The sequence below is a fragment of the Bacillus sp. UNC322MFChir4.1 genome (genome assembly GCF_000746135.1).
Classification (GTDB): domain Bacteria; phylum Bacillota; class Bacilli; order Bacillales; family Bacillaceae_G; genus Bacillus_A.
In genome coordinates this window covers 1-57671 of sequence record NZ_JQKQ01000024.1, presented here as the reverse complement: position 1 = coordinate 57671, position 57671 = coordinate 1, and the positions used below count along the sequence as shown (strand labels likewise).

The following is a 57671-nucleotide window of genomic DNA, read 5'->3' as shown; positions in this document are numbered from 1 at the left end:
AGCGTACGATCTATTTGTACCTGCTGTTATGAGAGGGGAGGGAGTATAGGTGATTAAACATCTTGTACGGGAAAAACAATTTCTGTTCAGTTTCTTGTTTTTAGTCATACTGATACTTGCTAGTGTTGCGAATACGATTTTCAATGATGGTCAAATTAGACAAGTGACAGCCCTTTATGAGAATGGGAACTTGATTGGGGCGCCGCCATTCTCACCGTCTACTCATTTTTTGCTAGGTAGTGATATACATGGATATGATTTACTTCATGTCATTATACAAGGTGCAAAGTTTACCATTGGCTTATCGGCGTGTATTGCCATGCTGCAGGTCGGATTTGCAATTGTGTTTGGCGTCGGAATTGGTACGTTTTTGAAAAGCTGGAGCAGTAAGATTGAATCGTTTTTTGATAGCTTTACGATTATGCCGCTGACGATTATAGCGTACTTTTTGCTAGTAAATGTGATGTCGATGCCGATCGATGGATTTCAGCAGCCGTTTTATCAACGTGCTCTTTTTGAAATGTTTATTCTGACCATTCTTGCGCTTCCGACAACGTCTTTTTATGTCGCGAACGAAGTAAAAAAACTATTCAAGACAGAGTTTGTGGAAGCTGCCTCTGTATTAGGCGGATCCAAATTTCACATTTTACGTAAACATATACTCCCGCAGCTTCGTTCTACGTTAGTCATTTTATTGGTTCAGCAATTCAATAAAGTTCTTCTCGTTTTAGCGCATTTAGGAGTACTAAAGATGTTCTTCGGCGGAACAGTGATTGACCATAGTCCTGCAAAAGAACCGCCACGGACGTTATCATTTGAATGGTCTGGGTTAATTGGAGATAAATTTCACATGCTTTCTATTCACCCTTGGATTGCGCTCGTTCCCATCGTCTTTTTCTCTTTAACAGTCGTTGCTGCTAATTTGATGTTAGTAGGATTACAAAATGCATTTGAAAAATCAAATACTTCAAAAGTGCAGAAAGTAGCATATGATCTAGTAGAAGAAAAACAGACTTCTAATTTTTGAAACGGATATAAGTTGTTGCTGTTAACATAGCCCGTGGCAGAAAAAGGCCTTGCCCGCTCCTATACATGGCCAGACGCTCTTGCCCACCTAAAAGAAGAAAGGTTTTCAATAAAAAAAGCCCGATACAATATCGGACTTTTTTTTATCATTAAACACTCTTGCTTACAAAGTTCATTTCCTTTTGTAATCTCATAAACGAACGGTACATGCCAATTCTCCAAGAGACGATCATTGCAAAAGCAAGTAAGAAGAACATACCGCTTAATTGTCCTAAATCAATTGATTGACTTAAATATTCTTTCATACCGAGGCGGACAACAAGTAAACCGACTAAAATAAAGATAAATGCTTTAGAAGGTATTAAATAGATGTCTGTTCCACGTATTTCAAATTTTGATGTTTTAATAAGAAAAATAGAGAAAAATAAACCAACGATCACTGCTTCGAGAATTTCAGATGATGTTAAGCGAAATTCTGGTAAGATGTACATGCATGCTCCCGTACTCATGAAAAAGGGCGGGAGGATAATTTTTTTAAGTGTTACAGGTTTCTTTGCTGATTTTAAGCGAAGAAACATCATTCCAACAGCCATACAAAGAGCAACAATACTTGATAAAACAGGTAAGCTCATGTTTGACCTCCTTTTATCCTTTGAACGATTTTTTTAATAGAATCATAAACCAAACGAGAGCGATACCAGTGATTGTATGAGACGTTCCAGCAATATGACTTAATCCTTTAAAATCAGCTCCATTGAGTTGAAGAAGTCCGCGCGCTGCCATTGAACCAATTGTTAAAACTAGTCCTAAATTATAGACGATGAACCACATGTTAAAGCTTTTTGCCTCATGGAACGCAAATGATTTTGATAGAGCAAAGGCAAGCAAGAAGAATATAAATCCAAGAACTAGCACATGTGTGTGCAACTTGAATAGTGAAGTCGTACCTTCAATTCCTTGTGCTTTTGAGTATTCTCTCGCGAATACACCTGATAGTAAACCGATAATTAAATAAGTGAATGCTGCATTATATAACTTTTTCATCATATACCTCCTAGATAGCATTAGCAATAGTTATTTTTGGATAGTAGACTGCGATTATTAGTGGTTTGTCATTCCGTATATAAGGCCAGAAATATATGGGATTAGCCAAATGAACCAGACGATAACACTTAGCTTGTGGAATGTTGTCATCATTTTTGTATCTTTTTTGATTAACACAATTGTTGCCCAAACAGCGTGGAATAACATCAGTAAAATGGCTGCTAAGCCTGTGATTCCGTGGAAACTAAACAGGGATCCTGCCTCGGCCATTTTTTCCATTAATGTCGTTCCAAGTGTATCACAGACGAGTCCGAGCCAAAAAATGACGACATGCCAAGGTTTTAATGTCTTTTGGAATTTTTCACTCCATACGCCAACTGTATAAAAAATGAGTGCAGCTGTAATACATATAATAGCAGACGCTAACACGTTCATCATTCCTTTCTAACTGTCATGTTCCTTATATAAAATATGTTACATGAGAATTATGAATAGAATATGAACGCAATATTACATGTGAAATTGGCTTGATTATTATATTTAAATTGTATTATGTCGTAAACAAAAAATGAAGAGGTACTTGTGAATAAAGAAAAAACTTTCTTATTCCCTATGGAAATAGGGCTAAGAAAGTTTTTTAGATTATTGCGATTTACACTTCGTTTTCTCGTAATAATTTTCCGTCGCGAAGCGTTAAAATTCGATCACATACATCAAGCATTTTTTCATCATGTGTAATCATAATCGCTGCTTTTTTATTTTTCTTCACTTCTTGTTTCATTAATTCAACGACTTCTCTTGCACGTTTTGAATCAAGACTTGCAGTCGGTTCGTCAGCTAAAATTAAATCGGGATCATTCATGAATGCACGAGCAATTGCTACACGTTGTTTTTCACCGCCTGAAAGCTGATTTGGATAATGATTCATGCGATGTCCTAATCCAAATGTTTTCAGTAATTGTTCTGCAAGCTTACCAGCTGCTTTTTTATCTTCTCCTTTTAACTTAGCGATATAAAGAAGTTGTTCTTTTACCGTTAAGAAAGGTACGAGGTTTGCGAATTGGAAGATAAACCCGATTTTTCGTAAGCGAATATCGGTCATTTCCTTTTCTGATAAGCTCGTTATATTTTGACCAGAAACATAAATGTTTCCTTTTGAAGGGGAGAGAAGTGCACCTGCAATGGAAAGCAATGTACTTTTTCCGGAACCAGATGGACCGACAATACCGATAAATTCGCCTTCTTTTACATCTAACGTAATTGGATGCAAGGCAGTTACTTCTGTATCTCCTTCGCCGTATACTTTGCTTACTTGATCAAGCGTTAATAATGACGATGGGTTATCCCATTTTACTTCCGTTACCATTACATGCCACCTCCGATTGCTTCTAATGCATCTACTTTTAATACTTGATATAGAGAAATTAATGTACCTAGTATACTAATTACGATAAAGGCACCTGTATATTGTAAGATTGTTGTTGTTGTTAATAAGAACGGCATACTAGCTGGTAAAATAGCCTCTACCGCAAAGATTAAACCAATGCCGATAATAAGAGCAACGCCAGTTAAGACGATAGATTGTACAACTAATGTATTTGCTAAATATGAGTTTTTCGTTCCAATTGCTTTTAATACACCTAATTGATGTGTTTTTTGTAATGTAATGACATAGAAGAATACGCCAATTAACAATGCTGAAATAACAAGTAAGAACGTGATAATCATTGTTAATGTTCCTTGTTCTTCTTTATAACCTGGAATACTTTGTAGTACTTCTTTTTTATCAACAACTTTTGCGTTATCGATTTTTTTATCAGTATTTAGAGCGATTACACTGTAATCTTTTTGATTTGGCAGTGCAATAGCGTCCCATACATTTTCATTCATGTGAACAACAGGTGAATGACTAAACATTTGATTTTGCGAGAATCCGACAACTTTGAAAGCTTTTTTAGAAATAGGATCTACTAGTTCATCTCCAAGTTTGATTCCTTTTTCTTTAATTGATTCATCAGCGACAACTTCATTGTCTGCTAACGTCCCATTTTTTCCTTCAATCACTTTTGGAGCAATGAATGAATCTTGTTTACTTGAGAAAATAGCCACATCAACTTTATTTGAAGTTCCTTCTTTTTCAAATGTTGATACTTTAATATGCATTGGAACTGCATCTTTTTCATCAACTTGTGCCAATGCTTTATCGACATCTTCTTTCTTAATTTGCGAGCGTAACAATTTACCATCTGCATCATCTGATAGAATAAACTTGTTTGCCTTCATTTCGATAATAGAAGAGGCATTATCATGCGATAATCCATTTGCTAGACCTGATATGATAAGTACAAGAAATGATAATAACATCATGATTGTACCAATTAACCCGTAACGTAATTTCGATTGTTTTAATTCTTTAAGTGCTAAAAACATAAGGTTTGTTCCTCCTTGTTTCGTTCTATGCTCTTATCATAAAGAGGAAATATGAACGGAATATGAACAGAAAGTTACAAAAGACGAGTTTGTAGGTTATGTATAGATGAAAAACCGACATAAAGATCAACATAAAAACCATTTTTTTAGATGGGCGAGAGCGTCTGGCCGTGTTTGAAGCGGTCAGGGCCTTTTTTTGCCACGGGCCATGTTAAAACAAATGGAGCAAGCAAGTAGCGTTCATGTTTTATTCTGGATAGCAGCGGCTTATATGTCGGAAAATTAAAATGGATATATAGTAATCCTTCCTCCTATAAAGAAGAGAAGTGGGGAGGAAGAAAAAACTGATGGAGTTTTACTTTTATCGAATAAGAAATGTTTATGAACGGAAGATGAACACGTTATTACAATTGCGAAGAAAACAAAAAGTGTGCTGAGTGCACACTTTTCATTTTTACGGCTATTTTATATCTGTTGGAAGGGAAGAAATATGTTTGGAACGTCTTGGTTTGAAAAAAATCAAAATCGACGGGAGCAGCATACCGCGAACAAGAAACGTATCAATTAAAATTCCCATTGTCATTGTCAAACCGAACAGAAAGAGTTCTTGAAGGGGCTGAGTAATGAGCACAGCGAATGTAGCTGCGAGTATAATACCAGCTGATGAAATGACGCCTCCTGTTAACGCAACTCCGCGTGCCACAGCTTCTTTCCATTCATATTTTTGCGCTTCTTCTTTGATACGGGATACGAGCATAATATTGTAGTCGACCCCTAATGCAATGAGAAATACAAAGGTGTAGACAGGGAGGCGATAGCTAATTGAGTCGTAGCCTAAAATGTAATGAAAGATTATCCAACCTAGTCCTAGCGTTGCGGAATACGAAAGTAACATAGTTATCATCATTGTGAATGCGATAATGATTGACCGTGATTGGTATGTCAGCATAATGAGAATGAAAAGGGAAATGAGCGAGAACGTTACAATTGTATCTCTTTCATTTAAAGATCGTACATCTAATTGCTGTGCGGTTTGCCCGCTATAATGTAAGGAATATTGTTTGGAATCAAAGCCACTATTCGTTAACAAACTTTTGCTGTTTTCTCGTAGTAGACGGATTGTATTTAAAGCAGCTTGGTCGTAAGGATTGTCTTGTAAAGTTAATTGCAGTTTGATGGCATGTTTTTCTTCCGATAAGAAGTTTTTTGGTAAGTTTGCATTTGGTGCTGCGGAAGTGATTTCCGGCGTGACGGTGTTTACACCATCTAATTTTTTCATTGCGCTTGATAATGAAGCTAATTTATCAAGAAAGGATTGGTCTAAGACAATTTCTTTATCTGATTTTAAAATGACAGTGACAGGTGCTAATTGTCCTGGTGGAAAGTTTTCCTCTAATATTTCAAATCCTTGCCGCGATGAAGTATCATTCGGAAATGACTTCAATAAATTAAATGAATATTTCATAGATCCGACGTTTAGTGAAGCAAGAATGAGCATGATTAACAGTATACTTGCTGTGATGGAAGGCTTTTTCTTTACAAAAGTGCCTATATTTGTCCAGAAGCCGCCTAGCTTTTCTTCTTTTACGGCTACTTTTGGAATGAACGGCCAAAATGCTTTTCGGCCTACGAGTGCAAATAGAGCGGGAATGAGTGTAATGCCTCCAAGAAGAATGAACACCATAGCAACTGAAAAGACTGGGGCGAAGTTATGATATGCATTAAAGACAGCAAAGAACAATGTAAGCATCGCAACTAGCACTGTTCCGCCGCTAAAGAGAATCGGTTCCATTACTTGCGTTAAAGCAGCTTGCATCGCATCGTACTTTGAACTCGTCTTTTTTAACTCTTCTTTATAACGAGCTAAGATGAATAAACAATAATCCGTCAAAACAGCAAAGAGTAGAATCATCATAATGGAAAGAGCTTGTTTTTCAACAACGAACCATCCGTTTTGGCCTGCCAATCCTAAAATGCGATCGACTACTGCATATACGATACCGGCAATGATTAATGGAATGATAGCAAGCAATGGAGAGCGGTAAATAATGATTAATATAATAAGAATTAATCCGATTGTTGCAAACATTAATACGAAGTCAGCATTTTTGAACAGCGTGATCGTATTCGCTGCGATTCCAGCTGGACCTGTAATCTCAAGCTTTAAGTCACCGATATCCATTTGTTTTATATGGTTTCGAATTTGCTGCAATGTCTCATAAATTTGATCTGATTCTAAACCTTTCGTTAAGGCAATATTTAAAAGAATGGTTGTGTTATCTTTGGAGAACATTTTATCTTGTGTGGCTTTTGGAAGCTTATGAAATGGTAAGGCACTTGCTACATGTTTTGGTTTATCATCTGAGGAAAGCCATTTGCTAATTTCTGAGATTTTTGCACGATCGGCTTCAGTAATGGCGTTTTTTCCATGAAAAACAAGGAGGGCGACGGCCCCATCTTTAGATGGAAATTGTTCGTCTACTATCTTTTGCGCTACAGCAGACGGCGTATCTTCATGGATGCTTCCTTCACCACTGCTTGTTGCGTACTTTTTGGCTGATGGTGCGATGAAACTTAAAACGCCAATAACAAGAATCCAAGCGATTAACACGATTTTGGCACCCTTTGGACTACTTATGAAGCGAGCAAGTTTATGGATCACATATATAACCTCCTTATTCTATTTTTAGGAAGATTTTAAAATAAGAATATGAACGGAATATGAACGGAATGTTACAAAAATTAAGATTATTTAGTTGTTTCGAATTTGTGAACAAATAGAAAGTAGGAGTTTGAAGTGTTGCACAATTATTTTTTTATGTTTATTATATACCTATACGGGTATAAGTAAGGAGGAGAAAAGAATGAGTAGAAAAATTGTTGTAGTGGGCGGAGTTGCTGGCGGAGCATCAGTTGCAGCGCGTCTGCGTCGTTTAAGTGAAGATGATGAGATTGTTATGTTTGAGCGCGGAGAGTATATTTCGTTTGCAAACTGCGGACTGCCATATTATATTGGCGGAGTGATTCAAGAAAGACAAAAGTTGTTAGTGCAAACAGTAGAAAAAATGTCCAAGCGCTTTAACTTAGATATTCGCATTTTAAGCGAAGTAATCAAAATTAATAAAGAAGAAAAAACAGTTGTGGTGAAAGATGTAGTTACCAATAAAACGTACGAAGAGTCTTATGATGTTTTAATTCTTTCACCAGGTTCTAAGCCGATGGTTCCACCAATTCCAGGAATTGACGAAGCGAAAGCATTATTTACATTACGAAATGTACCGGATACAGATCGTATAAAAGGATATATTGATGAACATAAACCGCGCCGTGCGACTGTCATTGGCGGAGGCTTTATCGGCGTTGAAATGGCTGAGAACTTGAGAGAAAGAGGCCTTGATGTAACGCTTGTGGAAATGAACAATCAAGTCATGCCGCCGATTGATTATGAAATGGCAGCATACGTACATGAGCATATGACAAAACATGGCGTTCAGCTCATTTTAGAAGATGGGGTAGAGGCTTTTGAAGAAGACGGAGCAGTTATTCGTCTGAAAAGCGGTACGAAAATTCATACAGATATGATCATTCTTTCTATCGGTGTAGAGCCTGAAAGCAGCTTGGCAAAAGAGGCAGGATTGGAACTAGGCGTTCGAAATACGATTAAAGTAAATGAAACGCTGCAAACTTTTGACCCATCTATTTATGCGATTGGAGATGCGATTGAAGTAAAAGATTTTGTCACGGAAACAGAAACAATGATTCCACTTGCAGCGCCGGCAAATCGTCAAGGTCGTCTATTAGCGGATATTATTCATGGCCATGCCGATTCTATATATAAAGGAACGATGGGGACATCCATTGCAAAAGTATTTGAATTAACAGTAGCTTCAACAGGGGTGAATGAAAAAGTATTACAACGTTTAGATTTGCCCTATGAGGTAGTTCACGTACAAGCGAATTCTCATGCTGGCTATTATCCAAATGCGTATCCGGTTTTACTAAAGCTTATCTTTAACAAGGAATCAGGAGAAATTTACGGAGCGCAAGCTGTAGGCCGTACTGGTGTAGACAAACGAATCGATGTCATTGCAACTGCAATGAAAGGAAAATTGAAGGTAATGGACTTACCTGATTTAGAATTATCATACGCTCCGCCGTATTCTTCTGCTAAAGACCCTGTAAATATGGTGGGGTATGCAGCAAGCAATATTATTGAGGGACTTGTTGATATCGTGCAATGGCATGAAATTGATGACATCGTAGAAAAAGGCGGATATTTAATTGATGTTCGTGAACCGAACGAATTAAAACAAGGCATTATTAAAGGATCTGTAAATATTCCATTAGATGAATTGCGTGATCGATTACACGAGATTCCAACAGATCAGGAAATTTATATTACGTGTCAACTCGGCATGAGAGGGTATGTAGCGGCACGTATTTTAATGGAAAACGGGTATGAAGTAAAGAATGTTGATGGTGGTTTTAAGTTGTATGGGACAGCTTTACCAAACCGCGTTGCGCATTAATATGAATAACGTCCTGTCAATTTTGATAGGACGTTATTACAAAAAATAAAAAAAGGGTTTACAACATACCCTGTAGGGTATAATATGCATGTATAGGGTTTTTGCTTTAACATAAAACAAGTGAAAGTATGGAGGTGTTCATACATTGGAATACGGTCAAGATATGAAAAATCGTTTGAAGCGAATTGAAGGACAAATTCGCGGTGTCCTTCGCATGATGGAAGAGGGAAAAGATTGTAAAGAAGTGATTACACAATTGACTGCATCACGCTCTGCAATGGATCGTACGATTGGATTAATTGTCGGAACGAATTTAGAGAAATGCCTTCGCGAGCAATTTGAAAAAGGCGATACATCTAATGAAGATGTCATTAAAGAGGCTGTACAACTACTTGTAAAAAGCAGATAATCTGTCAATTTTTTTGGCAGATTTTAAAAACGATTTCATTATACCCGTACAGGTATATGTATAGAGAGATAACCGCTATCAAATACACGAATAAAGTGAAACTTCCGTCAGTGGGGGTCTTACTGCCCGTTAATGCGGGATAAAATTATGAAACATACTACTGGAGGTATATAAAATGGATATCAAACAAGTATTAGATGTAAAAGGATTAGCATGTCCAATGCCAATCGTAAGAATAAAAAAAGCGATGGATGCTTTGCAAACTGGAGAAGTGCTAGAAGTTCATGTAACAGATAAAGGTGCGATTAAAGATATTCCAGCATGGTCACAAAAAGGTGGACATGAAGTATTACAACATGTTGAAGAAGATGAAGTTTTGAAGTTTTGGATTCAAAAAGCGTAACAACAAGGAGGGTATGGATATGAATGTAGTATTGAATAGTGTGTTGATTGCATTGATTTCCTTGTTTATTATTTCTCGTTTGTTACCTGTTAAGGGAGTAAAAAATATAAGCGGAAAAGAACTAAAAGATGAGCTTAAGAAAAAGAATAAGCAATTGATTGATGTGCGTACACCAGGGGAATTTAGAGGCAATCACATTCAAGGTTTTCGAAATATGCCATTAAATGAACTTGTACAAAAAGCAACTAGCTTAGATAAAAACAAAGAAGTAATCGTCATTTGTCAAAGTGGAATGAGAAGTAAACAAGCAGCAAAAATTTTAAAGAAAATGGGATTTAAACAAATTATAAATGTTTCAGGAGGTATGAACGCTTGGAGTTAAGGAGGATGTAGGAAAATGAAAGAAATGACTGCGAAAGAATTAGAACATAAATTAATGAATCATGAAGTGGTAAACATTATTGACGTACGTGAGGTAGAAGAAGTTGCGGAAGGGAAAATTCCAGAAGCACTTCATATCCCGCTTGGCTTATTAGAATTTCGTATGCATGAGTTAGATAAACAGAAAGAATACGTAATTGTATGTCTTTCTGGCGGAAGAAGCTCGCGAGCAGCTCAATTTTTAGAAAGCTATGGTTTCCAAGTAATTAATATGAACGGCGGTATGTTAGCTTGGGAAGGGAAAACAGAGTAACTGTTAAATAGATGAACAAAAGATACAAAGTCCTTTCATTTGCGAAAGGACTTTGTACGGATTTTTAGGTTACCTATACGGGTATGTGTAGTGAAATATGTCGAGAATCGCCGATATATTGGTGGACACATAGCTTCTTTGTGTAAAAATTTCCGGAAGTAGGAGGAGGCAGCATGGAACAAAAGAAAACAACAACAATTGTATTATTTAGCGGAGATTATGATAAAGCGATGGCAGCGTATATTATCGCAAATGGTGCAGCAGCGTACGATCAAGAAGTAACGATTTTCCATACATTTTGGGGGTTGAATGCGCTTCGTAAAGATGAGCCGATAAAAGCAAAGAAAAATTTCTTAGAGAAAATGTTTGGAAAGATGATGCCTCGCGGTGCAGATAAGATGGGGTTATCGAAAATGAATTTTGCAGGTATGGGACCGAAAATGATTAAGAGTGTGATGAAAAAACATAATGTAATGCCATTGCCAGATTTAATCGATATGGCGAAAGAACAAGGTGTAAAACTTGTCGCGTGCCAAATGACAGTGGACTTATTAGGACTAAAAGAAGAAGAAATTATGGGAAATGCCGAATTTGCAGGAGTTGCAGCGTATTTAGCAGATGCGTCTGAAGGAAACGTGAACTTGTTTATTTAAATTCAATTCCTTTTAAACTTTTAATAAGTATTGGTGTGGCATAGGGGGAAGAATGAACATAAGCCTGCCTTTATTGCTGTTGCAAGTTTACTTGTTTTGTCAATTGGAGCGAATGTCGGGAAAAAATGTGGATGAATATGATGTTGTCTTATACCCATTTTACTTTTGGAGAAGAATTTTCGTTCGCGGAATTTCTTCTCCAAAAGCTTTTTTTGTGAAGAGGAAATTTCAATAATTACAGATTGCTCTTGAATAGTAAAATATTTACTTTAATTTCACACATGATTAAAAATCCCTTAATAATTAAAGGTTATAGTAAAAATATAAAAAGGAAACAAACCTCGATTAAAAAGTAATATTTGTGAGAATGTATGGATAGAGATAATTTACGAACACCTGCTTGCATAGAATAGTGCCATTCACAATCAATAAGAGATCATAAAAGTTGTCTATGTATTGTGTGTGAATGACGGTCTATATATGCAAGTAGGTGTTATTTGTTTTTGTAAAAATAGACTGATTTTTCATTCTTTTATATTTGGAAATAAGAGGGGATTATATCATGATTACTTTGCGAAACGTATGTAAAACATATGAAAACTCAACTCAAAAAGCAGTACAAGATGTTTCTGTTCAGATTCAAAAAGGAGAGTTTTTCGTTTTAGTAGGACCTTCAGGATGTGGGAAGAGTACATTACTTCGAATGATTGCTGGGTTAGAGAATATTTCATCAGGACATCTTTTAATTGATGAAGTTGTTTCAAATGATTTGCAACCGAAAGATCGTCACTTATCAATGGTATTTCAAAACTATGCGTTATATCCGCATCTTACGGTAGAAGAAAATATTTTATTTGGCTTAAAGGTACGAAAAATAGAGAAAATGGAACAGAAAAAACGTTTAATGGAAGCTACTGAATTAGTTGGATTAACTCCATATATAAAGGCGAAGCCGAGAGAACTTTCAGGAGGACAGCGTCAGCGTGTAGCACTTGCACGGGCAATTGTCAGTCAAGCACCGATCTGTCTTATGGATGAACCGTTATCTAACCTTGACGCAAAACTGAGGGCGCAAATGCGCATGGAAATTCGAGATATTCAACAGCGTCTTGGCATTACAATGATTTATGTAACACATGATCAAATTGAAGCGATGACAATGGGAGATCGTATGATGGTATTAGATAAGGGAGAAATCCAACAAGTAGGGACACCGCTTGATATATATAACAAGCCAGAAAATGAATTTGTTGCTACTTTTATTGGTTCTCCGTCTATGAATGTTGCTAATTGTCAAATTGATACGACGCAAAATTCTGCTCATGTAGGATCTTTACGTATTCCGCTTACAGATTCGTTAGTTAGTCAATTGCAACATACAGATGTACGTATCGGTATAAGGCCAGAATATATTCGTATTGGCGAGCAGGGACAGCCTGTTATTGTACAATCTGTTGAAGTATTAGGTAATGAATCAATTGTTAATTTTCTAGTAGACAATAACATGTGGAGTGCTAAGGTGACTGGACAATTGAAGTGTAAACGAGATGAAATTGTACATGTACAGTTTCAAGTAGATAAGCTACACTTCTTTGAACAATCTACATTAGAATTCTTATTATTACATAGTGAGCAAGGGGTGGCTATAACATGATCGATGTGCCGAAACCTTTAACAAAGCAGCAAAGTGTAAGAAAACGGAATGTATGGAACCGGGCATCGGATTTACGTATAGCTTGTATATTTTTGGCTCCATCACTTATTTTATTTTCGGTATTTTTGTTTTATCCGTTGATTAAAACGTTATTTTATAGCTTTCATTTAACGAACGCCCAAGGTGAAGCAAGTGTCTTTGTAGGTCTAGAAAACTATCAATATTTATTAACAGATCCTTCTTTTTATCAAAGTATAAAATCGACGTGTTTATTTACTTTATATACTGTTCCTGCTAGCATATGTATTTCTTTATTTCTAGCATTGCTAGCGAATGAAAAGTTACGAGGGATTGGGATTTTTCGTGTGCTTTTTTCTTCCACAATGGGAATTTCCGTGGCTGCGAGTGCGGTGATTTGGTTGTTTTTATTTCATCCAAGTGTTGGTGTGTTTAATAATATACTAGGCATTCTTCATCTACCTACAATTGAATGGCTAACCAGTCAAAAGTGGGCATTAATCTCGGTATCTATTCCAACGATTTGGATGAATATTGGTTTTTCATTTTTAGTAATTCTAGGAGGGTTGCAAAATATTGATACGACACTTTATGAAAGTGCATCAATTGACGGTGCATCTTATTTTTATAGACTTCGTAAAGTGACATTGCCGATGTTATCGCCAACTTTATTTTTTATAGCAACTGTTACGCTAATCAATGCAGTTCAAAGCTTTGGGCAAATCGATATTTTAACAAAGGGTGGCCCAAACAATGCAACGAATTTAATTGTTTATTCAATTTATAAGGAAGCCTTTGTGAATTACCAGTTTGGTACAGCAAGCGCTCAAGCTATCGTGTTGTTTATTTTTATCTTTATTGCAACAATACTTCAGTTTAAATTTGCGGAAAGAAAGGTGCATTACCAATGAGTTATACATGGAGACGGAAAGTATTGTTATACATATTACTTTTACTTAGTGCAATACTTGTATTCTTTCCGGTGTTATATGCAGCTTCAATCGGATTTATGACACCTGATGATATCCAAATGCGTCATCTTTTTCCGACGAATTTCACTTTTAATAATTTTGTTCATATTTTTGATAAAGTACCATTGCTTTTATATTTGAGAAATAGTTTTATCGTTTCAACAACTGTTATGATTGGACAACTTATTGTATCTAGTTTAGCAGCATATGCGTTTGTGTTTTTACGATTTAAAGGAAGAAATGCAATCTTTTTCTTATTCATCTCAACGATGCTTATTCCATGGGAAGCAACAATGATTCCGAATTTCTTATTGGTTCAGCAATTTGGATGGACAAATACTTTGATGGGATTAACAGTACCATTTTTTGCAATGGCTTTTGGGATTTTCTTGTTAAGACAACATTTCCTCACAATTCCGCATGAACTTCGAGAAGCTTCATTAATTGAAGGTATTGGTCATTTTGGATTCCTTTTTAAAGTAGTAGTTCCGTATTGTAAAACGAGCTTTATTACGTTAGGGGTATACGGATTTTTAACAACTTGGAATATGTATTTGTGGCCACTTCTCGTAACGAATGATGCAACATCTCGTACAGTACAAATTGGGATTAAACAATTGCAAACACAAGAAGTAGCAAATGATTGGGGAGGTGTTATGGCTGGCATTACAATTGTGATTCTTCCAACATTGATATTGTTATTTTTAGGTCAAAAACAATTACAACAAGGATTGACAAAAGGTGCGATTAAATAATGTGTCATCTCCAATAAAAAATGAGAAAAGGTGGATAAAAACATGAAGTTAGTAAAAAAAGGTTCTTTATTACTTACAGCAGTGGCAATGGCAATGTCAGTAGCAGCATGTTCAAGTTCGCAAACTTCAGTTAAGGATTCTTCACAAGCAAAAGCTGAAACAGCACCTGTTGAAAAAAATGGAAATAAAGTTGTTGTACGTTTTTGGCATGCAATGAGCGGAGATTTGCAAAAGAAATTAGATGCACTCGCAGCAGAATATAATCAATCTCAAGATAAGTATGAAATTAAACCTGAATTTGAAGGCACATACGAGGAGTTATTAACAAAGTTTCGTAGTACGGCTACATCTAAGGACGTACCAGCAGTAGTACAATCTAGTGAAATTACAACGAAATATATGATTGATAGTAAAAAAATTACGCCTGTACACGAGTGGATAGACAAAGATAAGTATGATACATCGAAATTAGAAAAAGCCATTACAAACTACTATTCAGTAAATGGTAAAATGTATTCCATGCCATTTAACTCATCTACACCTGTATTAATCTATAATAAGGATGCGTTTAAGAAAGCAGGTTTAGATCCTGAAAAAGCACCTAGCACGTATTCGGAACTAGAAGAAGATGCCAAGAAATTGACAATAAAAGAGGGGAATACAACGAAGCAATACGGTTTCTCTATGTTAAACTATGGCTGGTTCTTTGAAGAATTATTGGCAACGCAAGGCGGCTTGTATGTAGATAATGAGAATGGCCGTAAAGGTTCTGCTAAAAAAGCAGTATTTAATAGTAAAGAAGGACAAAAAGTTTTCACAATGCTTAATAACTTAAATAAAAATGGGGAACTTGGAAAATACGGTAACGATTGGGATGGTATGCGTGCAGCATTTCAATCTGGACAAGTAGCAATGTATTTAGACTCTTCTGCTGGTGTTCGTAATATCATTGATACATCTAAATTTGATGTAGGTGTTGCATATATTCCTCATCCAGATGGCGTAGATTCAAAAGGTGTTGTAATTGGCGGGGCATCATTATGGATGACAAATATGGTTGGAAAGGAGACACAACAAGGCGCATGGGATTTCATGAAGTACTTAACTAAGCCAGATGTGCAAGCGAAATGGCATACACAAACAGGATATTTCGCTATTACACCATCGGCGTATAATGAACCATTAGTAAAAGAACAATATGAGAAATATCCACAGTTGAAAATAACAGTTAATCAACTTCAGTCTACAAAAGCATCACCAGCGACACAAGGAGCATTAATCAGTGTGTTTCCTGAATCACGTGATGCGGTTGTAAAATCACTAGAAGCAATGTATGGCGGGGCAGACGGTAAACAGGCGTTAGATGATGCAGCGAAAGCAACAGATCGTGCTATTGAAATTGCAAACAGAACAAACGGTAAAAAATAACACATATCGTAACGGGGGAAATTTATAAAATACGCAGAGACTATCTTGAAAGCTGAGATAGTCTTTTTATTTTTAAACGATTAAATGCTTGACTAGAGGCACCGGAAGGATGTATAAAATAGCGACATTTTATGTGATTATAAAAAATAAGCCCTATTTTCATAGGACTTATCCTTTACATTAATTTTCACTTGTTTCACTAGTTGCTGTATTCTTTTGTGCGGGTTGTTGTTTATCTTCTTGATTTTGTTTTTTATCTGGATCTTTATTTTTATCCGTATTCATATCTTTATCTTGTGAAACAGAATTTGCATCAGCAGGAAGCCCAAGATGTTCACGGAGTTGTTTTGTTATGTCAGCTATATTTTTTTGATCAGGCATGTAGTAATACGTATGTTTTGGAGCAGGGTTGGGTTTACAAATTTTATCTTCCGCCGACATATAGCAGTCTTCTCCAGCTAGTTGGAGTTTTCCAATTGAAGAATCTATACCATATTTGTAGAATGATAACATATCGTCAAATGAGAAGTTTGTTTTAAATTCTCCATTAATATCATCAATAATTTTTCCTACTTTTGTGATGGATCCAGCACTTGCTAGTTTTTTAACGATCGCTTCAATAACAATTTGTTGACGTTGACCGCGCATTGCATCGCTATCAATTTTACGCGTTCTTGCTAGTGCAAGAGATTGTTCTCCGTTTAGATGTTGAAACCCTTTTTCAAGATGAATTGCACCAGCTGTATCGTTACTATCTTGTTCTGTAAATGTAACAGGTACATCTAAGTCAATTCCTCCTAAATCGTCGACAATTTTTATGAAAGATTTAAAATTAAACCGCACAAAATAATCGACTGGAACGTTGAAGAGTTTTTCTACTGCGTCAATAGTAGATTGAGGCCCACTGTCTTTTCCGTTTTTTGCAACCCCGAGTGAATATGAGTTTGTAATTTTATCTTTTTTCTTCTCTACTGGAATGTATGTGTATGTATCACGCGGAATACTTACTAGTTTTACTGTTTTATTATCTTTATTAAACGTTGCAAGTAACAGTGCGTCTGGATGAAATGCACCAGAATACTCCTTTTCACGCCCTTGATTTTCATCAATTCCCATAATTAACACAGATACGTTATTGGAAACGGGTTTAACCGCTTGTTCGCGTAATTCAGACTTTTCACCACGTTCTAAATTCTGAGAGGCATTTTGAACAGCGGAAGAGGCCTTATTTACTAAAAACCAAGTGTAACCTCCACCGCAAATTAAAAACAAGACAATAATGAACATTGTAATTTTTAGCTTTTTATACCTTTTTTTATGCTTATTTTCACGTAAATCCGTTTTTTGATCCATTTTCTATGCTCCTTCATCAATAATGAGAGCGCATCCACTCCCTGCATCAATTAATTATAATTCTTTGTTGTAAAAAAGAATATTACAAGTTATTTACATTTTTAAAATTTTCTTTCTTTTCTAACGGTAAGTTAGTTTCCTTCTTTCATATTCTGTAGAAAAAAAGGTTGCCATATCTAGCAACCTTTTTACTATTCATATCGCAAGCACTCAATTGGGTCTAGTTTCGCTGCTTTGTTTGCAGGAAGTAAACCGAATGCAATACCGATTAACATGGACAGTCCAACTGAAATTAATCCTAATTTTATTGAGACAACGAGTGGCCATGCTGCAAATATTGATACGATCCAGGCAAAGAAGATACCGAGTACAAATCCGATCAAGCCACCTAGTGCTGTTAAAATACAAGATTCAATAAGAAATTGTGTTAATACTTTCCCACGCGTTGCACCAAGTGCCTTACGGACGCCGATTTCACGTGTACGCTCTGTAACGGATACAAGCATGATATTCATAACGCCGATACCACCAACTAATAGTGAAATAGCTGCAATACCACCGAATACACTTTTTAAAATACCTGTGAATTTATCAATTTCTTTTAGTACTTCTCGTGGATCTGGTACTTCGAATTTTCCAGTAGTTCCTTGTTTTTTTGCATTATTTAATGATTTTACAACTGCATCTTGTACAGTTTGCTTATCTTGATTAGGAGCAATTTTTACTGTGATACCATCATAGTTGTTTTTGCCAAATAAAACAGGCCAGTTTTCTGCGGAGATGATTCCTTCTTTAAATTCCGCACCACCTATCATTGATTTGATGGAATATACACCTACTACTTTATAAGGTGTACCTTTCACATCTACATATAAGTTTGGCTCCCATGACGAGAACAATTTATTGAATGCATCTTTATTTAATACAATTGTATGTTCTGGTTTATCCAAATTGGCAGCTGTTAAAAAGCGGCCATGTTCCAGTTGAAATTTAGAGGTATCATCAAAGTAATCTCCTTTAGCACCAATTACATCGATATCTAATTCTTTTTTTCCTGCATATATTTTCGCGTTGCTTCTAACATCAGGATAAACATCTTGAACACCAGGGATTTTTAAGACATTGTCATACATGCTTGCAGACACTTTACCGTCCATATCTGCAACTTCTTCTGTTTTATAGTTTACTTGAAACTGATCTTTCTTTTCTTTCCCGATTTGTTCACGGAATTTCGCATTGGTTCCATCACCAATAGAGATAATGGTAATAATCGCACTAACCCCAATAATAATTCCAAGCATTGTTAAAATCGAACGCATTTTATGAGCGAAGATGGAGGAAAGGGCCATACGTATATTTTCATTTAAGTTCAAACTCAACCTCTCCAATCTTGGACGATCTTTCCGTCACGAATTACAATTTGGCGCGCTGCCGCTTCCCCAATTTCTCGGTCATGGGTGATTATAATAATGGTAGAGCCTTGTTTATTTAATTCGTAAAAGAGATCCATAATTTGTGTACTTGTTTTCGTATCAAGGGCACCAGTCGGTTCATCGGCTAAAATGAATTTTGGGTTATTCACAATCGCACGGGCGACAGCGACACGTTGTTTTTGTCCACCTGATAATTCATTCGGTAAGTGAGTTGCTCGGTCCGCAAGCCCTACTTTTGCTAATGCAGCTAACGCAAGCTCGCGTCGCTCTTTTTTATCTACGCCAGCATAGATGAGCGGTAGTTCGACATTTTGCATCGCATTGAGGCGAGGGAGCAACATGAAGTTTTGGAATACAAATCCAATTTCCTTATTGCGAATGTGCGCCAGTTCTGTTTCAGACATGTTTGAAATATTTTGCCCAGCTAATGTATATGTGCCCGCTGTCGGTCTGTCTAAGCAACCGATGATATTCATTAATGTTGATTTCCCGGAACCAGATGGTCCCATAATAGAAGTAAATTCACCTTGATTTAGTGTTACATTAATACCATGTAGTACTTGAACAACTTCTTCTCCGTTTTGAAAAGACTTCGTGATGCCTTTTAGTTCAATCATTTAATGTTAACCTCCATACCATCTTGTAAATCTTTTTCTGGTTTTGAGATCACTTGCTCACCTGTTTTTAATCCGGCAATTTTTGCTTCGCTATCTGTTTCAAATTCAATGGTAATGGCTTGTTCTTTTGCCTTTCCATCTTTTACAACGAATACGACGTTTTTATCACCCTTTTTCACGATACTGCTTTTCGGAACAACGGTACCGTTTGCTTCACCAGATTTTGCCGTTACATAAACATGGAAGCCTGGTTGTAGGTCATCATTATTATCTAATGTAATAACGAAAGGATAGTTAGAAACTGTTTTGTTTTCATCCATATTCTTTACTGGCGTTGTTCCAATTTCTGTTACTTTTCCTGTCCATGTTTTTCCAGGTACTGTTTTGGATGTAACAGAAATCTCTTGACCAATTTTCATTTGAGAAAGTTCATATTCAGATAGCTGACCTTTTACTTTTAATGCCCCAGCATTGCGAATAGTAATACCGCTTATAGCTGCTTTTTCTTCTGTACCTTTGTTAATGTCTTCGATTGTGCCATCTACAGGGCTTGTTACTGATAGTGTATCTTCTTTTTCTTGAGTATTTTGGATCATTTGCTTCGCTTTTTCGACTTCGAACTTTTTCGTTTCAAGCTGCGTTTCATGTGCTTGCACTTCTTGTTCAGCAGCCTTTAGCATTTCACCCGCAGCACCAGCTTGTTTTGCTGTTTGTAGCTTTTGTTTTGCTGAGTCCAATTGCTTTTGAATGAGTGTAACTTCTTTCTCAGCTAATTTCTTTTGCATTTCTGCTTCATTTTTTTCTAGTTTAATAGATGAATTGTTATATTTAAAAAGCAACTGTCCTTTTTTTACTTGATCGCCTTTTTTAACGGCAAGCTCATAGTTACCTTTTGTTGGATCAAATGAAATTGTTTCGATGCCGTTTGGAATGACTTCTCCGCTAAATTTTTGCGCATTTTCAATTTTCTTTTCTGTTACTTTATAACCGCTGTATGCCATAGCTGGTGTAGATCCGCCAGCCAGTGCAAAGTAAGAACCAGCACCAATTCCGATTGTCGCTAAACCGATGATTACTAATTTCGTTTTCTTTTTCATTCTATTTTCACCTTTTCGTGTCATTTTTGTCTCTGTAACTTCCAGTGTAAGGTAGATATTACATTCGGCAAATCGTTTTATCTTACAATAATATTACAATTTTGTAAGGTTAGGAATGAAATATATATAGAAAGTATAAAAAAACTCTTTTTTACTATAGAGTTGGCAGGAGGAACTGGCCGTGTATTGGAGCGATTAGGGCCTATTTTTGCCACATGCGAAGTTTTAAAACAGAGGTAGGGAACGGGAGCTGGGCATGTTTTGTTTTGCCTAGCAGTGATTTATATGTAAGTTGCAAATAACAATTAAAAACTCTTTTTTACTATAGGATGGGAGAGAGGAACTGGATGTGCGTAGAAGCAGTTAGTACCTCTTTTTTCGAGCGGGTTGTGTTGTCTTTTCGTAGCAGTGATGTATATGTTGAAAATAAAATTGTAATAGAGGGTTCCACATATAGAAACGTAATAAGAATAATTTACAGAAAGTATATACAATTCAAAAAATATTGTATAAAATGGGAGAAAAAGGATTGGGGTCAGGCGAATATGGCAAAGAGGGTATTTATACATAGTTCGGAAATCGTTGTGAAACTTTTCTTATCGATTGTCGGAATTATTTGTATAGGAGCGTTACCTGGTTTGTTTCAAGGGTTAAAAGTAGATTTTTATAGATACGTAGAAACGATTAAGATGGTATGCAATAATTTGTTGCATTTATCATCGATGAAGTATGCGGTAGCTACTAATGGTGCAATTGTAAGCAGAAATCCAGTCACAAAACCACTATTTCCACAACTATTTATCCACTATAAAGAAACGATGATTATTTTTTTAGCTGCCTTTTTTCTTTCACTTTTGATTGCTTTTTTCATTGTTTATATTGTTTTACGAAGTAATGCTAATGTTCAAAAGAAAATTAAATCATTTTTACTCTTTCTTGAATCTATTCCAGATATTCTTCTTATTATCGGTTCGCAGCTTTTCGTCATTTGGATTTTTAAACAAACAGGTTTGTTAGCTGTAAATATTTCAGGGGTAGGAGAGAAATCTATTCGAGGATTACCCATTATTTGTTTAAGTGTACCGACAACGATTATGTTTATAAAACTAGTATTACTGCGTTTTGAGACGGAACTTGAAAAAGATTATGTTCTATTTGCAAAGGCAAAAGGGCTAGACAAGCTTTATATTTTAAATCACCATGTTTTACGTAATGTGCTATTAAGTACGCTCTTTTTTGCAAAAACAAATATTTGGTTTATGTTATCCAATTTGTACATTATTGAATGGATGTTTAATACATATGGCATGTTTGTATTTGTAAGAATAGCTGCCGATGCGGATTTTGCGACAGGTATTCCTCTGTTTACAGTTAGTTTGCTGCTGCTGTATGTACCTATTTTTATTATCTTTAAGCTGTTTCATTATTTTGTTCCAAATGCGATGAAAGAGAGGCTATAAAATGTGGCAACATTTGAAACGTGATAAGCGCTTTTGGATTAGTAGTGGATTCATTATTATCATTCTTTTGTTAAGCATTGGAAATACCATTTTTAATGATGGACATATTCGGAGGGTGTCCATTCAGTATAATGAGGATGGAACACCAGAAGTACCCCCATTTTCACCTTCATTCCAGTTTTTACTTGGAACAGATGGAAAGGGATTTGATTTATTAAACTTAGTAATTGAAGGAGCAAAATGGACAATTGGAATTTCCATACTCATTGCATTGTTACGTATTGTATTTGGAGTTGGCTTCGGTGTTTTTCTCGGTATGTACGTAAAGAGAGGATTTCCCAAATTAGAAGCTTTTTTTGATAGCTTTACAATTATTCCAATGGTTATGATTGCAGCTTTTTCATTACGACATGCAATTACATTTGATAACGGCGAAGCAACGTCATCTTTTTTTGAACGAGCTTCGTTTGAAATTATTTTATTAACGGTGCTCGCAGTTCCGACCCTTTCTTTGTACGTTGCTAATGAAATTCGTAAGGTATTAACAGAAGAATTTATTGATGCTGCTAAAATTTTAGGAGGAAGTAAACAACACCTTCTTATAAAACACGTGTTTCCGCATTTGTACCCAACTTTCGTCATCGTATTTATGCAGCAGTTTGTCCAGACACTTGTTATTTTATTGCACCTTGGTTTATTAGATTTATTCTTTGGGGGAACAGTAAAGTTTTATGGAGGAGAGACCGGTTCTTTTACTCATGAATGGTCAGGATTAATTGGGGTATACTTCCGTTCTTTATCAGTGCATCCATGGATTCCGCTTGTACCGATTATCTGTTTTGGTTTAACGATTTTTTCAGGGAATATGATTGTGAAATGTATCCAGGATGCGGTGGCGAAAGCAAGATTAGTGGAGAAAGCAGAGCAGGAAGAGGGAGAAATGACACAATCTATAACACAAACGAAGGAAGAATTATTTGTATTTAAGCATACGATGTAAGGGCTTAAAAACGTTAAAAGCCTTAAAAGCTTTAAAACCCTCTTTTTTAGGTTGGCGAGAGGGACTGGCCGTGTGTAGGAGCGGTCAGGGGTTATTTTTGTCCCGTGCGAGGTTTTAAAACAGAGGTAGGGAACGGAGAGCATGACTTGTTTTGCATAGCGGTTCAAAGGGCCCCCTCTTTTTGTCAACATCCCTTAATAAGTGCTTTTTTAATAACATTTACATATAGAAGAATACACATTACTTATATTCTAATAACATGGTAATAGAGAGGTGAAGGAATATATTAGAAGGTTTTCTTGGATTTGAATTCAATCGTATCTTCGGTTAATATTAAAAAGTGAATGAATTACCATAAATTTCATTTTTTAGAATGATTAGGGATAAGATGTTAGTATTCTTGAGTGCAATTTTAATAGGTGTTATGGTTAGTTTAAGAGTGTATGCTTTCAGCATGATAGAACGCCAAGCAGAAGAAGAATTATATGTTTTTTGTTCAAAATGTAATAAGAGAATTAGAAGGGGAAACTCAGCGCCATATTGTTCAAAGTGTAATATATTTTTTTAGTAAAATATATTACACTTTGAATGAAAACTTTATGAATTCAAAAAATAAAAGCGCTCACTAAAAAACAACTTTTATTTGTAGAGTTAATTATATGGTTCACGCTCTCTCCTAGAGGGCGTGAATAGATAAATAAAGATATAAAAACAGAGAAAAGGGGGAGCGCAAAGCGCGTCCCCTTTTTTTAACAGCTATGGATTCCTAGTCTTTTCATTTTGTAGAAACTTCACCTTCAGTTTGTGTTTGCGGAATAAAGTAACCGACAATACCACCAATAATTGCTGGGACGATCCAGCCAATTCCTAGTTTGTAAAATGGAATTGCACTTGCAAGAGATGATATGGCAGATGGCATCATGCCGATGTTATCAAGGGCATGGATGCAACTTATAATAAAGGCTGCAATCATGGCGCCGACATATACACTCGGTTTTCTTTTTGTGTATTTATCAATAAACGATACGAAAATTAGGATGATTGTAATTGGATAAAGGATAATTAATACTGGTAGTGTCAGTTTAATTAATAAACTTAATCCTAAGTTAGAAACAACAAAGCTAAATATACAAACCCATAGTACAAGTTTTTTGTATGATACGTTTGTTAATACGTTTGAAAAGTAGTTTGCAAATGCACTGACAACGCCAATTGCTGTTGTTAAACAAGCGAAAATAATGGCCAGGCTTAGTAATATGTTACCGCTTGTCCCAAATAAATTGTACATAATCGTTGCTAATAGCTGACCACCGTTTTCAAATTGTCCAAGGTGACCGTTTGATGCACCGATATAACCTAATGCGAAATAAATGATTGTTAAAAAGAACGCTGCAATACTTCCGCATAAAATTGTATATTTCGTAATCGCTTTTTTATCATGTACGCCATTTTGACGAATCGCATTCACAACAATGCTAGATAATACAAGTGCTCCAATTGCATCTAATGTTAAAAAGCCTTCTAAAAACCCTTTGAAAAAGGGGATGTCTTTGTAGTCACCAACAGGAGTAGCGAATGAGCTTGTTGGTGAAAGAATCGCTTTTGTTGCCATTACCGCAATAATAACAAGTAAGATAGGTGTTAAAATTTTTCCGATGTGATCCACTAATTTGGAAGGGTTTAACGATAGGAAGTAGACAATCGTAAAGAAAATTCCTGTAAAGAGCAACATCGAATACCAGTGATTTTGGAAAAGCGGTGCAATTCCGATTTCATATGAAACAGATCCTGTGCGCGGGATAACGAAAAGCGGTCCAATAGAAAGGTAAATAATGATGGCTAAAACTGCTGCGAATTTTGGATGAACACGGCTCGCAAGTGTTTTGAAGCTGCCTCCTGCTAATGCAACTGCAACAATTGCTAATAGTGATAAACCGACATCTGTAATTACAAATCCTGCGATAGACACCCACATATTCTCTCCAGATGAAAGACCGAGTAGCGGCGGGAAAATCATATTACCAGCACCAAAGAAAATCGCAAATAGCAATAAGCTAATCGAGAGAATTTGGGATGGTTTTAAAGTTGTACGCATTCTATAAAAATCCTCCTAGATGGTTTTTGTCGAAAATTCAAATAATTTGTCGAATTGATGTTTTTATTTTAAAGGTGTGATGACTAGAAAGCAACATTTAATTTTTAAAAAATTATTAATTGATTTACTAAGTTGAATACTTATTTTGAGGAAGGAAGGATAACTATACAAAAAAGTGATATAAAACCTTTTTCTTTTTAGGGGGACAAGGGGAGAAAATAAGTGGGGATTACTTTAGTGTTTTACAAAGTAGTAATTTATATGTACATCAATCCTTCTATATCCATCTAAGAGGGAGTGCAGAATATCCATAAAATATTTACACGAAACTGTAGAGATATTTGTTAGTTTTTAAAATCAATTAATTGATTCTAAAATATGGGGGGAGAAGATTATGAATGAAATGGTTAGAGGAAAAACTTTTTGAAAAATGGATAGCAATACCAAGAGGAATTAGAATGATATCTTTATTTGTAATAGTATCGATTACTTTTTTTATAATGTTTTTTTTACCAGGTATAAAAGCAGTACAGGCATTATTAATTGATTTTAATAGCATAGATAAAGTTAGTTTAATTGTTGCAGTGGTTAGTTCTATCTTTATTTTAGTGATTTTAAAAAAGAGTTTTGCAGGAAAAAAATAAATTCATAAAAATTTTTGAGGTTACAAGGTGCTTTTAATCAAACTTTATTTGAAGCCAACATTGTATTTTTTTCTTTCCCATGTGGTGGTGAATTAAAGACGGAAATCTATTTCATGCGAATAGAAAAATGTAATGCACATACCGATTACAGTATGTGCATTACATTTTAAAAATAAATTTGCCTGTCTCGTTCTTCTTTTAATATTTCGACCGCTTCTCGAAAACGTTGGGAGTGAACAATTTCACGTTCTCGTAGAAAGCGTAGTCCATCGTTTATATCAGGATCGTCGGACATATTGATGAGCCATTGGTATGTTGCTCTTGCTTTTTCTTCTGCGGCGATGTCTTCATATAAGTCTGCAATTGGATCTCCTTTTGCTTGTATGTAGGTTGCTGTAAATGGAGCGCCTGCAGCATTGTGATAGAAAATGGCGCTATCGTGATCAGCGTAGTGAGCATCAAGGCCTGCAGCTATCATTTGGTCTGGGGTAGCGTCTTTTGTTAATTTATATACCATTGTCGCAATCATCTCAAGATGGGCAAACTCTTCCGTACCGATGTCTGTTAATAAACCAATCACTTTGTTGGGAATGGTGTAGCGTTGATTTAAGTAGCGCAGGGCAGCAGCTAACTCGCCATCAGCACCGCCGTATTGTTCAATTAAATATTTGGCGAGTGTTGGATTGCAAGTACTTACCTTTACAGGATATTGTAATTTTTTTTCATAGATCCACATATTTTCCCCACCTTTATCCCGCTATTTGTGGGCAGTAAGACTGCCCGTAAAAGCCCCATTGGTTCAACTAACCATCAGTGGGGGATGAAGAATCCCCCCACTGATGGAAGTTTCACTTTATATTTGCCATGGCCAAGGTCCTTTACTCCATTCCCAAGGGGCATTTGAATAACTATTACCGAACTGTTGAAGAGGTCCGTATTTTTCTTCAATTTGTTGTTTCATTAGTCTCCGTTTATAGGAAAAATCGTTAAATTGCTTAATGGATGTAACATCATCAGGATGGGTATCTAAATATAGAGTCAGTTCAACTAGTACAAAATCGAGTTCCTGCAATTCTTCCATCCATTTATAAAATTCATCAGGAAGTGGTTGCACCACGATGGTCTCACCGTCCTTTTTTATCCCGCATTAACGGGCAGTAATACTCCCACCTCAAAATTCAGCGAAAGCAAAGTCCAGCTCTAGCGGCTAGAATCTCCGGTCGTTTCGCCCCCTCGGACGAGGCCAAAAGCGCCTCTCTGTCGGGGGCTCCAACGTCCTACGATTCTGAACGAGCCGCTTCCGCTTTTCTTAAGAAGTTAGGTGGGAGATAAACTGCCCGTAAAAGCCCGATTGGTTCAACTAATAATCAGTGGGGGATGAAGAAAATCCCCACTGATTAAAGTTTCACTTTATAAGGATTTTCATAATAATCATATAAAGCAGGCCACAAGGTCCCTTTTTTTAATGCTTCACTCGGAGAAAATTGTGGTAAGTTTACTGGCTGAAATCCCATAAATAAATGAGGGGGAGTAAAATAGAATTTCTTTCCGATTGGTGGACAAGGGTCTTGTGGACTGTGATACGGTGTGTATGATCTCACTGATTTATCCAACCGATACACCTCCTTTAGAAAACATCGCTATTATGTATTGTATTCAAACATAATTATCGTTTATGACTCATATACAAAAACTAATAGGTGGAAAAGGAGGATAAGATGACACATTCTGTTGTGTTAGAGGTGAAAGATTTAAAGAAAACATTATATTTTTATGAAGGTATATTAGGTTTTCGGCCAAGTATAGAAAGGCCGCAATTAGATGTACCTGGAGTTTGGTATGATGCAGGGGAAATGCGGATTTGTTGTGTTCTGAATAGGGACAAAGAAGCTGCCCAGTGTGAACAATTTCTTCCGAAAATCGAAATAAATATACAGTCGCATGAAGTAGGGAATTTACTGAAAAAGTTAGATTACTATCAAGTCATGTATACAGAACTAGAAGATTATATAGAGAAGAAAAAAGTGATATCTGTATATGATCCTGACGGGTATATGATTCAATTGCAATCACAATATGAGAGTGAAGAGTCAATATCATACGCAAAAGGTATGTGAAAATAAGCTAATTATTGCGAGGAGGAGAATATGATGGATCGAGCTTATGAAGAAAATGCATTATTCGAGCATCGGTTTTGGTTAAGGATTTTGGAAGATCATGCTCATTTTATAACGGATGCTTTACCTCCTAAAGAAAAAGAAGAAATCGAGCGAGCGATGTATTTTATACAAAAGTTTGATGAATTGAAAAAGAAAATTGGAACTACTGACTTAATTGCACTTGCAAAAGAGGCAAATGAAGCGGCAAATGAAATAAGAAAGTTTAAATTGCATATTTTACATAAACAATTAGAAGGGAAAATTTCTGTTCATTTAACACCGACATTTTTTAATCACATGGTTAATGAAGTCGAAGAATACATAACGATACTGAAATATTTAATGGAAGGGAAAGTACCTCCTCTTTTTCACGAATTACACCATCATCTTCTTTGGTTAATAGATGCAGCCGGTCATGCAGAAGCCATGTCTACCGGATTAGATTCTGTCGAAAAACGTTTAAAAGAAAAAAGTGAAGAATATGAAAAGCATTTTGAACAACTTTATTTAAAAGCTGTTGAAATGGCCGGTTATTTACGGACAGAATTAGTATCTTTCTCTGCTTTAAAGAAGTTCACAAAAGATGTTTCGCTGGAAATTACTTTATTTTCGCGTTTTCTTCAGGAACTAGAAGAGTTAGAGTTATCGGGACAAATGCTAAGCACGCTTTCGGGGAGAATGCCAGATCATATGGCAAGGGAAGAGTGCTATTATCTATTAAAACTGGCGCAGTCTTCGGGGATAGAGATTCCAAATTGTAAACCTTTTTAGGGAAATGAAAGGCCGATTTATTTGGCCTTTCGTTTTTGTGGTTTTGTTTTTTGTTTTATTTGTTCAATACTGGCGTTTAGTGTTTCCATAATGTCTACAATGTTTTTGGAAGGGAAAATTGTTTCTGTTTTTTCATCATGTTCTATTTTTTCTTCAATGAGATCAAGAAGAGCTTCTCGATATTCGTCTGTATATTCTTTGGGTGTAAACGGAGTGGTAAGATGATGAATCAGGTTCATTGCTGCAACAAGTTCTTGTTTTTGGATGGGGATTTCTTCGTACTTCGGTAGATTTGGAATGTTTTCAACTTCGCGGATTTCATCCGAATAGTAGATGGTTTGTAACAGTAGACCTTGACCAAAATTGCGGACAATTGCTAAATGCTGCTTTTTACGAAGAGAAATATGTACAAGACCTAACTTATTCGTTCGTTCAAGGGCCTCTTTTAATAATAAATATGCTTTTTCTGACCCAGAAGTAGGACCAACAAAGTAGGAACGATCGAAAAAAATAGGATCTATTTCGTCACTTTGAATAAAGGAAAGAAAGTGTATTGCTCGCAATGCATGGGTTCGTTTTAAGTTCTCTAATTCTTTCTCATCTAAAATAATGTATTTATGAGGTTCGTATTCGTAAGCTTTCACAATATCAGTTTCCTCTACTTCTTCATCTAAACAAAACAATTGGGAGCGACTTTTTTATATTTAATAGGAGTAAGACAATCTTTATGAAGATGTAATAACTTAATATCTTTTTCTTCTACTGCACTGTACAATTTAATCCCAATTTTGAGTAATCCAAATGAGAGAGAACCTTTCCAAATTGTATACATAAGAACATCCTCCTTTACACAAGATCACTGATAAAGAACATGAATATGTTTAGTATGCTAGCAATGAGGGATTTCTATACAGAGACTTATTGTCATGAGTTGTCAGGACTATTAGCTAATGCATAAAACGTTGACTTTTTGGATGAAATCTTTTACCATAGCGGTATAAAACATGTATATAAAGGGGAGTAGCTCTAGCAGCAAAGTCGTCATTACAGGGAGAAACCCTCGGCTTTGTTGGCAACAATCTTGTTGTTAGTGAGACCTTTACCAATCATGGTAAGGGCCCCTTATTGTCTTTTTAGGACCTTTACCATTTCGGTAAAGGTCCTTTTTGTATGCGGAGAACGAGAGAGGAGAAGGACTATGAGAAAGTTGTGGAAAAGAGTACGTCTAATCTTTCAAGTGCGTAAATTCATTCCGTTTTTAGGTGAATTCTTTCTATCGAAGGATGTTGAATTGAAGAAAAAAGTGCTTTCTATCTTATTTTTATGTGGATATGTTTTGTTTCCGTTTGACATCATTCCAGACTTTTTATTGTTTTTTGGTGTGCTAGATGATGTGGCGGTAATTCTATTTATTTTGCAGCGCATTGTGAAGATGGCGCCTGTTCATTTACAGGATAAATACGGATTAATAGAATAGGAGAAAGATAGATGGAACAACTGATTTTAGATTTTATTCATTACTTAAAACAGTTTTCTTATTTTGGTGTTGTGTTAGCTTTAACGTTTGAATTTGTCCCAGCCGAAGTTGTATTGCCGATCGTTGGCTATTGGGTATATGAAGGTGATATGAATTTTTGGATTGCGGTTTTAGCGGGAACAATTGGAGGAACGACAGGACCGTTAACATTATATGCCCTAGGATATTACGGAGGCCGCCCGCTATTAATGAAATATGGAAAGTATTTCTTTATTAAAGAAGAACAAATTCAAAAAGCAGATCATTTCTTTGCGAAATATGGACCGGTGGTGGCATTTACAGGGAGATTTGTTCCAGGTGTACGTACACTTATTTCGATTCCGTGCGGCATGGCAAAAATGAATATTTGGCAGTTTATCACCTATACATTTGTTGCGATGTTCCCATTAACGGCGCTTTATGTTTATGTTGGAATGAAACTTGGCCCGCATTGGCACAAGGCTGGTGCGATGGTGGAGCAGTATATGCTGCCAATGTTAGGCGTTATCGCTGTTTTCTTAATTGGGGTCGTTTTGTACAAGCTGATTAAGAAGAAAAGTCGAAGAGAGTGCCGAAAGGAAAATTGCCTTTAACATATAAAAAGTGTTTGCTTGAAGTAAGTAACTAAATACGGAAAAAGAATCAGCTATTTATAGTAGAGTACTGATTCTTTTTCTCTCTAACCTATTTTTCATATATACTTTGTTTCCTATTTTTTTGAAATTGTAATCTAAATTTATTTGGGGACATTTTTTTGTATTTGGAAAATGATTTTGAAAAGTGAGATAGGCTATTGAATCCTACTAAGAAAGCAATATCTTCAATTGAATAGCTCGTTTTTCTCAGTAGTTCAGTTGCTTTGTTTAATCGATAGTGAATTAAATATTGCTGAGGACTCATCGTAACAAATTCTTTAAATAATTTAAATAAGTATGTACGTTCAATTTTAATCGTTTCTGCAATCGTACTAACCGTTAACGTGTTTTTATTATATTGATTGTGAATGATATCAAGTGCAAGTGAAACGAGTTTTTCTTTTTCATTTGTTTTATATCGACTATTTTCTTCGTTTTGTACGATTAATGTACTCAAAATATGATACAAATCTCCGATTGCAGCATAAAGATGATTAGCATGGCAATGATTAAACACATCGGAAAATAATTGATCCATTTCTTTCATATTTTCATAGTGAAAAATATAGTTATCATTTAGAAAGCCACATTTATTTAATAGTTCTTCCGATTTACTTCCTCTGAAGCCTATCCAACGATAACTCCATGGATTACCTGCTAGTGGATAATAGTTATTATCTGTATATGGTGGAATGACAAAACCTTCGCCGGCTTTTAAGTGGTGCACGTCTCCGTTGATAAAAAATAAACCTTCTCCTGAAACGATGTAATGCATAAGATAGTAGTCAATTTGCTCATATTGGTAAGGTTCCCTAGGGATGACATCTTCATAGCCGCATTCATATATATATAGTTCGTTACTTGGTGCTTTATCTATTTGAAATGTTCCAATTGATCCGAACATGGAAAATCCTCCATTCAACATAACTACAAATTCCGGCAACAAATTATTATAGTGTTAAAACATCACTTATTATACCATGAAAGCGGAAACAAAATATTTTGTTATTAAATAATTATTGGTTGCTTAATCTTAACTTTCTTCGTAATTGCATTCTTTATTTCTACGTTTTGCATGGATTTGTTATAAACGATATGAAAAAAAGGGAGATTTAAAATGATGAGAAATTTAAAAAGATGGGAAAATTACCAAATTGATCATATGAATAGAATGGAATCGAGAGCTCATTATAACAGTTATCCAAATTATGAATCTGCTTTCAAAAATGATGTGAATCATAGTCATTTTCATATGAGTTTAAATGGGACATGGGATTTTCTTTTCTTGGAGGCACCTGAATATAGCCCTGAAGATTTCTATCAAACGAATGCAGATCTTTCAAACTGGGACTCTATCATTGTACCAAGCAATTGGCAAATGCAAGGTTATGGAAAAATGCATTACTCTGATTTATGGTATAGCTTCCCAATTATCCCGCCTTATGTGCCAACAGAGAATCCAACCGGGATCTATCGTAAAACATTTACATTACAATCTATTTCGGAAAATCATCAAATGATAGTGCGCTTTCAAGGTGTAGATTCAGCATTTGAAGTATATTTAAATGATACATTTGTAGGATACAGTAAAGGGGCTAGAATTCAAAGTGAATTTGACATTTCTAAACATTGTAAGCTAGGAGAAAATATTTTAACAGTTCGAGTGTTTCAATGGTCAGATGGTACATACCTTGAAGATCAAGATATGTGGTGGTTAAGTGGCATTTTTAGAGATGTTGATATTTATGAACGTCCTGTGCAAGGTTTATACGATTATACGATCAAAACCTTTTTAGATGATAAGTGGGAGCATGCAACTTTATTTGTAAACCCTGTATTTGAAAGCTTCGATAACCAAGTAATCAAGTATCAGCTATATGATCAAGATGGAGCTCTGCTTTTTGAAAAAGAAATACTAGGTAATGAGTCACTTATGGAAGAAGTAAGGAATCCTTTAAAATGGTCCGCTGAAGCGCCTCATTTATATCAGTTAATTATGACTGTTAAAAAGGATCATGAAACGATTGAAGTTATGAATCAATCAGTTGGATTTAGACAAATTGAAGTTGCCGGGAAACAATTTTTAGTAAATGGTGTTGCTATTAAATTGAAGGGTGTTAATCGGCATGATTACAATCCGAAAAATGGTCGTGTTGTAAAGAGAGAAAGCATTGAAGAAGATATTATATTAATGAAGAAACATAATATTAATGCGATTCGAACTGCTCACTATCCAAATTCGCCGTATTTCTATGAGCTATGTAATCAATACGGTATGTATGTAATTGATGAAACGGACCTAGAATGTCATGGGTTTGAATTAACCGGGAATTATAATTGGATTTCTGATAATCCAGAATGGAAACTAGCTTATGTTTCAAGGTTGAAGAGAATGATGAATCGTGATAAAAATCATCCATGTATCATTATGTGGTCTTTAGGAAATGAATCAGCATTCGGAACTAATTTTAGAGCAATGGCTGCCTATGCGAAACAAGCTGATCCTACTAGATTAGTACATTATGAAGGGGATTTTGAGGTAGAAGTTTCTGATGTGTACTCAACGATGTATACGTGGCTTGAGCATGATAAGAAATTAACAATGGATCAAGTGATCAACTCTACCCAAAAACCGCACATTTTATGCGAATATGCACATGCAATGGGGAATGGACCTGGAAATCTAAAAGAATATCAGGAATTATTTTATCGTCATGATCATCTCCAAGGCGGCTTTATATGGGAATGGTTTGATCATGGGATTGAAACGAAAACAGCAGAAGGAGAAGTTTACTATCGATATGGAGGAGATTTCGGTGACGAGCCAAATAACGGTAATTTCTGTATTGATGGGTTATTACAACCAGACCGTACACCTTCAACGAGCTTAATAGAATTGAAAAAAGTAATCGAACCAATTGAAACAAGTGTAGTTGATATGCAAGCGGGGATATTCCAGTTAACGAATCGATTAGATTTCAATTCAACAAAAGATTATCAGCTTATTTGTTCCTTTTATGAAGATGATCTTTTAATTGAAGAAAGAGAAGTGGAATTGCCAGTTATATCTGCAAGAGCGTCTGAAAGAATTGTTATGAAATATCCAACTATCTCACATAGAATTCCTGGTGCTATGTATACAATTCATTTCTCTTATCGATTAAGCAATGATACAAATTGGGCGGAAAAAGGTTTCGAAGTAACACATAGTGCATTTATTTGGCATAAGGAGCCAAAAGCTAGAGAAAAAGGAATTTCGAACGGGTCTATGTTAGAGGTAACAAACAATAATCACATCGTAACTGTAACAGGGAAAGATTTTGTCGTTACATTTGATGATGTATTTGGTACGTTATTAAGCGTGAAATATGGCAGTGATAAAGTGTTGGAAAAAGGTCCTAAAGTGAATTTTTGGAGAGCACCAATTGATAATGATATGTATCTATTAAATGATTATAAAGAAAAGTATTTTATGCATTTGTGGCATGAAATGGTACAAGAAGTGTCTTACGAATTAGAAGATAACGTATTTATTTGGGAAGTAACGACATTTAACGGTACAACAAATAGTTCTTGGTACTATGAAGTGACATATCGTTATGAATTGAATGGTGATGGAAAACTTAGCTGTAGCATTTTTGGAATCGCATCAGGTCAGAAAGAGAACGCTCCTGCCATGTTACCAAGAATTGGTGTGAATATGCATGTAAACAAAGAGTATAACAATGTGTCATGGCGCGGATTAGGGCCGAATGAAAATTATCCAGACTCAAGACATTCTTGTTATCACGGCGTATTTCATCAAGACGTTGCTAACCTTTTTGTTAACTATGTGAAGCCACAAGAAAATGGAAACCATATGGAATGCGATTGGATTGGGTTAAGTAATCGTAGTTTAGGAATTCTTTATCAGGCGAAAGATACAGTAAACTTTAGTGCCTCCTATTATGAAGATACAGATCTAGAACATGCAAAACATACGATTGATTTAAGAGAAAGAGATTATATTGTATTAAATATTGATTATTTACAAAATGGACTAGGAAGTAATTCTTGTGGACAAAGTCAATTGGATAAATACCGTTGTAAATTTGAAGATTTCCGTTTGGATTTTTCGATAAAACCATGTGATTTGTCTAAGAAAACGATTGTTGAATATGGTAGGGAAGTGTAAAAAAGATAAATAGTATTTAGCAACGAATGAGGATTGAACTCTGTAATCTACAGGGATCAGTCCTCATTCCTTATTCGTCTTATCTTAATGCGTTTATGACTGTAATACTCGATATAATATCTTTCTTCTTTGCATAATAAATGGTTTGAAAAGAGTCGTTGCGAATATAAAGAAGATAAAATAAATCTATAAAAAGAGAAGGGGAATATAAGTGAAGCTTTCTGAATTTCAGCAGTATGTATCAAATTTCAGTAAAGAAAAAGGATTTGCTGATACAACGATTGAGAAGCGTACCATGTATTTAATGGCCGAACTAGGAGAACTAACAGAGGCGATATTAAAGCGAAATGATGATAATGTAAAAAGAGAAATAGGGTTAGAAATGTTTGATGTAATTTGGAATGTATGTGACCTAGCAAATAAATTAGGAATCAATTTAGAGGAAGCGTTTCGGGAAAAAATGGAAATCAATCGAGGTAGAGAGTGGTAAGGTTATATGGTGTGGTTGGTATGTGACTAATAGGAGAGAATAGAGAAGTTTAAAGAAAAAAGAACTTGGAATACACCAAGTTCTTTTTTATGCTACATCGCAAATATTAGAGTAATTGTAGGTGTTCATTTTGTTAATTTTTGTATGTATAATGAATACGGAAGGGGGAATGGCATGAAAAGATTATTAAATCTACTAACGATTGTAGCATTGTTAACATTGTCAGCTTCTTTTCCGTTAGCGAGCATTCTTTGCAATATATCGGCGCTTTTCACGATATATCGGCGCAAATGCATCATTTATCGGCGACTTTTACAATATATCGGCGCTTCGACACGATATAAAGACCCTTCGACTATATTCGACATGCGAGTAGTCGATTCGCTGAGCTGAATCATACTAAAAAGTCCACTTTTGAAGTCAGCTCCTTCTTTTCATCTGTTTATAACCTCAATAAAAGATGTATTCCCATTGTTCCTAATTGTAGAATGGAATTTCTGATTTTCTAACGTCTCAGCAACTTGTTCTAATTTTTGTATATCATCGTGATGAATGAGTAAACTGTCTGATCCACTTTCTTCAATATGGATATGTTCAATATTCCCAACGGCTTTTTGTATGGATTGTAAAAAATCAGGTTTCATCAATAAGGCCTCCTGTATTTGCAGTTATTCGTTCTTATTATTTCCTTGTTTATGAAAAATTAGGCCGGTTTTTAAACGACTCTTAGTAATTTTGTTTTTTGAGATGGCATGTTGTATATCATTATAAGTACTTAACTATTGTAGATTGAAATCGGCAAGTAAACATTGAGATAACTAAGAAGGCCGCTGAAGTTGATTTTCTTATTTTAGCGGTTGTTACTTTGTTTTGGTTCACCAAAAGAGATAGATGTACACTCCACTCCGAGTGAAAGCTTTCTATGGGAGAGAGCGGGGGCTCACTTTCCTCGCTGTTCCGTGTATTAAAATGATTCATTTTCAAAAAAAATCCTATGTTTTACAATTTTTTAACATTTTTTACCTTTACTTTATACTAGTTTAATAACGTTTCGCTAAAATATTCTTGTATTTTACAATATATGCGAGGAGGATTTTTGTGATTAAAAGGATGTTGTGTAAAGTGAAGGGTCTTATTGGTTTTTTAGCAGTTCTCTTTTTAGTATTTACATCTTTCTCTTGGACTAGCTTCGCGGAAACAAAAGAAGAAAAAACAGAGAAAGAATCGTCAGAGAAGAAGCTTGTTTTTCCAGTGTTAAGTGATGTGCACATTAAAAATAGTGGAACAGATGATACGTTTCGTTTTCAAAGAGCGCTGGAGCAATTGAACGCAGTAGCTCCAAGACAAGATGCCTTTGTAGTTGTTGGTGATTTTACAGACAGTGGTTCAACGCAGCAGTATGATCGTTTCTTTCAAACTTATAAGCAATATGGAAACCAAAATGCAACTGCTATGTATGCTCTAGGTAACCATGATTATTGGAACGGATTAATTGCACAAGATGCACAGAAGCGTTTTCTTAAGAAAACAGGAATGGAATCTATCTATTATCACAAAGTGGTAAAAGACTATCATTTTCTTGTGATGAGCCCGGAAAATGGAGTGACACATGGATATTATTCAGATACACAAATTAATTGGTTGAAACAGGAGTTAGTAAAGGCGAAGCAAGCGGATCCAAATAAGCCAATCTTTGTCTTTTTACATCAGCAAATTAAAGGAACGGTGTACGGGAGTCATGAATGGGGGACAAATGATAGTGCCAAAATTAATGAAGTCTTAAAAGAGTATCCACAAGCTGTAACGTTTTCTGGTCATTCTCATTATCCGCTTGATGATCCAAGGTCAATTCATCAAAAAGACTTTACGTCTGTTGGGACATCATCAGTTAGTTATATGGAAATAGAAAAGGGAAAAGTACAGGGAAATATGCCGCCGGGAGCTGAAACATTAAGCCAAGGCTTATTGGTAGAAGTAGACGATCAAAAAGTGACGATTCATCGCCGTGATTTTCATACGAACTCTTGGACAGGTGAGCCGTGGGTAGTTGAACTTCCAGCAAAGAAAGAATCTTTCAAGTATATAGAAGATCGTGATAAGGAAAAGCCGGCATTTTCACAAAATGCAAAGCTGAAACTTTCGAATATAACAGAGACATCGGTGACAGCGACATTTCCGCAAGCTGTAGATAATTTACTCGTTCACTCATACCGTTTGCAAGCAAAAGAGAAAGCAACAGGAAAGGTGAAAAATCAGCTTTTAGCCTTCTCCGAGTTCTACCGGGATCCGGTGCCTAAAGAGTTGACATTTACATTAGGTGGACTAGATATTAATACGGAATATAACGTAGAAGTAACAGCATTAGATTCATTTGGAAATGAAAGTGGTGCTCCTTTACGCGAAGAATTTGAAACGAATACAGAAGTAATTGATCCGAATGCGAAAGTACCGAAAGCAGATGTATTCGATGTAAACTTTTTAGATGGTACTTTTAAAGATTATTCATCGTTTGGTGCAAATGGAAGTGTAAAAGGAAATGTAGCAATTGAGTATGAGCAACCTTTAAAGAAACACGTAATGAAATTAAGTGGACAGAATAATACATATGGATATATTCCATTTTCAAATGAGCAAAAAGAAAAGGTAAAGGATTCCTTTACACTAGAAGCAGCGTTTTCTATGAATCAAATTCGCAATCAAGCAATTATGGAAAATACCGAAAGCGGTGGAATTGGATTTGAATCAACAGGTTCTGGTTATGTAGAATTATGGGCACATATTGGTGGCAGTTATAAACATATTGGTGTACAGCTAGAAGCTAATAAAACATACCATCTAACAGGAACATATAATGGAAGTGAACTTGCAGTATATGTAGATGGAAAAAAAGTAAATAGTCAGCGAGTAACGGGGAAAGTGTATCATCCGAATGTACCATTTGCGATTGGAGCAGATCCAACAAGTAATGGTAATGGTAATGTTCCATTAAATGGAACAGTTGCACTTGCAAGACTATATAGTAAGGCACTAACGCCTTCTGAAGTGAAAGCGGCTTATAATGAGTTTAATAATCGGATAAAAATAGAAGAGATCCATAACTTATATGAAGAAATGAATAAGGTAAAAGAAACATTGGCAGGTACTTATGAATTTGGAGAGAAACCCGGTCAATATTCACAAAAAGCATTTGTTGCATTACAAAAAGCGTATAACGGTGCAAAAGAAACGTTGGAAAGAATGATGGTAACAAAAGAAGAAACCGTTACAATGTATCAATCGTTACAAACGACCCATCAAACCTTTTTACATTCTAAAGTGGCAGAAGAAAAGCCACAAACGGCGAAAGAAAAACTCCAAGTAACGATTAATGGAGCAAAAGATTTCTTAACGAAGATACAAGTAGGAACAGAGGTAGGTCAATACAAGCATGAACCAGTAAAAGCGTTAGAGCAAAAAATACAAGTAGCCGAAGCAGTTGTACGTGATCAAAATATGACGGATCAACGTGCAGATAGTATAGAGCGCACATTAAAGGATGCTACTTTTCTTGTTGAGAGTAGTATAAACAAATAGGGCGGGGAAGAGACTTGTCATGGACAAGTCTCTTTTGCGTGAGGATCATTCGGGACTTGAGGAAGTAGAATATATGTTAAAATAGAATAGAGATTGTTTAGAAGGAGCGGATGATGTGTCGAATCGAAAGATAAAACAAATTCTTGAGTATGTATGGGTTGGTATCGTGCTCCTAGTCGGATATAAATTTTTAGGAGATAAAAGCCTATGGATGCTTTTTTTAATAACCTTTGTATTAGGGGGACTAGGAGCATTATTTATTAACTTTTTCTTTGATAGTATGGAATCTTGGAAAAAGAAGAAAGAACAGAAATGATAAAAAAAGCAAGCCCGCTGTTTTTAGCGAGCTTGCTTTTTTAAGCTTCTTTTTTCTCATCGTTCGTTTTGGAAAGGAGTAAATGACTGTTTCGCTTTGAGTAGAAAAAGTAGACACATAAACCGATTGTTAGCCATATTCCAAAGCCAATCCATGTTTCTTTTGAAAGGTTGAACATTAAGTATAGACAACAGCAAATTGCAATGATTGGTAAAATAGGGACAAATGGAACGCGGAATGCTCGCGGTAAGTCTGGGTGTGTTTTTCGTAGAATTAATACCGCAAAGCAAACGAATGTGAATGCTGTTAATGTACCGATACTTACAAGGTTTGCAAGTATGTGTAAATCTAATAAACCAGCAAGTGCTGTAGCGCCAATCCCCATGATCCATGTGTTTACTAAAGGCACTTTGGATTTTTGATTGACGCGAGATAACGCTTTTGGCAGTAATCCATCGCGACTCATTGCATAGGAGACGCGTACTTGTCCATACATAACGACAAGAATAACAGTTGTCATCCCTGCCATTGCTCCTACAGCTAGTAAGCTAGCGATTGTATCTTCACCAACAAACCGTAATGCATAAGCAACTGGATCTGATACGTCTAGCTTTGTGAAAGGAACCATCCCTGTTAATACGAAAGAAACAGCTATGTACAATACGGTACAAATAAGAAGAGAACCGATAATTCCAATTGGCAGGTCGCGCTGCGGTTTCTTTGTTTCTTCAGCAGCAGTTGCAATCGCATCAAAGCCTAAAAAGGCAAAAAATACAGTTGCGGCTCCAGCAATAATGCCGTCGTAACCAAATGGTAGAAACGGTGTCCAGTTTTCTGGTTTTACATATTTAGTGCCAGCGGCGATGAAGGCAATAATGACAGCTAGTTTAATTAATACCATAATATTATTTATACGGGCGCTTTCGCGAATCCCTCTACTTAAGAGTAGTGCAATAAAAAGAATAATAATGACAGCTGGTAAATCAACGAGACCTCCTTTTCCGATACCAGGGGCAGAGGCGATGATGGCCGGAAGTTTAATTCCAAATCCAAGCAGTAGTGATTGTAAATAACCAGACCAACCAGCGGCAACGGCAGCAACCGCGAGTAAATATTCAAGCATTAAACACCAGCCGACGATAAAGGCGACAATTTCTCCAACTGTCATATAAGCATATGTATAAACGCTTCCCGAAATCGGAATAGAAGAGGAAAACTCAGCATAGCAAAACGCAACGCATGCACAAGTAAAGGCGGCAATGAGAAATGATAGAATAATGGCAGGACCAGCGTGTTTTGCAGCAACAATACCGGTTAAAACGAAAATGCCTGTCCCTATTACAGCTCCAATGCCTAAAAAGGTTAAATCAAGGGCGCTTAATGTTCGGTTGAGCTGACGTGGTGATTCGGTCGTAAGGGGTTTCTTTCGTAAAAGTGTTTTCAAATTCAAATCTCCTCTCTGTAAAATGGTGGTCTTACTCCCGCTCAAACGGGATCGATACAACTGCGAGGCTTCGTAGCACCTGAAAGAATAAAATAGAGAGTCGAGATTGTATGATATATAGATACAATGGGGAATGGTACAGTTGTAATTTCACTTGTGAATTTATCATATTTCAGAATATTTTGTCAATAGGAAGTGTAACAAATAATGTAAATCAATTATCGTCTGTTGCTTGCGATATATCGGCGATTCGACATGATTTAAAGTGAAACTTCCATCAGTAACGCTTTTCTCACTGATGGTTAGTTGAACCAATCGGGCTTTTACGGGCAGTTTTCTTCCCTGTATTTCTTCAGCCTTTACTGCCCGTTAATGCGGGATAAAGATTATTCAACGATGTTCGATATACCGAGCGTACTAGAAGAAGCTGACCCGAGAGGTCAGCTTCATTTCTTACTTTTGAATTTAACGTAATTCCGAAAGAAGTCACCATCTTCAAGGGCGTGACGGGCATGAAGTGAGCTCAGCGGTAAGGTGGGAATGAATTTCAGTTAGGCATCGCCTAACTGATTTGTAAGAACTGCCAATTATTCGTATGATGTATACGTTCTATCTCTGATCTCTTCACTTGTTTATAAGATTTCGCAGGATTTTGTATATATTGTCCATATATATCTTGTACGTATACCATTTTTCCTGTAAATCCTGTCACAAATCCTACTTGTCCAAATACTTTCACTTTATCTCCTAAATAGATTCCATTTACATGTGGTGTATTTTTGTTGTTGCGTTTTGCATTTGTATTCTTTGTTTTCCTTCCTTTTCTTGCGGTCGCTTCATGTAGGGAACGCTTTTTCTTTCTAAATTGCTTGATGCAAAATTCGCCGCTTTGGTCATATCCTTGTAACCGTTTTGGATTTGTAATCGCAATGGCGTCATTTGCATGTGTTTTGGATAAATCTAACTCTTTTCGTTTTATTGTGGTGTAGCTGCCATACGTAATTTCACAATCTAAGCGCCTTATAATTTGTAAACGCAGTATATTCATAAAAGCAGTCTCTTTATATTGTTTTGGTTTCTTGAAGGTGTGTTTGAGTGTCCCTTGATGAAATTTTTGATGGCATTCATCATGCACTGTGACAAGGTTATCTGCCATATCTGAACCACCTTTGCGGCGTTCGATAATATGATGCGTATGCAAAATGCCACCTTTCTTCTTACAAATTTGACAGGTGTAATTGTCTCTTGCGAATACATAATATCTAGTATTCCAAAAGCCCAAAGCAGCTCCTTGTTGGTATTCGATTCTTTGTATATCGGGATTTTTTAGCTTTTGTGCATCAAATTTGCCTACTTCAACAATTACTTTTGGCGAAGGTAACAATGATTTGAATGTCTCAATCCAATGAATTTGGTTATCCACCCTACTTTGAATCGATGGTGGCAACCAGCCTTCTTTCTTTTTTCGATTGAGAAAACGCGCTTTGCGATACCTTGTTTTTCGTTGCCTTCTACCTCTACGTAATGTAGCTCTTAGTGTAAGGTTTTCTTTGACGTCTTGACGCAACTCAATGGTTCCTTTTGTTAACACTTTGTCTCCAGTGGTAATCGCAATGCCAATGTGTTTTGCACCACTATCAACACCGATTGTGACGGGTTGCACCGCTTCACCTGTGGCATATTGTAATTGAATGGTAAACGGAGTGTATTCAATAATCTTTGCTTTTCCTCGTTTGAGAAGAAGCCGCGCCTTACGATGACTGCAAGGCATGAGTGGTTTTCCCCTTAAATTTTTGACAAACACACACATCTTTTGTCCCTCCTAAGAGTTTGTTTCCCTTCGCCAATGTTTGTAGGTGTTGGTAACTTCTTATACAAGAAGACTTGTGGTTGACCGTTCCTTCCCAATCAGAACTGTTACAGAGCCACCATAGAGCCAAGAACTAGAGAATCATTCTTGGGTATGCAACCTACGAACGGAGTCCACGCAAGACTGAGGCTAGACAACCAAGGCTTTTTTCAAGCCCCCACATCAAAACGTGTTAGCGTTTTTTTAGTGGTGGGTAGTTGACAGTGCGAAAATAAGTAACAGCCACTAATCACAATCATACTTCCGACGATTTGAATCCACGTCATTTGTTCACCTAATAAGAGAAACGCTAAAATAGCAGTGAAAATCGGATTGAAATTCAAGAAAATACCAGCTGTAGTCGCCCCTAATTTTTGAACACCGATATTCCAAAAAACCATACATAACACGGTTGAAATCACACCTGTGTATAGAATAGATCCTAAGAACGAAGCGTTTACATTTGAAATTGTGAAATCAGAGATATTAAAGGGAATCAATAGGATAATACCAAAGATACCAGAATATAAAGTAGACATCATTGGTGTCGTTTTTTTCGTTGCCCATCTACTGCAAACGGAATAAATTCCCCATACGCATACCGCAGCCATCATCCACAAATCACCGATATTAAAATGTAAGGAAAACAGTGTATCTATTTTTCCTTTTGAAAGAACAAGCGTAACGCCAAAAAAGGAAATGATCATCGATGTGACTTGCCATATATTTATTTTTTCTTTTAAAAATAGAGCGGCACAAACAGCGATCGAAATCGTATTTAATGTAGAAATAAGACCAACATTTGTTGCGGATGTATGTTCTAACGCCCAAAATTGAAAAATGTTAAAGAAAACAACGCCAGTAACCCCCATTATAAATAAAGGGAGAATGGCCTCTTTCGGCGGGAATAGTTTCTTTTCTTTCAGCCAGACAATTGGGAAAAGACAAATGATGGCAATGCCCCAGCGAAGAGTCGTAAGTGTCATCGGCGAAGCGTGCCCAACAAGAGATTTGCCGACTACAAAATTTCCGCCCCACAATAGGCTTGTGATGAGTAATAAAATAACATAAGGCATAATACGAGTTAGCTCCTTTTATAAGAAAGTTGGGCCTATGCATTGCCCGTTTAATAAAAAAAGCCACTGTGCACGGTGGTGTGATACATATACGTTAAACTATGTAAATTGTAGCATTTTTCTTGTTTGTCATATATGTTATTTTGTATAATTAATAAAATTCGAAATAATATAAAGCGATTAAGTTCTTTTACGGAATGTTATTCATTTTAAGTGCAGTTGTCATGTGTTTTTGTGAATAATCGTTCGTTAGGAAAAGGGAGACTGGAAATGGAACAGAAGGGGTTAGATGATTTAGATGTACAAATTTTAGATGTGCTGCAGCAAGAAGGACAGCTGAGTAATGCGGAGGTTGCTCGCCGCGTGAATCTTTCGCCGCCAGCTACACATGCACGGGTGAAACGATTGGAAAACGAAGGATTTATTAATCGGCAAGTAGCTATTTTAAATCAAGAAAAACTTGGATTTGACTTATTATGCTTTATTTTTGTTAGCACAAATATTCATCAAGCGGAGAAACTCGAAGTGTTAGAGAAAGCTATGCGCGAGATGCCAGAAGTATTAGAATGCCATTGTTTAACGGGGGAGTATGATTATATTTTAAAAGTTGTGCACCGCGATCGAAACGAATTGGAACGGTTTATTCGCAAATTAAATATGCTCGGTATTACGAGAATTCAAACGAGTTTAGCGCTGCGAGAGATTAAGTATTCTACTGTGTTGCCTCTGCGGAGAGAAGAAGAAGGCGGAGCTGTTTAGCTCCGCCTTCTTATGCATGAGGACGAATCCACAGTTTGGCAAAGTCTGTCCATCCGAACGAATCGATCGTGACATTTTGAAGTTCAGATGGGAAACTCCTTCTTTTTAACACATGGTAGTAAAAGACAAGAAGGTACTGGTCGCTAAGAAGCTTTTCGATGTTACATATTAAGTCATATCGTTTTTCTTTACTTGGCTCTGCTATAAAGCGGTCAAGCATGCCCTCGATTTTCTCATGATAATGGGGATGCCTGAAGCGATGAACGAAGCAACTTTTATTTTTAAAGATATGTAAAAAGGCCATTTCAAGATTAGCGTCGAGCACTTCTCCTGTTAAAATGATATCAGCTTGTTTGGCAATCTCTTCGTTAAAGTAATCAGTGACTAGAAAAGGATGAAGCTGCAGATGTATGCCGAGTGGTTCACATCGTTTTTGTAACCAGATCGCATCGCTTTCGCTACCTTTAAACGCAAAGAAGTAGATGTGTATCGTTTCTCCATTATACGTACTTTGTTGTAAATATTCTTTCGCTTTCGATATAGATGTTTCTTTATGCATGGTTCTGCTTTTATCGGGAAAAAAGCTATAAGCCGGCATTGTCCGATTATCACCAAGGTCGTGAATTAATGATGTAGGATCCATGATTTCTGCCCACGCTTTTCGGAAAAAGATATCATGCTGCGGGCCGTCTTTTTGAAAGTTAAATGCTGCGTATATACAGCCGATTTCTTCTGTTTCCACTGCCCTTTCTTCTTTACATCCCATGTTTGGTAATTCGTAGTTTGTTTGTATTTTTGACTGTTCTGGAACAAACCAAAATTCAATCTGATCAAGTAGTGCCCGCTCTTTAAAATAATCGGGAAATGCTTCTAAAATAAAATTATCTTCGGTAAAGCTTTTTATTTTAAAGGGACCTGTACCACTATACTGATGAGTTTGAATCATTACATCATGTGGTAAAATGGATAATTGTACAGAGCTTACATAATGTAGAAAAAAGCGATTTGGTTTTCGTAAATGAAAGATAACTCGCAGAGGAGATGGATTTTCTATTTTCGTAATTCCCTCTGTTAACCAATCAAAAGGAGATTGGACAGCTTGTAATCTTTCGAAGGAGAAGATTACATCTTTTCCTGATAATGTTGTTCCGTGATGAAAGCGAACACCTTTACGTAGGTAGAATGTCCATGTAAGTTGATCATCGCTTACTTCCCAAGTATGTGCCAAATGCGGCTCGATTTCGTCAGTTTTTTCGTTATACCGCACCAATGTATCAACGATTTGACTAATAAGATGACTTTCCGTCGTTACAGCCGCAAAAGCCGGATCAATGGGGAGTAATTTTCGGTTATATGGGATTTTTAACACATCATACAGATCGTCTGAAGTTGTATATCCAAAATAAGTATTTAATCGCTCTTCTATCTTTTCACGCAGTAAGAAAGGTAGCGGTTCTTTTAATAATAAAAATACTTCCTTTAACTTCTCATTTTTTAAAAGTTCTTCAACATGCGGCAATATTGCTTCTGTAAATGTATGAAGAAAGCGAATTTCTGTTTTATTTCCCCGGCCTCTTCCTGGAATCCATTCGATTAATTTTTCATCGCTCATTTTTTTAAGTAAAAATTTCACGTTTTTTGTGCTGCAAAATAAAATAGTAGCTAGTTCTTGGAGACTTTGCTTCATATGCTGCTCATTTGGAAAGGCAAATCTTAGCCTTATATAGTGGTCCATAATTTTCATGTTTTACATCTCCTTTTTCTCCCGCATTAACTGGCAGTAATACTCCCACCTCAAAATTCAGCAAAAGTATTGTCCAGCTCTAGCGGCTAGAATCTCCGGGTGCTCCAACGTCCTGCGATTCTGAGCGAGCCGCTTCCGCTTTTCTTAAGAAGTTAGGTGGGAGATAAACTGCCAGTAAAAGCCCGATTGGTTCAACTAATAATCAGTGGGATGAAAAAAATCCCCACTGATTAAAGTTTCACTTTATAAAAGGGGAAACTCTTCTGAATATTTTAACCTTTTTCTTCCTCTTTTTCAAAGTAAAATGGAGAAACAGAAGGAGGAGGAAACAGATGGGATTTTGGTCAATGCATCGCAACATTAAAATTAGAATTATTACATCTTTTTTAACTCGGACAGTAGGAACGATGATTTTTCCATTTATGGCGATTTACTTCTCCATAAAATTAGGAGCAGCATTAGCTGGATTTTTATTGTTATTGAATGTAATTGCGTCACTCATTGTCGGTTTATATGGCGGCTATATTGCTGATACAATAGGACGGAAAAAGGTTATGATTATTGGACAGGTAATTCAAGTAATCTCTATTGCATGTATGGGGGTTGCGAACTCAGAGTATATAGATTCACCTTGGCTCACATTTGTATTTTTACTGATCAATAGCATCGGTTCTGGCTTGATGAACCCGGCAACGGAAGCGATGTTAATTGATGTAAGTACACCAGAAAATCGAAAAATGATGTACAGCATTAATTACTGGGCAATCAATTTATCGATCGCGATCGGTGCAATTTTCGGAGGACTCCTGTTTGAGAAATACCGTTTTCAATTATTTATGCTGCTGACGAGCATTGCATTATTAACACTATATTTAATTACGGTTTACATGGAAGAAGTATATGTCGTTCAAAAGAAAGCAGAAAAGAAAAACGTATTAACAGATATGGTAAACAATTACCGAGTTGTCATGAAAGATAAGGCGTTTATCATACTGTGCTTAGGAAGTATATGTGCATTATCACTAGAGTTTCAAATTAATAATTACATCGGCGTTCGTCTGCAAAAGGAATTTGAAACGATAACATTTTCATTCTGGAACGGAAGTAATTTTGATTTAACAGGGATTCGGATGCTAAGCTGGATATCCACTGAAAATACCGTATTAATCGTGTTATTTTCAGCGCTTATGGTAAAAATCATGAATCACTTTGATGACCGGAAAGTACTGTATGTAGGTTTATTTATCTATACAATTGGGTTTACGATATTTGGAGCAAGTAACAGCCTATGGATTTTATTACTGGCAGGCCTGTTCCAAACAATTGGAGAAATGATGTATGTGCCAATCAGCCAATCGATTCGGGCAGATATGGCAAAAGACGATGCGAGAAGCTCTTATATGGCTATTACCAGCATGGTCTTTCAAATCGCGAAAATGGTTGGAACGCTTGGCATTATGATCGGTTCCGTTATTGCTTCTTTGGGGATGAGTATTTTATACTGCATCATCGGAATAAGCAGTATTCTCTTATTCAAGAAAGCGGTGGATATGTATCATCTTCAAAAGGAGAAAGTAGAGAAAATAGGATAACGAGAAGGCTGCTTGTTTTGAAGACAAGTAGCTTTCTTAGGATAGGAGATAATTGTAATGAAAATTAGCCCAAAAGAATTTTATAGTCGTAATATACGTTATTTGATTAGGTCCGCAATGGAAGAAGATGCAAAACAATTATCTGAAGTACGATTACAAATAGATGGCGAAACAGAAAACTTAGATAGAGAAAAAGGCGAAGCATACATAGATGAAGCTGGTTTTAAAAGAATCATTAAAGAGGATACAGACAGTGTTAGTAATCTATTTTTAGTAGCAGAAGTAAGTGGAAGAATTGTAGGTTTTTCAAGATGTGAAGGGAACAAGTTGAAAAGAACATCTCATAAAGTAGAATTTGGCGTGTGTGTATTACAAGAATATTGGGGATACGGTATTGGAAAGAACTTTTTAACAGAATCCATCAATTGGGCAGACTCGCACGGAATTAAGAAAATCACCTTGAATGTTCTTGAGACGAATGATAAAGCGAAAAGCCTTTATGAAAGATATGGGTTTGAAGTAGAGGGGATATTAAAAAACGACAAAGTTTTATCGGATGGGAATTACCATAATACTGTTTTGATGGGGAGGTTTAATGGATAAATGGTCTCTTGTTTCGTATGATACGAATGTATATTCCTTACTCCCAACTACTGCTTACACCCGGAACTAAATATATCGGCGCTTTTTGCGATATATCGGCGCAAATAGGACATTTATCGGCGATTTTTGAAATATATCAGCGATTCGACAAGGAATAAAGACTCTTCGGCAATGTTCGACAGGTAAGCGGAGCGGATCAAACCAAAAAGGAGCTGAAAATCAGCTCCTTTTTGGTTTGATATATATATCTTGCATTACAAGTTAGTGTATGGTATTTTATGGTTATAACACTTACATTGCAAGTTATTAGTATAATTATTTACCTTGCATTACAAGATATTAAGAAGTATGTACAAAAAAAGGAGAGAGAAAATGGCTGATTCAACGCAAATGCTAAAGGGCATTCTAGAAGGCTGTATTCTAGCCATTATTCAAGAAGGAGAAATATACGGCTACGAGTTAACGGAGAAATTACAAAGTTATGGTTTTCACTCCTTTAGTGAAGGAACCATTTACCCTTTATTATTGCGTATGCAAAAAGAAGGATTACTGACAAGTGTGTTAAGGGAATCAACTGCTGGGCCAAAACGAAAGTACTATCTTTTGACAGAATTAGGGGAGAAGGAATTGGATAGTTTTAAAAACCGATGGAACGATTTAAAACTATCTGTTGAAAACGTGATAAATAAAGGGGGAAAATAACATGTTATCAACGAAGTCCGAGCAATTTTTAATTGAACTGAGAATGTATTTATTGCAGCGGGGCAAGAAAGATGAAGATATCAATGAAATTGTCGACGAGCTAGAAATTCACTTAATAGAAGCTGAAAAAAGAGGGAAGAGTGTAGATCATATTATTGGGAAAAGTCGTAAGCAGCATATGAAGAATATCGGGAAAGAGTTGCCTGTAGATAAAGAAGGGTTAATGAAACTCATTCCTGCAGCAATCTTGGTTATTATCGCTTATATGGCCTTCCCGCCAGCTCTTAAGGGAGAATTTAAAATTTCTCAAAATATATTGTTATTTGGATCATTACCGCTATTTTTAACTCTTGCTGTATTTGCAATTACTCTATTGAAAGGAATCCCTAAAGTATATCCATCTACAAAAAAGTCGCTATTTCTAATGTTGCTAGCTAATTGTATTGCCATTGGTGGCTGGTTAGTATTCTATTTTTGGATGGATGGAAAAATGGATACGTATTATTTTGTGGCAACGAGGGCGCAAAATTATATAATTGCTGGCGTATGTATGCTGATTTTTGTTCTTTTTGCACTGTATGCAAAATCGTGGCTTACGATCTTTGTAGCATTTACAATTTGTATTGGTCCAACCTTAGAGCACATTATTCCAAGTGAAATAAATAAAGATCCACGGTATATTACAGCAACGATTATTGGTAGTGTGATCATAGGTATATGTTTAGGTATTTATTTCTATAAGAAAGCGAAAAATCAACAAGTTATTGAATAGGATTAATGCAAAGAATCCATTTAGAGCAAAATGGATTCTTTCTATTTTAGTAAAACTACCCTGCAAAAGCACAAAAACTTTATAAAAATCACTCTATATACAAATGAACTGGACCACTGATATGAGACAGGAATAAAACACCTATGCTATCTGTTCCTTATATTCAACCGGGAACAGGTAGTATTCTTTGTGCGGTCTTTCGGTTAACGTGTATTGCTAATTTTGTTCGTAATAACCCCGTGACGGTGCGATGTCCAATTCGAAGTTTGTAAGTTGTACAATGCCTTTTAATTTGCTTTTCTAGAGGAGGCAAGTAGGTAACGTACCTCTTGAACATTGAAACAAGCTTGTCATTACAGCATTCTTATTATATAAAATCTCCTTGTAAAAAAGGTTGCAGATCAATATAGATTTGCAACTTTTCTTTGTAGAGAACAGTATTAACTTAATATTTATTTTAAGTTGTTGAGAAACATTTTGGTAATTTTTACAAAATTATACTGTGTCCGAAATTATTATACAGAATAATCAAAAAATGTTACTATTATATAGGGTATGTAAATTATAACCATTACAAAAATTTGATAAAAAGGAAAAGATATACAAACTATCTTTTTCTTTATGTATAATCGAAATTGTAAGAAAGAAGGGGAAATTACATACACTGTTTTTTTCTTTCTTTTCTTTCATAGCTTTATGAGTCTTATAGATTCATAAAACTACTCTAAACTATATTCAGGGGAGGGATATGAATGCAATATGTTGCACCACAAGTAGAGTTTAATACTTTAAACATTATTCAAGATCAGGCTTGGTGGCTAGTATTCGTCGCTGTATTACTAGCTTTGGGAGCTACGGTAGTTCTTGGAGCAGCTATATGGTGTCTGGCGAATGGCAAAGGATCTTTCACTGGCGGTGTGCAGTGGGTTAACGGTCTTCAAGTTAAAATTCAGTGTAGTTAGTTAGGCTTAATTTATTAATGATCATTTACAATTTAGCCATCCTTTTTAAAGGGTGGTTAAATTAGTTTATATATATATTTTTGGAGGTGCGAAATAATGCTAAAAATTCATCAGCTATCAAAACAATACAAGAATTCTGTATGGGGTGTCCAAAATTTTAATTTGATTATTAATAATAAAGAAATTATGGGAATTGCAGGCCCCAATGGTTCAGGAAAAACTTCTTTAATTAATTGTTTACTTGGTATTATTTCTCCTACATCAGGGAATGTGGAATTAAACGGATATTCTAGCCAATCTAAAGAATTTAAACAAAATATTGCTTATGTTCCTGATGATTTAATTCTACCTGAAGCTCTTACTGGAAAAGAATATCTAGATTTTGTTACCTCTATGTATGAACTAATAAATTCAGAGAAGACAGAAGATTTAATAGAGATATTTGATATGAAAGAAGCTTTAAATGAGCCAATAGAAACGTATTCTCATGGTATGAAGAAAAAAATACAACTAATTGCAGCTTTTATGCTGAAAAGCAAAGTTATTATACTTGATGAACCTTTTCGTGGATTAGATGTAGAAGCAATTATTATGACTAAAAAGCTTATGGAAAGATATATAAATAAAGGGGGAAGTATTCTTCTATCTACTCATGATTTGTTAGGAGCAGAAAAACTTTGTAATCGCATTGCTATCATTGCTAAAGGAGAAAAAATAGCAGAAGGCAAAGTTGAAGAACTTAAAACCCAGCATAATTCTAGCAGTTTAGAAGAAGTATTTATGAAAGTGTCTATGCTAGGTAGTAGGAGTGATCATTTTGAAAAAATCATTAATAATTTCTAGTTTAATGCTAAAAATGTGGAAAAAAGAAATACGGAAACTCCTTGATACGAAGATGAAGGTGTTCATAGCTAGTGTTTTCACATTATCAATAATTTCTATTGCAGTCTTTGGAGGATATCAAATTACTAGTGTAAGTTTGCAAGGTTTTCTAAATGGAGATACAAGATCTATTACGTTACTGACAGTTTCAATGTATTTAAATGCTTCTATTTTAACATTTGTTTTTTTCATTTTTTTTAAAGCAATGGCATCTGATCAAGATCGCTTATCTATTCAGTTAAGCTGGTTTCCTGTAAATTTATTCGAAAAGAATTTAGGATATTTCATTCCATTTTCTAGTGTAATTTTATCTCTAGTATTTTGTATGATCAGTATCATTATGGTACCTGCATTCTTCACACAAAAGGCAGGATTCATTTTTAGTTGTGCCTTTCTTTTCGGTTTATTGTTGCAAAGCTTTTTTGTATTATGTTTAATGCAATTCATTTATAACATTTCAACTTTTCTTGTAAAGATATGCAAATTACCTTTTGGTAAGCTTCTCACATTATTATTAGTAATTTTAGTTTGTTTAATATACGGATTAGAAAGTTTAAGTATCAAAGGGATGCTTAATACATTTACAGTTTTTGATTATAATGTTACTTATTTTGCTTCTCCTATTTTTCTTGGGGTTATCGGGGAACTTGCATATATGAAAGTTAATATACCAATTATCATCATTGGTTATATAGGAGTAATTCTACTATCGTTTTTCTCTTTGTTTCTCATAAATATAAAATCTGAGAAACGTTCTCTTAAATTATTTCGTTTCCTTCCCATCCCACGGAATAAATTAGGAGCACTTATTGTTAAAGAGGTTAAGTCCCAATGTCGAAATGAAGAAAACTTATTAAACTCTATTTTAATAATAATACTTGTAATACTATTCAAACTTAAGTTTAATTTCCAGGATAATTCAGTTATTATTATTGCTTTGGCTGGAATAACAGGGATTATTGCTTTAAACTCTTTCGGAAATGATAAGAAAATGTATTTAGCATATAAAACATATAACATTACATCTCTTAAAGTTCTTACCGGAAAGTTCATAGGTCTATGTATTTTATCTTTAATACAATTAGTCATCTTTTGTTTATTATTGTTATATACTCCTGACACATTTAAAGAATCATTTCAAATTATTCTTATTGTAATAAATTCAATAGCAGCCTTCTATTTAGCAGGAACTATTATACCTTTAGATAAAAATAACCCTTATGCAGGAATATTAGCTTTTATTTTTATCCTATGTTCCCTGATTCCAATTGTATTCATTGGAAATCAAATTATAGGACAAACTAATGAGGTTTTAAAATTTGGAAGTATTATTCTAGCAGAAATATTACTTGGTATAATAATTGCTTTAACTAATAGATGGAGGTTGAAAAATGAATAAACGGAAACTAGTACCTTATTTTCCTTCAGGAGTGTCTATCAAAAATCGTAGCGTATATGACGCAACTCTTGATGTATCTTTACCTATGAATAGTACCGCTAAAGTAATGTTAACAGAGATAGATGGAAAGCAGGATATGGAAAAAATTATTAATAATTTAAATACTAAATTTAATATAGATGAAAATACACTATTCCATGATGTTGCTTCTTTATTTGGAAGTTTAAATCAAAATTATATGTTAAACTGGAAATATGAAACTGGAAATAAATTCAAAGATGCCTTACTTCATTTTTTTTCCCAGTATAAAATAGGGTATAAAGAACGATTTAATATTGGGGACTTTGATTTTTTTTCCATATTCTTAAAAATGCTGTTGGTTGTAATTCGAAAAATTGTCTTGTTTTGGACTATCGTAATGATTCTATGTATTGTTGCATACAGCTTTATACAATCAGATTTTATTTTATCTTTAGCTTATTATTTTTCAATATCATATATTGGTATTATCACAAGTTTTTCTTTGCATGAAACTTTGCATGCTTACATGCAAAGAAAAATGACTAGTAAATATCCAGGTTTTATTGCAAGTGACTTGTTGTCCCTTAGATTGGTAAGACCAGTGATTATGCCTTATCAAAAAAAAATGATTTGGATTACTGTATTAGGACCACTAATCCCTGGAATATTCGGTGTGTTAGGGATCATACTTACACAATTGTTGGGTGTAAGTGGTTCATTAGCTTACACATTAAATATTATTTTTATTACCTTTGCACTACACATACTTTACTTACTTCCATTCGTAGGAGATGGGAAATCTATTGTGGAACAACTTATGCTTAATAAATTAGGAGGTTAATTTTATGATTCCATCTTTTAAAAATTCACTAATTTTCTCTTCTGTTTCCAGCTTTTTTGTATTTCCGTTTTTAACAATAGGTATTGTCTTCTATTACATATTTTCAGGAACTTCTAAAAGTAGTTTGATATTTAATAGTGTATCTGTAAGCATGGATGAATCAGGTTTTTCTTTCTCATTAAAACCTAATTTCTTTATTTTAATGGGAATAGTGTTTGCAATTTCATTTATTATAACTTTTGTTGTTCAAAAAATAACAAATTCTAAGTAAAGGATAGGACAGTAGCTATGGATTATAAGAGAATATGTTCTAAATTATTAATTGTAGCTTTGTTTATTATAATTCCACTAATTTTCACATCTTGTAAACAAACCAGTGGTTCGAGTTCTAAACCAATAGATTTATCTGAAGGAATTGCTGTTGGTGATAAATCTGCACCATTGCAATTTATTGAATATTCAAGCTTCCAATGTCCGGATTGTAAAAAATTACATCAAAATATTCAAGATGTATTGCAAAAATATATAGATGAGAAAAAGATTTTTTATGTTTTTAAACCTGTAGATGTTCAAAGGTTTGCAAATGATCAGTACGTTTATAAAAATTTCTCCAATAATAATGAGAACTTTAATATGATAAAAACCGCTTTTGAAAAACAAGATCAATGGAGTAACGCAAAAAACGAAGAAGAGGTTAAACAAATTTTGGGTCTTGAAAATATTGATACAGAGACACAAAATAAGCGAAAAGAAACTATGAATCGTATAAACATAGACTTGAAAGAACGAGGAATAAAAGAAGTTCCATCCTTTTATATAAATGGGAAGAAATTTGTAGGAGTTTATAGTAAAGAGGAATTTAAAAAGTTATTAACAAAAGCAGAAGCTAATTAATTCAAGTTTAGTGAAAGGAATGATATAAATGCTGCGCTTAGCATTTATTGTTTCATCTTTAGCAACAATTGGAAGTTTGTATTTTAGTGAAATAAAAGAACTTCCACCTTGCGATCTCTGTTGGTATCAAAGAATTTTTATGTATTCTATCCCATTATTAATTGGTATTTCTAAATGGAAAAAGCATAAAGACATTACAATATATATAAAAGTTTTCTCGGGGATAGGATTAGCTTTTGCTTTATATCAAGTTATTCTTCAAACTTGGCAAATAAAAAATCCTGCTTGTGGGATTGAAACAAATTGTAGCAACATAGACGTACAATATTTTGGTTTCTTAACTATACCAATGATGTCATTATTCGCTTTCCTTATTATTTTCCTTTGTGCTTTCTTTATAGAAAAAAAGAAGTATTCTTTTTCTCTGTAGCTTTAGGAGATAATTTGCGTAGTTTTTAAATGATAAATTGCATATAAAAAAGAGAAATCTATAAAGTGAAACTTTAATCAGTGGGGGGGTTCTTCATCTCCCACTGATTATTAGTTGAGGTAATAGAGTAGTAATCTTCTTTAAAAATGGAATAATAAATAATTTCCTCTGCGATCTTTCCGCCAAATTCCACTATCATCTTAGACAATTGCTAGTTTTAATAAAATAACCAAGAAAAAGAATACAAATTGTATACAACTCACTATATATACAAACGTCATAAAAGCCTGCTTTCGTTCCATAACTGAAACAGGATACAATGATACAATACTATTTCCCAAACAATAATTCCAAAAAGCACGAAGTTGTACAAATGATATGTATAGGAAACATAACGCGGTGATTCCTGTTCCAATCCAGCTAGGAATATAGTAAGAAAGAAACCCTCCTACTAAAGTTAATCGTATATACATACCGAAGTAATCGTTAGTACGTACAAACGATAAACTATACAAATATAAAAAAGGAGATCGTTTTTTATATAGTATTCGTTCCAGTAAAGTGGTGAGCCACTTTCTTCGTTTTACTTGCTGTTTGATTTGCGGTACATCTGTAAAGAAATGAACAAATTGATAAAAGCGCATGTCCATTTTTTCTTCTTGCTCTATTAAATATTCCCAGTGAATGTGCCGTTTTTGTTTGTTCATCGTATATAAAAATAAGAGTGTTACGACAAGGAGTATACTTCCTACAATTATCATCGAAGTGAATTGAAACATTGTATATGTAATGGCAGCATTGCAGAATATCCGAATAAGCAACCAGTATGAAGCAATTTCTGTATTTTGATATGTCCAATGTATGTACATGTTCCACCATTTTATAAAAGCAAGGATGACAAAAGCACCGCATAAAAAAGCAGGTGTTGTATGTAATGATTGCCCGGCAAGCGGTGTAATGATGAGTACCGCGCATAATAATGGAAAGAGTTGAATGAGATAACTATATAAAAGAGACCGCTTAAAGTAATAGGCTAGTTTTTCTTCTATCGGCAATAAATATAGCATATCTGGCTTTTGTAAAAATGTGCGAATAGGAGAACGAGTGAGTATTACCGTAAGTAAAATCGTCACAATGGTTAATGCAACAAACTCAGACGGAAAGGAACGAAGAAACTTTGCATAATAATAGCCGCCAACACCAAGAAGAATAAGAAAGCCATAGACGAGACTACTTGCAATACGTACAAAGTATATCGTGATTTTTTTGAGATGTTGCTGGAAACGGCTTGTCCAAAGCGTTTCGATTGTCACTGAAATCACCCCTTTGTTTCATTATAAACGTAACTAAATTTCTAATAAAGTCAGTTATATCAAGACTGTATTATTTGGGCTGTTCATTATGCGATGGTTGGATAGTGAAATTCTGCAGGTGTAGGCCTAAGCGAGACATACCAAAATGGAACACAACTTGGACTAGCAATTACACCAGTTGACCGTCTAATGTTGCGGTATACCCCTTACTTCAACACCAAAAATAATTGTACAAAAAGACCAATTTTATCTTTAAAACGGTCTTTTTGTACAATTATTTTTCAGTTATACCTTTTGTAAAGTAATCATATCAGTATGTCCAAGATTTATAAAAAAAGTTTGTTTTTTTCTGAAAAATGTATATAAATACGAAATAAATAATAAATACACAAAAATAATTTTATATTTCCCTAATTTAGTCCTTTCCTTCTACAGGAATCATCTATTATAACAGTGTTCACATCTAAAATAAGATGTTTCAACAAAGGAAAGTATAAGTATCTTTATAATAATTTTCCAATATAATCAATGTGTTAACCAAAGGAATTCTGTATTATTTTTTCGTTTCTACTAACTAATACAGCTTCAAACAATGGACACAATTGTTACATGCCAAGTGTAATTTATTATCTATTCAAGATTCTGTTTATTCAATCTTTCTAAAAATACAAAAATATCATAACTCATAAATATACAAGCTATAATGAGGGCGTCGAGAGATAATCTATTACCTCTAGAGAAAATATCAAATCTGGTTCTGGTGCAAAAATTCTAAACTTCTAAAATTGGACATACTGATACGATTACTCTAAGAAAGGCGTGTGATCAGAAGGGAAATTTATTTAACATGAAAATGGAAGCGTTATCATCCCGATCTTATTTTGTTAACATTTGGTGATACTTCTAATACAGTTTTTATCCCGCTATTCGTGGGCAGTAATACTCCCACCTCAAAATTCAGCGGAAGCATTGTCCAGCTCTAGCGGCTAGAATCTCCGGCCGTTTCGCCCCCTCGGACGAGGCAAAAAGCGCCTCTCTGTC

At 35.3% G+C, this 57671-nt stretch carries 57 protein-coding genes and 1 pseudogene (1 of these 58 running past the window's edge); 36 read left to right on the top strand and 22 right to left on the bottom strand.

Annotated features, from left to right (window positions below; genetic code table 11):
* Nucleotides 1-49, top strand: partial view of an ABC transporter permease subunit gene (locus tag BR72_RS10995; RefSeq protein WP_035432958.1) — the final stretch only. 818 nt of this gene lie to the left of the window's left edge; only the last 49 of its 867 coding nucleotides appear in the window; its start codon lies off the left edge, out of view; it ends in the stop codon at nt 47-49.
* Complete coding sequence (locus BR72_RS10990) at nt 50-1027, top strand: ABC transporter permease subunit (protein WP_035432956.1); 978 nt, start codon at nt 50-52, stop codon at nt 1025-1027.
* A gap of 148 nt (nt 1028-1175) precedes the next feature.
* On the opposite strand, the gene BR72_RS10985 is transcribed toward BR72_RS10990, so the two are convergent.
* The 6 genes from BR72_RS10985 to BR72_RS10960 form a co-directional block, all read right to left on the bottom strand.
* Nucleotides 1176-1658, bottom strand: a complete 483-nt coding sequence (locus BR72_RS10985) for a CcdC family protein (RefSeq protein ID WP_035432954.1) — start codon at nt 1656-1658, stop codon at nt 1176-1178.
* 13 nt (nt 1659-1671) lie between these two features.
* Complete coding sequence (locus BR72_RS10980; protein ID WP_035432952.1) at nt 1672-2070, bottom strand: DUF2871 domain-containing protein; 399 nt, start codon at nt 2068-2070, stop codon at nt 1672-1674.
* A gap of 57 nt (nt 2071-2127) precedes the next feature.
* On the bottom strand, nt 2128-2499 hold the full coding sequence (locus tag BR72_RS10975) for an HsmA family protein (protein ID WP_035432951.1): 372 nt from the start codon (nt 2497-2499) through the stop codon (nt 2128-2130).
* Nucleotides 2500-2722: 223 nt separating this feature from the next.
* Nucleotides 2723-3436 (bottom strand): ABC transporter ATP-binding protein, encoded by a 714-nt coding sequence (locus BR72_RS10970; RefSeq protein ID WP_035432950.1) that lies wholly within the window; start codon nt 3434-3436, stop codon nt 2723-2725.
* A complete protein-coding gene (locus tag BR72_RS10965; RefSeq protein WP_035432948.1) occupies nt 3436-4500 on the bottom strand; it encodes an ABC transporter permease in 1065 nt (354 codons plus the stop codon). The genes BR72_RS10970 and BR72_RS10965 overlap by 1 nt, the downstream gene beginning before the upstream one ends.
* Before the next feature lie 460 nt (nt 4501-4960).
* Nucleotides 4961-7162 (bottom strand): MMPL family transporter, encoded by a 2202-nt coding sequence (locus BR72_RS10960; protein ID WP_035432947.1) that lies wholly within the window; start codon nt 7160-7162, stop codon nt 4961-4963.
* A 202-nt stretch (nt 7163-7364) separates the two neighbouring features.
* On the opposite strand from BR72_RS10960, the gene cdr reads away from it, so the two are divergent.
* From cdr to BR72_RS10905, 10 genes are all read left to right on the top strand, one after another.
* Nucleotides 7365-9029: a CoA-disulfide reductase gene (gene cdr, locus BR72_RS10955; protein WP_035432945.1), complete on the top strand. Its 1665-nt coding sequence runs from the start codon at nt 7365-7367 to the stop codon at nt 9027-9029.
* Nucleotides 9030-9174: 145 nt separating this feature from the next.
* Nucleotides 9175-9438: a metal-sensitive transcriptional regulator gene (locus tag BR72_RS10950; RefSeq protein ID WP_035432943.1), complete on the top strand. Its 264-nt coding sequence runs from the start codon at nt 9175-9177 to the stop codon at nt 9436-9438.
* Between the two features lie 175 nt (nt 9439-9613).
* On the top strand, nt 9614-9841 hold the full coding sequence (locus tag BR72_RS10945; protein WP_035432941.1) for a sulfurtransferase TusA family protein: 228 nt from the start codon (nt 9614-9616) through the stop codon (nt 9839-9841).
* Nucleotides 9842-9854: 13 nt separating this feature from the next.
* On the top strand, nt 9855-10223 hold the full coding sequence (locus BR72_RS10940) for a rhodanese-like domain-containing protein (protein ID WP_035432939.1): 369 nt from the start codon (nt 9855-9857) through the stop codon (nt 10221-10223).
* Between the two features lie 15 nt (nt 10224-10238).
* Nucleotides 10239-10535: a rhodanese-like domain-containing protein gene (locus BR72_RS10935; RefSeq protein WP_035432938.1), complete on the top strand. Its 297-nt coding sequence runs from the start codon at nt 10239-10241 to the stop codon at nt 10533-10535.
* A 173-nt stretch (nt 10536-10708) separates the two neighbouring features.
* Nucleotides 10709-11188 (top strand): DsrE/DsrF/DrsH-like family protein, encoded by a 480-nt coding sequence (locus BR72_RS10930; protein WP_035432936.1) that lies wholly within the window; start codon nt 10709-10711, stop codon nt 11186-11188.
* A 562-nt stretch (nt 11189-11750) separates the two neighbouring features.
* On the top strand, nt 11751-12842 hold the full coding sequence (locus tag BR72_RS10920; protein WP_035432932.1) for an ABC transporter ATP-binding protein: 1092 nt from the start codon (nt 11751-11753) through the stop codon (nt 12840-12842).
* Nucleotides 12839-13771: a carbohydrate ABC transporter permease gene (locus tag BR72_RS10915; protein WP_035432930.1), complete on the top strand. Its 933-nt coding sequence runs from the start codon at nt 12839-12841 to the stop codon at nt 13769-13771. The genes BR72_RS10920 and BR72_RS10915 overlap by 4 nt, the downstream gene beginning before the upstream one ends.
* Nucleotides 13768-14586, top strand: a complete 819-nt coding sequence (locus tag BR72_RS10910) for a carbohydrate ABC transporter permease (protein ID WP_035432929.1) — start codon at nt 13768-13770, stop codon at nt 14584-14586. The genes BR72_RS10915 and BR72_RS10910 overlap by 4 nt, the downstream gene beginning before the upstream one ends.
* Before the next feature lie 42 nt (nt 14587-14628).
* Nucleotides 14629-16014: an ABC transporter substrate-binding protein gene (locus BR72_RS10905; protein ID WP_035432927.1), complete on the top strand. Its 1386-nt coding sequence runs from the start codon at nt 14629-14631 to the stop codon at nt 16012-16014.
* Between the two features lie 180 nt (nt 16015-16194).
* Here the strand turns inward: BR72_RS10905 and BR72_RS10900 are convergent, their stop codons facing one another.
* The 4 genes from BR72_RS10900 to BR72_RS10885 all read right to left on the bottom strand — a co-directional run bounded on the left by BR72_RS10900 (nt 16195) and on the right by BR72_RS10885 (nt 20514).
* Entirely contained in the window at nt 16195-17367 is a 1173-nt protein-coding gene (locus tag BR72_RS10900) for an LCP family protein (protein WP_035432924.1), read from the bottom strand.
* Nucleotides 17368-17558: 191 nt separating this feature from the next.
* Complete coding sequence (locus BR72_RS10895; protein ID WP_035432922.1) at nt 17559-18740, bottom strand: ABC transporter permease; 1182 nt, start codon at nt 18738-18740, stop codon at nt 17559-17561.
* A 2-nt stretch (nt 18741-18742) separates the two neighbouring features.
* Complete coding sequence (locus BR72_RS10890; protein WP_035432920.1) at nt 18743-19417, bottom strand: ABC transporter ATP-binding protein; 675 nt, start codon at nt 19415-19417, stop codon at nt 18743-18745.
* Complete coding sequence (locus tag BR72_RS10885; RefSeq protein ID WP_035432918.1) at nt 19414-20514, bottom strand: efflux RND transporter periplasmic adaptor subunit; 1101 nt, start codon at nt 20512-20514, stop codon at nt 19414-19416. The genes BR72_RS10890 and BR72_RS10885 overlap by 4 nt, the downstream gene beginning before the upstream one ends.
* Nucleotides 20515-21059: 545 nt before the next feature.
* On the opposite strand from BR72_RS10885, the gene BR72_RS10880 reads away from it, so the two are divergent.
* The 3 genes from BR72_RS10880 (at nt 21060) to BR72_RS27085 (ending at nt 23542) form a co-directional block, all read left to right on the top strand.
* Nucleotides 21060-21974 carry an ABC transporter permease subunit gene (locus BR72_RS10880; protein WP_035433053.1) on the top strand — a complete coding sequence of 305 codons (915 nt, stop codon included), beginning with the start codon at nt 21060-21062 and terminating at the stop codon, nt 21972-21974.
* Between the two features lies 1 nt (nt 21975).
* Entirely contained in the window at nt 21976-22974 is a 999-nt protein-coding gene (locus BR72_RS10875) for an ABC transporter permease subunit (protein ID WP_035432915.1), read from the top strand.
* 388 nt (nt 22975-23362) lie between these two features.
* Nucleotides 23363-23542 carry a hypothetical protein gene (locus BR72_RS27085; RefSeq protein WP_081904861.1) on the top strand — a complete coding sequence of 60 codons (180 nt, stop codon included), beginning with the start codon at nt 23363-23365 and terminating at the stop codon, nt 23540-23542.
* Nucleotides 23543-23749: 207 nt separating this feature from the next.
* Here the strand turns inward: BR72_RS27085 and brnQ2 are convergent, their stop codons facing one another.
* Nucleotides 23750-25069, bottom strand: coding sequence for a branched-chain amino acid transport system II carrier protein BrnQ2 (gene brnQ2 / locus BR72_RS10870; RefSeq protein WP_035432913.1), 1320 nt, complete (start codon nt 25067-25069; stop codon nt 23750-23752).
* Nucleotides 25070-25467: 398 nt separating this feature from the next.
* On the opposite strand from brnQ2, the gene BR72_RS10865 reads away from it, so the two are divergent.
* Nucleotides 25468-25713, top strand: coding sequence for a hypothetical protein (locus BR72_RS10865; protein ID WP_035432909.1), 246 nt, complete (start codon nt 25468-25470; stop codon nt 25711-25713).
* 166 nt (nt 25714-25879) lie between these two features.
* Here BR72_RS10865 and cotJC read toward each other — a convergent pair whose 3' ends face one another.
* From cotJC to BR72_RS10850, 3 genes are all read right to left on the bottom strand, one after another.
* The gene (gene cotJC / locus BR72_RS10860) at nt 25880-26449 is read right to left on the bottom strand and encodes a spore coat protein CotJC (protein ID WP_035432907.1); all 570 of its coding nucleotides are present in this window, start codon (nt 26447-26449) and stop codon (nt 25880-25882) included.
* A 117-nt stretch (nt 26450-26566) separates the two neighbouring features.
* Nucleotides 26567-26830 carry a spore coat protein CotJB gene (locus tag BR72_RS10855; RefSeq protein ID WP_035432906.1) on the bottom strand — a complete coding sequence of 88 codons (264 nt, stop codon included), beginning with the start codon at nt 26828-26830 and terminating at the stop codon, nt 26567-26569.
* A gap of 280 nt (nt 26831-27110) precedes the next feature.
* A complete protein-coding gene (locus BR72_RS10850; RefSeq protein WP_035432905.1) occupies nt 27111-27326 on the bottom strand; it encodes a spore coat associated protein CotJA in 216 nt (71 codons plus the stop codon).
* A 105-nt stretch (nt 27327-27431) separates the two neighbouring features.
* Here BR72_RS10850 and BR72_RS10845 point away from each other — a divergent pair, with 105 nt between their 5' ends.
* Both BR72_RS10845 and BR72_RS10840 read left to right on the top strand, forming a co-directional pair.
* Nucleotides 27432-27830: a VOC family protein gene (locus tag BR72_RS10845; protein ID WP_035432904.1), complete on the top strand. Its 399-nt coding sequence runs from the start codon at nt 27432-27434 to the stop codon at nt 27828-27830.
* A 33-nt stretch (nt 27831-27863) separates the two neighbouring features.
* On the top strand, nt 27864-28643 hold the full coding sequence (locus BR72_RS10840) for a DUF2935 domain-containing protein (RefSeq protein WP_035432901.1): 780 nt from the start codon (nt 27864-27866) through the stop codon (nt 28641-28643).
* A gap of 17 nt (nt 28644-28660) precedes the next feature.
* On the opposite strand, the pseudogene ku reads toward BR72_RS10840, so the two are convergent.
* Nucleotides 28661-29475: pseudogene (ku, locus tag BR72_RS10835) on the bottom strand (non-homologous end joining protein Ku).
* Between the two features lie 366 nt (nt 29476-29841).
* Between ku and BR72_RS10830 the strand changes: the two are divergent.
* Nucleotides 29842-30120, top strand: a complete 279-nt coding sequence (locus BR72_RS10830; RefSeq protein WP_035432899.1) for a YkvA family protein — start codon at nt 29842-29844, stop codon at nt 30118-30120.
* 11 nt (nt 30121-30131) lie between these two features.
* Complete coding sequence (locus tag BR72_RS10825; protein ID WP_035432897.1) at nt 30132-30752, top strand: DedA family protein; 621 nt, start codon at nt 30132-30134, stop codon at nt 30750-30752.
* Between the two features lie 91 nt (nt 30753-30843).
* Here BR72_RS10825 and BR72_RS10820 read toward each other — a convergent pair whose 3' ends face one another.
* Nucleotides 30844-31698, bottom strand: coding sequence for an AraC family transcriptional regulator (locus tag BR72_RS10820; RefSeq protein WP_035432895.1), 855 nt, complete (start codon nt 31696-31698; stop codon nt 30844-30846).
* A gap of 213 nt (nt 31699-31911) precedes the next feature.
* Here BR72_RS10820 and ebgA point away from each other — a divergent pair, with 213 nt between their 5' ends.
* Both ebgA and BR72_RS10810 read left to right on the top strand, forming a co-directional pair.
* Nucleotides 31912-34968, top strand: coding sequence for a beta-galactosidase subunit alpha (gene ebgA, locus BR72_RS10815; RefSeq protein ID WP_231559708.1), 3057 nt, complete (start codon nt 31912-31914; stop codon nt 34966-34968).
* A gap of 211 nt (nt 34969-35179) precedes the next feature.
* The gene (locus tag BR72_RS10810; protein WP_035432893.1) at nt 35180-35458 is read left to right on the top strand and encodes a MazG nucleotide pyrophosphohydrolase domain-containing protein; all 279 of its coding nucleotides are present in this window, start codon (nt 35180-35182) and stop codon (nt 35456-35458) included.
* A gap of 434 nt (nt 35459-35892) precedes the next feature.
* Here the strand turns inward: BR72_RS10810 and BR72_RS10805 are convergent, their stop codons facing one another.
* Nucleotides 35893-36102 (bottom strand): hypothetical protein, encoded by a 210-nt coding sequence (locus tag BR72_RS10805; RefSeq protein WP_035432891.1) that lies wholly within the window; start codon nt 36100-36102, stop codon nt 35893-35895.
* 454 nt (nt 36103-36556) lie between these two features.
* Here BR72_RS10805 and BR72_RS10800 point away from each other — a divergent pair, with 454 nt between their 5' ends.
* The gene (locus tag BR72_RS10800; protein ID WP_035432889.1) at nt 36557-39031 is read left to right on the top strand and encodes a LamG-like jellyroll fold domain-containing protein; all 2475 of its coding nucleotides are present in this window, start codon (nt 36557-36559) and stop codon (nt 39029-39031) included.
* 115 nt (nt 39032-39146) lie between these two features.
* A complete protein-coding gene (locus BR72_RS10795; RefSeq protein ID WP_020061018.1) occupies nt 39147-39347 on the top strand; it encodes a hypothetical protein in 201 nt (66 codons plus the stop codon).
* A 40-nt stretch (nt 39348-39387) separates the two neighbouring features.
* Here the strand turns inward: BR72_RS10795 and BR72_RS10790 are convergent, their stop codons facing one another.
* From BR72_RS10790 to BR72_RS10780, 3 genes are all read right to left on the bottom strand, one after another.
* Nucleotides 39388-40791, bottom strand: a complete 1404-nt coding sequence (locus tag BR72_RS10790) for an amino acid permease (RefSeq protein WP_035432886.1) — start codon at nt 40789-40791, stop codon at nt 39388-39390.
* Between the two features lie 562 nt (nt 40792-41353).
* On the bottom strand, nt 41354-42601 hold the full coding sequence (gene iscB / locus BR72_RS10785) for an RNA-guided endonuclease IscB (RefSeq protein WP_035432884.1): 1248 nt from the start codon (nt 42599-42601) through the stop codon (nt 41354-41356).
* 209 nt (nt 42602-42810) lie between these two features.
* Nucleotides 42811-43716, bottom strand: a complete 906-nt coding sequence (locus tag BR72_RS10780) for a DMT family transporter (RefSeq protein ID WP_035432883.1) — start codon at nt 43714-43716, stop codon at nt 42811-42813.
* A 270-nt stretch (nt 43717-43986) separates the two neighbouring features.
* Between BR72_RS10780 and BR72_RS10775 the strand changes: the two genes are divergently transcribed.
* Complete coding sequence (locus BR72_RS10775; protein WP_035432881.1) at nt 43987-44475, top strand: Lrp/AsnC family transcriptional regulator; 489 nt, start codon at nt 43987-43989, stop codon at nt 44473-44475.
* A 10-nt stretch (nt 44476-44485) separates the two neighbouring features.
* Here BR72_RS10775 and BR72_RS10770 read toward each other — a convergent pair whose 3' ends face one another.
* Complete coding sequence (locus BR72_RS10770; protein ID WP_035432879.1) at nt 44486-46219, bottom strand: SgrR family transcriptional regulator; 1734 nt, start codon at nt 46217-46219, stop codon at nt 44486-44488.
* A gap of 332 nt (nt 46220-46551) precedes the next feature.
* Here BR72_RS10770 and BR72_RS10765 point away from each other — a divergent pair, with 332 nt between their 5' ends.
* The 11 genes from BR72_RS10765 to BR72_RS10715 all read left to right on the top strand — a co-directional run bounded on the left by BR72_RS10765 (nt 46552) and on the right by BR72_RS10715 (nt 55317).
* Nucleotides 46552-47811, top strand: a complete 1260-nt coding sequence (locus tag BR72_RS10765) for an MDR family MFS transporter (RefSeq protein WP_035432877.1) — start codon at nt 46552-46554, stop codon at nt 47809-47811.
* Between the two features lie 57 nt (nt 47812-47868).
* Nucleotides 47869-48414: a GNAT family N-acetyltransferase gene (locus BR72_RS10760; protein WP_035432875.1), complete on the top strand. Its 546-nt coding sequence runs from the start codon at nt 47869-47871 to the stop codon at nt 48412-48414.
* 372 nt (nt 48415-48786) lie between these two features.
* A complete protein-coding gene (locus BR72_RS10755; protein ID WP_035432873.1) occupies nt 48787-49116 on the top strand; it encodes a PadR family transcriptional regulator in 330 nt (109 codons plus the stop codon).
* 1 nt (nt 49117) lies between these two features.
* On the top strand, nt 49118-49888 hold the full coding sequence (locus BR72_RS10750; protein WP_035432871.1) for an NADH dehydrogenase: 771 nt from the start codon (nt 49118-49120) through the stop codon (nt 49886-49888).
* 752 nt (nt 49889-50640) lie between these two features.
* Nucleotides 50641-50850 (top strand): hypothetical protein, encoded by a 210-nt coding sequence (locus BR72_RS10745; protein WP_035432869.1) that lies wholly within the window; start codon nt 50641-50643, stop codon nt 50848-50850.
* 96 nt (nt 50851-50946) lie between these two features.
* A complete protein-coding gene (locus BR72_RS10740; RefSeq protein WP_035432866.1) occupies nt 50947-51693 on the top strand; it encodes an ABC transporter ATP-binding protein in 747 nt (248 codons plus the stop codon).
* A complete protein-coding gene (locus BR72_RS10735; RefSeq protein WP_035432864.1) occupies nt 51668-53131 on the top strand; it encodes a hypothetical protein in 1464 nt (487 codons plus the stop codon). The genes BR72_RS10740 and BR72_RS10735 overlap by 26 nt, the downstream gene beginning before the upstream one ends.
* The gene (locus BR72_RS10730; RefSeq protein WP_035432862.1) at nt 53124-53993 is read left to right on the top strand and encodes a PqqD family protein; all 870 of its coding nucleotides are present in this window, start codon (nt 53124-53126) and stop codon (nt 53991-53993) included. The genes BR72_RS10735 and BR72_RS10730 overlap by 8 nt, the downstream gene beginning before the upstream one ends.
* A gap of 4 nt (nt 53994-53997) precedes the next feature.
* A complete protein-coding gene (locus BR72_RS10725; protein WP_035432860.1) occupies nt 53998-54264 on the top strand; it encodes a hypothetical protein in 267 nt (88 codons plus the stop codon).
* 17 nt (nt 54265-54281) lie between these two features.
* Nucleotides 54282-54887, top strand: coding sequence for a thioredoxin domain-containing protein (locus tag BR72_RS10720; RefSeq protein WP_035432858.1), 606 nt, complete (start codon nt 54282-54284; stop codon nt 54885-54887).
* 28 nt (nt 54888-54915) lie between these two features.
* Nucleotides 54916-55317, top strand: coding sequence for a disulfide bond formation protein B (locus BR72_RS10715; RefSeq protein ID WP_035432856.1), 402 nt, complete (start codon nt 54916-54918; stop codon nt 55315-55317).
* Between the two features lie 200 nt (nt 55318-55517).
* Here the strand turns inward: BR72_RS10715 and BR72_RS10710 are convergent, their stop codons facing one another.
* Entirely contained in the window at nt 55518-56630 is a 1113-nt protein-coding gene (locus tag BR72_RS10710; protein ID WP_035432854.1) for an ABC transporter permease, read from the bottom strand.
* Between the last annotated feature and the right edge of the window lie 1041 nt (nt 56631-57671).

What these genes read in the sequence shown, in the direction of transcription:
- BR72_RS10985 (WP_035432954.1), bottom strand. Translation starts at nt 1,658, where the DNA reads ATGAGCTTACCTGTTTTATCAAGTATTGTTGCTCTTTGTATGGCTGTT.
- BR72_RS10980 (WP_035432952.1), bottom strand. Translation starts at nt 2,070, where the DNA reads ATGAAAAAGTTATATAATGCAGCATTCACTTATTTAATTATCGGTTTA.
- BR72_RS10970 (WP_035432950.1), bottom strand. Translation starts at nt 3,436, where the DNA reads ATGGTAACGGAAGTAAAATGGGATAACCCATCGTCATTATTAACGCTT.
- BR72_RS10965 (WP_035432948.1), bottom strand. Translation starts at nt 4,500, where the DNA reads ATGTTTTTAGCACTTAAAGAATTAAAACAATCGAAATTACGTTACGGG.
- cdr (WP_035432945.1), top strand. Translation starts at nt 7,365, where the DNA reads ATGAGTAGAAAAATTGTTGTAGTGGGCGGAGTTGCTGGCGGAGCATCA.
- BR72_RS10945 (WP_035432941.1), top strand. Translation starts at nt 9,614, where the DNA reads ATGGATATCAAACAAGTATTAGATGTAAAAGGATTAGCATGTCCAATG.
- BR72_RS10940 (WP_035432939.1), top strand. Translation starts at nt 9,855, where the DNA reads ATGGATATGAATGTAGTATTGAATAGTGTGTTGATTGCATTGATTTCC.
- BR72_RS10935 (WP_035432938.1), top strand. Translation starts at nt 10,239, where the DNA reads ATGAAAGAAATGACTGCGAAAGAATTAGAACATAAATTAATGAATCAT.
- BR72_RS10930 (WP_035432936.1), top strand. Translation starts at nt 10,709, where the DNA reads ATGGAACAAAAGAAAACAACAACAATTGTATTATTTAGCGGAGATTAT.
- BR72_RS10920 (WP_035432932.1), top strand. Translation starts at nt 11,751, where the DNA reads ATGATTACTTTGCGAAACGTATGTAAAACATATGAAAACTCAACTCAA.
- BR72_RS10915 (WP_035432930.1), top strand. Translation starts at nt 12,839, where the DNA reads ATGATCGATGTGCCGAAACCTTTAACAAAGCAGCAAAGTGTAAGAAAA.
- BR72_RS10910 (WP_035432929.1), top strand. Translation starts at nt 13,768, where the DNA reads ATGAGTTATACATGGAGACGGAAAGTATTGTTATACATATTACTTTTA.
- BR72_RS10905 (WP_035432927.1), top strand. Translation starts at nt 14,629, where the DNA reads ATGAAGTTAGTAAAAAAAGGTTCTTTATTACTTACAGCAGTGGCAATG.
- BR72_RS10900 (WP_035432924.1), bottom strand. Translation starts at nt 17,367, where the DNA reads ATGGATCAAAAAACGGATTTACGTGAAAATAAGCATAAAAAAAGGTAT.
- BR72_RS10890 (WP_035432920.1), bottom strand. Translation starts at nt 19,417, where the DNA reads ATGATTGAACTAAAAGGCATCACGAAGTCTTTTCAAAACGGAGAAGAA.
- BR72_RS10885 (WP_035432918.1), bottom strand. Translation starts at nt 20,514, where the DNA reads ATGAAAAAGAAAACGAAATTAGTAATCATCGGTTTAGCGACAATCGGA.
- BR72_RS10880 (WP_035433053.1), top strand. Translation starts at nt 21,060, where the DNA reads ATGGCAAAGAGGGTATTTATACATAGTTCGGAAATCGTTGTGAAACTT.
- BR72_RS10875 (WP_035432915.1), top strand. Translation starts at nt 21,976, where the DNA reads ATGTGGCAACATTTGAAACGTGATAAGCGCTTTTGGATTAGTAGTGGA.
- BR72_RS27085 (WP_081904861.1), top strand. Translation starts at nt 23,363, where the DNA reads ATGTTAGTATTCTTGAGTGCAATTTTAATAGGTGTTATGGTTAGTTTA.
- brnQ2 (WP_035432913.1), bottom strand. Translation starts at nt 25,069, where the DNA reads ATGCGTACAACTTTAAAACCATCCCAAATTCTCTCGATTAGCTTATTG.
- BR72_RS10865 (WP_035432909.1), top strand. Translation starts at nt 25,468, where the DNA reads ATGAAATGGTTAGAGGAAAAACTTTTTGAAAAATGGATAGCAATACCA.
- cotJC (WP_035432907.1), bottom strand. Translation starts at nt 26,449, where the DNA reads ATGTGGATCTATGAAAAAAAATTACAATATCCTGTAAAGGTAAGTACT.
- BR72_RS10845 (WP_035432904.1), top strand. Translation starts at nt 27,432, where the DNA reads ATGACACATTCTGTTGTGTTAGAGGTGAAAGATTTAAAGAAAACATTA.
- BR72_RS10840 (WP_035432901.1), top strand. Translation starts at nt 27,864, where the DNA reads ATGGATCGAGCTTATGAAGAAAATGCATTATTCGAGCATCGGTTTTGG.
- BR72_RS10830 (WP_035432899.1), top strand. Translation starts at nt 29,842, where the DNA reads ATGAGAAAGTTGTGGAAAAGAGTACGTCTAATCTTTCAAGTGCGTAAA.
- BR72_RS10825 (WP_035432897.1), top strand. Translation starts at nt 30,132, where the DNA reads ATGGAACAACTGATTTTAGATTTTATTCATTACTTAAAACAGTTTTCT.
- BR72_RS10820 (WP_035432895.1), bottom strand. Translation starts at nt 31,698, where the DNA reads ATGTTCGGATCAATTGGAACATTTCAAATAGATAAAGCACCAAGTAAC.
- ebgA (WP_231559708.1), top strand. Translation starts at nt 31,912, where the DNA reads ATGATGAGAAATTTAAAAAGATGGGAAAATTACCAAATTGATCATATG.
- BR72_RS10805 (WP_035432891.1), bottom strand. Translation starts at nt 36,102, where the DNA reads ATGAAACCTGATTTTTTACAATCCATACAAAAAGCCGTTGGGAATATT.
- iscB (WP_035432884.1), bottom strand. Translation starts at nt 42,601, where the DNA reads ATGTGTGTGTTTGTCAAAAATTTAAGGGGAAAACCACTCATGCCTTGC.
- BR72_RS10780 (WP_035432883.1), bottom strand. Translation starts at nt 43,716, where the DNA reads ATGCCTTATGTTATTTTATTACTCATCACAAGCCTATTGTGGGGCGGA.
- BR72_RS10775 (WP_035432881.1), top strand. Translation starts at nt 43,987, where the DNA reads ATGGAACAGAAGGGGTTAGATGATTTAGATGTACAAATTTTAGATGTG.
- BR72_RS10770 (WP_035432879.1), bottom strand. Translation starts at nt 46,219, where the DNA reads ATGAAAATTATGGACCACTATATAAGGCTAAGATTTGCCTTTCCAAAT.
- BR72_RS10765 (WP_035432877.1), top strand. Translation starts at nt 46,552, where the DNA reads ATGGGATTTTGGTCAATGCATCGCAACATTAAAATTAGAATTATTACA.
- BR72_RS10760 (WP_035432875.1), top strand. Translation starts at nt 47,869, where the DNA reads ATGAAAATTAGCCCAAAAGAATTTTATAGTCGTAATATACGTTATTTG.
- BR72_RS10755 (WP_035432873.1), top strand. Translation starts at nt 48,787, where the DNA reads ATGGCTGATTCAACGCAAATGCTAAAGGGCATTCTAGAAGGCTGTATT.
- BR72_RS10750 (WP_035432871.1), top strand. Translation starts at nt 49,118, where the DNA reads ATGTTATCAACGAAGTCCGAGCAATTTTTAATTGAACTGAGAATGTAT.
- BR72_RS10745 (WP_035432869.1), top strand. Translation starts at nt 50,641, where the DNA reads ATGCAATATGTTGCACCACAAGTAGAGTTTAATACTTTAAACATTATT.
- BR72_RS10740 (WP_035432866.1), top strand. Translation starts at nt 50,947, where the DNA reads ATGCTAAAAATTCATCAGCTATCAAAACAATACAAGAATTCTGTATGG.
- BR72_RS10730 (WP_035432862.1), top strand. Translation starts at nt 53,124, where the DNA reads ATGAATAAACGGAAACTAGTACCTTATTTTCCTTCAGGAGTGTCTATC.
- BR72_RS10725 (WP_035432860.1), top strand. Translation starts at nt 53,998, where the DNA reads ATGATTCCATCTTTTAAAAATTCACTAATTTTCTCTTCTGTTTCCAGC.
- BR72_RS10720 (WP_035432858.1), top strand. Translation starts at nt 54,282, where the DNA reads ATGGATTATAAGAGAATATGTTCTAAATTATTAATTGTAGCTTTGTTT.
- BR72_RS10715 (WP_035432856.1), top strand. Translation starts at nt 54,916, where the DNA reads ATGCTGCGCTTAGCATTTATTGTTTCATCTTTAGCAACAATTGGAAGT.